Consider the following 57,050-nt stretch of genomic DNA (forward strand, 5'->3'; position numbering starts at 1 on the left):
AGTTTGTTCACATTGATATCGAACCAACTCAGATTGGCCGCGTGTTCTGCCCGGATCTGGGAATTGTTTCCGATGCCAAAGCTGCGTTAGAGCTGCTGGTGGACGTCGCCCGTGAATGGCGTGATGCCGGAAGACTGGCCGATCGCAGCCAGTGGGTCGGGGAGTGCCAGGCGCGTAAATCAACGATGTTGCGAAAAACCCACTTTGATGATGCGCCAATCAAACCGATGCGCGTGTATGAAGAGATGAACAAGGCGTTTGGCCGTGAGACCTGCTACGTCAGCACCATCGGTCTGTCGCAGATCGCGGCTGCCCAGTTCCTGCATGTTTATCAGCCGCGTCACTGGATCAACTGTGGCCAGGCGGGCCCGTTGGGCTGGACGACGCCGGCGGCACTGGGCGTCAAGGCGTCTGATCCGAGCCGCGACGTGGTGGCAATCTCCGGCGATTATGACTTCCAGTTCATGATCGAAGAGCTGGCGGTCGGGGCGCAGTTCAACCTGCCGTACATCCACGTGCTGGTGAACAACTCGTACCTGGGTCTGATCCGCCAGGCGCAGCGTCAGTTTGATATCGACTACTGTGTCCAGCTGGCCTTTGAAAACCAGAATGCACCAGAACTGAACGGCTACGGGGTCGACCATGTCACCGTGGTGGAAGGCTTGGGCTGTAAGGCGATTCGCGTCACCGATCCGGACCAGCTTCAGGCCGCATTTGCCGAAGCGCGCGAGTTGATGAGCCAGTACCGGGTGCCGGTGGTGGTGGAAGTGATTCTGGAGCGGGTCACCAACATCGCGATGGGCGTTGAAATCAATGCCATCAATGAGTTCGAGCCGCTAGCCGAGAGTATCGCCGATGCCCCGACTGCGCTGGCACATCTGGGAGAAGGGCAGTCTTAATTGCCGCATTGTCATCGAACATATCACCTGTGGCTTAGCCCCCTGAGCCACAGGCAATGGAGAACACTAATTAAGGACAGAACCATGCCAAAATTTGCTGCAAATCTATCCATGCTTTTTACCGAACACGACTTTCTGGATCGCTTTGAAGCGGCGGCGAAAGCCGGGTTTGACGGGGTGGAATACCTGTTTCCGTACGACTATCCGGCGGAGGAAATCAAATCCCGCCTGGCTGACAATCAACTTCAGCAAGTGTTGTTTAACCTGCCGGCCGGTGATTGGGCAGCCGGGGATCGCGGCATCGCTGTTGATCCGGCTCGGGTTGAAGCATTCCGTGACGGTGTGCCGAAAGCAATTGAATACGCCAAGGCGCTGGGCTGTACCCAGGTGAACTGTCTGGCCGGGATTGTGCCGGATGGCGTCTCTGAACAACAGGCTCATGCGACCCTGGTCGACAACCTGCGCTTTGCGGCTCAGGCCCTGGAAGCCGAAGGGATCCGTCTGGTGATTGAAGCCATCAATACCCGCGATATTCCGGGTTTCTTCCTCAACACCACGGCGCAGGGCAAGGCGATTATTGCGGAAGTCGGCAGTGCGAACCTGTCGCTGCAATACGACATCTACCACATGCAAATCATGGAGGGGGATCTGGCGGTCACCCTACAGGAGAATCTGGGCCAGATTGCCCACGTCCAGCTGGCCGACAATCCGGGTCGTCATGAGCCGGGCACCGGTGAAATCAATTATCCGTTTGTACTGAGCCATCTCGATTTGCTCGGATATACCGGTTGGGTCGGCTGCGAGTACAAACCGAAAACCACCACGCTGGAAGGGTTGAACTGGCTGAATCAGTACCGCTAAGCACTGTGCAATGTATCAAAAACAGATTTCAAATGAACGAGTTGAAATACAAGCAAGATCAAGGAGAGAAAGCATGAAAATCGCATTTATCGGCACCGGGATCATGGGCAAACCTATGGCGCAGAACCTGCAAAAGGCCGGGCATACCATTGTCCTGTCGGATCATTTCGTCAAGCCGCCGGAAGCGCTGGTGAGCGGTGGTGCTTTAGTGTGCCGCAACCCCAGTGAAGCAACCAAACTGGCGGATGTGGTGATCCTGATGGTACCGAACACACCTCAGGTACAGGAAGTGCTGTTCGGTGACAATGGCGTCGAGCACGGCATCCAGGCCAGCGGCAATGCGGCCAGCAAGCTGGTGATCGATATGAGTTCGATTGCGCCGATCCCGACCAAGGAATTTGCCGCACGGATCAAAGAAAGTGGTGCGCAGTACCTGGATGCGCCGGTCTCCGGCGGTGAAGTCGGAGCGATCAATGGCACCCTGAGTATCATGGTTGGCGGCGATCAGTCAGCGTTCGATCAAGCGTACCCGCTGTTTGAAATCCTGGGCCAGAATATCACCCTGGTGGGAGAAAACGGCGCCGGACAAACCTGTAAAGTGGCGAACCAGATCATCGTGGCGCTGAACATCGAAGCGGTGTCGGAAGCCCTGGTATTTGCTTCGAAAGCAGGTGCCGATCCGGCGCGGGTGCGCGAAGCACTGCTGGGTGGTTTTGCCAGCTCGAAAATCCTTGAAGTCCACGGTGAGCGTATGGTGAAAGGCACCTTTGATCCGGGCTTCAGAATTTCGCTGCACCAGAAAGATCTGGACTTGGCCCTGAACGGCGCTGAAGCGCTGGGCGTGTCGCTGCCAAACACGGAAACGGCGCAGGCATTGTTTGATGAGTGTGTCGCCCTCGGCGGCGAAAACTGGGACCACTCGGCCCTGGTGAAAGCCATTGAAAAACGGGCGGGTCACTCGATCCGGGACTGATCGACGATCGTTTCCCTGAAACTTTGAGACGGCAGCGGCTTGCTGCCGCTTTCTCGGTGATCACAGTATTCTTACTAAACCGCGCGCTTTTGTCTCCTTTGCCGCGCGTTCCCGCTGTCCGTGTCGGCAATGGGGCTGGCCGTCTCCGACCTGGCTCAGCGCCCGGCATGCAGGCCGCCGACCATGGCAGCGGGATCTTTTCTCTGAACTCTCAGTTTTTATCCGTCGACAAGGAGTTGAAGATGGACATCGATGCGAAACATGTTTTGCGAACTCTGTTCGACAGCGCGGTAAAACAAGCGCTGCCGCAAGGGCACATGGCTTCATTTCTGCCGGAGGATCTGTTTACCCAGGCGCGCCAAAAGGGCGGGCGAACTGTCATCATTGGTGCCGGGAAAGCTGCGGCGTCTATGGCGCAGGAGCTGGAGCGGATCTGGCAGTATGAAACCGCCAAGCAGGCCAGCATCCAGCCGGAGCTAACAGATTCGACGAAAATCCCTGAGCTGGAAGGGCTGGTGGTGACCCGCTACGGTCATACTGTGTCCTGCGAGATGATTGAAGTGATTGAAGCGTCGCATCCGGTGCCGGATGAAATGGGGATGGCTGTCGGCGAACGGGTGCTGGAACTGGCAGCCGGGCTGAGTGAAGCCGATACCCTGATTTGTCTGATTTCCGGTGGCGGCTCGGCCCTGCTGAGTCTACCGGCCCCGGGGATCTCCCTGGCCGAGAAACAGGCCCTCAATAAAGCACTGCTCCGCTCCGGTGCCGCCATTGATGAAATGAACTGCGTGCGCAAACACCTGTCAGCGCTGAAAGGGGGACGGCTGGCAAAACTGGCATATCCGGCCCAGGTGATCACGCTGGCCATTTCGGATGTGCCGGGAGACGATCTGAGCGTGATCGCTTCCGGCCCGACCGTGCCGGACAGCACCACCCGGTTTGATGCTCTGGCAGTTCTCGAACGCTATCAGATTGACGTGCCGCCTGCGGCGCACCAGTGGCTCAATCAGCCCGCATCGGAAACCGTGAAACCGGACGATCCGTGCTGGACGCGTTGCCAGAACCACTTAATCGCGACCCCGCAAATGGCGCTGGAAGCAGCGGCTGCCGAAGCGCAGGGCATGGGGATCCCGGCTTATATCCTCAGTGACTGTGTCGAAGGGGAAGCCCGGGACGTGGCCAAGGTTCATGCTGCGCTGGCGCGCCAGGTGGTGACGCATCAACAGCCGTTTCAGGCACCTTGTGTGCTGATTTCCGGCGGTGAAACCACCGTGACCGTGAAAGGGGAAGGGCGCGGTGGCCGCAATTGTGAATTCCTGCTGAGTCTGCTCAACGAACTGAAAGGGCAGCCGCGGGTGTTCGCCATTGCCGCAGATACCGACGGCATTGATGGGGTGGAAGATAACGCCGGGGCTTGGATTACCCCGGAAACCTGGGCGCAGGCTCAGTCGAAAGGCTTAAAAGCGCAGGATTACCTGGATAACAACAACAGCTACGCCTTTTTCGAGCAGACCGACAGCCTGGTCTTTACCGGGCCGACGCTGACTAATGTGAACGACTTCCGCGCCCTATTGATCCTGTAACGCATCGTTTGAATCCGGCTTCTAAATTGAAAGGCGCCGTCTGGTCGCACACTCTCCCTGTCTTCGTGTGCCGGGCGGTCGTCTTTCAACCGCAGCATGTATTGTTGAAGCGCACGGTTATTGGTACGAACTTGACCCAGACGCCATTTTTATTCCCCGCACATTGGTCTTTCCCTTTGATTTCTTTAGACTTGATAAACGATTGATCACCCGGAACCTGCAATGACTCGGATCAGGCAAAAAAATCAGGCGCATATTATTCAGGTTGCCAGCGAGCAGTTTGCAACCCACGGCTACTCCGCGACCAAAATTGTCGATATCGCCAAAGCGGCAGAGATCCCCAAGCCCAATGTCTTTTACTACTTCAGCTCGAAAGACAAGCTCTACTTTGCGGTGCTGGAAACCGTCACCAAGCCGTTGCTGGCGGCCTCGCGTCCGATTGAGGCGCTGGATGATCCAATCGAGGCATTAACCCGCTATATCCAGACCAAACTGATGATTTCCAGGGATCATCCCCACGCGTCACGGGTATTCGCGAGCGAAGTGATGTCGGGCGGTCAGTCGCTGCCGGAAGACATCCGTGCAGAGCTGTTTCAGCAGTCCCAGATGATCATGGACAAATTCGCCACCTGGAGCGAGCAGGGGCTGATGGACCCGGTGCCACCGCACCACCTGATGTTTATGATCTGGTCCGCCACCCAAACCTATGCCGATTTCAGCTGGCAGATCTGTAACGTGATGCAAAAAGAAGCCCTCAGCCACCAGGACTACGATGACGCCGCCCGGTTCCTGACCCAACTGGTGATCAAGGGATGTGGGGTGAAGAGTCATATTTAGGGGGGATTACCGATCTAGTTTGAGTCTGTTGAAGGCTGATTTGTCGGATTAGTGATTTAACGATCTGAAAGCGAATTCTGCGTGGATATGATTTGATGTGATAATTGTTTTGAACACTTTTAAACCGAGTTTCCTTCACCGATAATTTGACTGTTAGGAACAGAACAGCTACTTAACTGCCTTAACATTTACTCGCAAGATTCTAACGGTGGTGTCACTATAGCCTGTATTTCGTGCTCGGGAATGACGTAATAAACAGTTCTTATGCGGACTTTATACAGCACTCTTGGTTGGCTTCCTCCGAGGTATCGCTCTGCAACACTCGGAGAAACTCGAAATATAGTGCCAGTAAAGTACAGTTGAGAATTGCGTTTAATTGGCTCATAGCCGGCATATATGCTCAAATAGCCTTCAATTCGATTGTTTAGCAAAAAATTATTTTCTTTGTTTGATCCCCAGGCTGGGGTGAAACGGACGGTGCCGTCAGGAAAGACATCATTTACGTTGCTTTGTACTGGTGCAAAGCAGGAATGCTGTATTTTGATATCACCACAACCTGTAGCGATTAATGCGCATGTTAACGTTGTGGCTCTCAAGAACAAACGCATAGAAGCTTCCTTGTACATGATCTCAAAGACTGGCTGCTCAGTATGAGCAGCTAGTTTTGTCTTAAGGTTCTATTTTTTCATAAGAGAATTTATTTCTAATGACCTCATTGAAGTATGTACCATGACTTGTTGAATCGAAAAAATCTTCCCAAGTACCAACTGGCACGTCGAAGTACCGATAGCCGCCACCATACTTAAACTTAATATCGAGGATATTGCTGATTCTTGAATAGCCAATATATTTGATGGTTGCTTAACTTCTACTTTTAACTGCGGTTAAAAATGGGAGGATTGCCATGCCATTAACTAATATTCAGTATTTATTATTCCCACCGGTAACTCATAAAAAAGATATCGTCAACCAGTATGTTTGAACACACGAGTGCATCTCTTAAAGGTTGACTAATAGCAACCGGTCGTTGAAAGTCATCTAGTTCAACACCAATGGATTCAAAAGAGCAAAGATCATTCTTAGTTACCCCCCACTCAGTTTGTTGCTCTACACTAATGGGTTTTCCAACAAGTATCGCAATGGATTTATTGTTCAAACGGCGTATTTGAAGTGAGCCATCAGAATTGACAGCCCAAGAGCAAGGTGTCAACAATGTGGTTTCTTGTTGAGAGCCATTAACACTGAGTGTGCAATCTTTTATTTCTCCGGTAGGTGGGTGCTCGGCGTATACATTAGGAGAGGAGAATAGAGCTAATATTAAAAGAACCTTTATCATTGATTTACTTCCCAAAACCAAACTTCATCGCCGAAGTCCAGCCATTCAGCAGAACCGCCCTTCATTGTCTCGCCATTCCATACATCAATGTGATTTCTCTAAAGCAACTCCCATTCGTATAGCACATTGATTAGGGAAGTGCGCTTTATTACAAGGTTTTTTTGGATATGGATGATTCTTCCATAAATTAGCAAACTGTATGGCGGCCATCATGCGTTCCTTTGGTTCAATTTATGCAGAAGAGACTATTCATGGTGCTATGATTGTGCAACTTTACACGTATGTTGCTGTGACCAGTAATTCAATTTTATGAAATATGTAACACGCGGCATGCCCATCCCTTGAATAGGCTTCGACACACTCAGTGTGCCCCGCAACAGTGATATCATCATCAAGTGCCTATACGTTTCCTGAGACAATGTCATCGAGACCGTCATGCTCCGGCGTAAATGGAGCGTGGGAAGTTACTTTTTTAATATGGCCGATGACCATATTGTCTCTATTAAATATCAGTACACCTGACATCAAGCTTATTTCACGCTGAAATCTATCCATTCTGAGCGCTACTGATGATTTTATGACAACCCTCCGTTACACCTTGATTCAAAAGGATTAGCTTCGCTTTCCAGCCAAATTGACCTACGTTTTGTTGATTTTATAAAAAATCTCCAGGGAGGAGACAGATGAAAAACACAACAACGTTATTGGCTTTTCTCGTGTCAGCGGTTTGCACCCAAGCTTATGCGGAAGACAAAGTCTGGATTTCCATTGGGTCCGATGCCAGCGAGACCGTGAAATCCGTGATGCAATCCAACGCGCGCGCTATATTGCCGGAGTCTTTGGCCAGCAGTGGACCGGTGTGGGTTGGACAGGTGGATTCCAGCCAATTGGCTGAGTTATCGCATCACATGCATGAAGACCATCAGCGCTGCGGCGGTTATATGGTCCACTCATCCGCAGAAAGTGCCATTGCAGCCAGCAACATCCCGCAGTCACTTGCTGCTTTTCCGATCCCGGACATCAGCCAGCAAGACACAGTCAACGCTTGGTTACCTCAGGTCAGTTCACAAGCCATTACCGGGACAATCAGGTCACTGACCAGCTTCATGAACCGTTTTTATACCACCACTTCTGGCGCGCAAGCATCCGACTGGCTGGCCAATGAATGGCGTTCACTGAGCGCTTCTTTGCCCAATGCCAGCGTTCAACAAGTGTCGCACTTTGGGTACAACCAGAAATCCGTCGTCTTGACGATCACGGGTTCAGAAAAACCAGATGAGTGGATCGTCTTGGGGGGCCATCTGGATTCCACCATTGGCTCTCATACCAATGAGCAGAGTGTTGCGCCCGGCGCAGATGACGATGCCTCAGGGATTGCCAGCGTGACTGAAATTATTCGTGTGCTGGCGGAAAACAATTTCCAGCCGAAACGCAGTATTGCCTTTATGGCTTATGCCGCGGAAGAAGTGGGATTACGTGGCTCCCAGGATCTGGCCAACCAATACAAAGCCGAAGGTAAAAAAGTCATTTCAGCCTTACAGCTGGATATGACCAACTACAAAGGATCGGTGGAAGATATTGTCTTTATCACCGATTACACGGACAGCAATCTGACCACCTTCCTGAGTCAACTGGTGGATGAGTATTTGCCAAGCTTAACCTACGGATTTGATACCTGTGGTTATGCCTGCTCAGATCACGCCTCCTGGCATAAAGCGGGTTTCTCGGCAGCCATGCCATTTGAATCCAAATTCAATGACTATAACCCGATGATCCATACGATGAACGACACGCTGGAGAACTCGGATCCCACCGGTTCACATGCGCTGAAGTTCACCAAACTGGGTCTCGCCTACGCTATTGAAATGGCGAGTGCTGTCGGCGACACCCCACCACCAACAGGCAATGTGTTGACTGACGGTGTCCCGGTCAGCGGTTTGTCCGGGACAACGGGCAGCCAGGTTCGTTATAGTTTCGAACTGCCGGCGCAGAAAACACTGAAAATCAGCACCTCCGGCGGGTCGGGTGATGTTGATCTGTATGTCGCACAAGGCTCAGAGGTCAGCAAACAGAACTGGGATTGCCGCCCTTACCGAAATGGCAATAACGAAACCTGTACCTTTACCGGAGCCACACCGGGGACATACTCCATTTTGCTTGATGGCTATCGCCAATTCTCGGGCGTCACCCTTGAGGCGTCGACCCAATAGTTCAAGCTGAGCTTTTAGGTTGGAAGGATAAAATCCCTCAGCTTTAATCTGCATCATACATACCGGAAACCCTTGGTTTCCGGTACTTTTGATCTGAACTGCCTACCGGGGAGGGAAGGGGTTAAGTAGAGAGGGAGTTTGGGGCTTGAAGTTACATTTGGACGAAGCTTTGTTAGAGATCAGTCTTTAACCGAGCTTGGGGGCTCGTCCAGAGTGTCATCGCCTTTCTTTTCCTATCGTTTTCGATGATACTCTTGCACATTATTTTTAGTCGGAAAACTTCATGCCTCAAGCAAATTCCGTGGTCGTACTCGACTTTGAAACCACTGGTCTCTCTCCTAATCTGGGTGACCGCGCAATTGAAATCGGTGCGGTTAAATTAGTCAATGGTGAGGTTGTCGATACTTTTCAGCAACTCATGAATCCTGGCTTTAGAGTGAGCTCATTCATTGAAAGTTATACCGGCATCACCAATAACATGTTACGTACAGCACCAAGCTGCGATGAGGTGATGGCATCGTTTAGCGAGTTTATTGCGGGTGAGAACCTTATCGCGCACAACGCTTCGTTCGATAAACGATTTCTAGACGCAGAGCTTGAGAGAATCAACAGTGGTTATTCAGGAGAGTTCGCTTGCTCCTTACTGGTGGCAAGACGACTGATTCAAGGTGCACCATCACACAAACTTGGTGAGCTTGTTCGCTACAAAAACATCGACAACGACGGTGTTTTTCACCGAGCATTAGCCGATGCACAAATGACAGCCAAACTTTGGCTTCTAATGGTAGAGGACTTAGAGCGATCAGGTATCGTTAAGCCAAGTTTTCAGTTTATGCAAACCGTTAGTAAAACGGCAAAAGGAAAAGTCGGCCTGCTGCTCGCTAGAAGTCGTGCTTAACTCACTCATACTCAAACGCTTCTTCATCAAATATTTGATCTCAGGATCTTCAACGTTTAAGTGAAATTCAAAATATCAGCGACAAAGTTCGCCATCATCATGAATGTCGCTGTATTTCTTTATCACAGAAAAGATGAAATAATTCCAAATTATTATTGGACATAAATGAGTCAGTAACTTTGCTAAATTAGCAAATCATGGATAACTACAGGTATGTCGCTTAGTAGAGTGTCCAGCATCATACATCAAGTTTCCTACTCATCCTCTAAAGAAGGCACTGAAATAGTATTTAAGGATGAAATATGAAGAAACATGTTATTGCAATAGCGGTTAGTTTAAGTATCCCACTGGTAGCACATGCGATGGAGCCATGGAATAAAGATACTGTTTACAATTCGGGTGACCTAGTCACTCACCATGGAGAGTCATTTGTATCTTCTCATTGGACACAAGGAACTGAGCCAGTAGTAAATGATATCTCTTGGGATGGTTGGATTCACATCAATGCAGATACGATTGACAACTATGAGCATGAAACACCTTATGCAGGTGGTTCAGTCGTGAACTTTGAAGGAGATATTTACCTAGCTAAATGGTGGGTTCAAGGAGAATATCCTTCTAAGTCTGGCACTTGGCGTTTACTCGATGATTTAGAACCATCTCCAGACCCAGACCCAGACCCAGACCCAGATTTAGACCCTAAATCCCCTGAGGCAATTGTGGGAGTGGATAAAGATAACAATGGAGTTCGTGATAGTTATGAAGTGGCTGTAACAGAGGCGTATCAAAACCCCCAAATTGTTCAGCTGGCCATTAACCTAGGTCTTGAGTATACCGATATCAATGAAATTGCGCTTGATAAATCCATCCAGTTGTCAGTTGAGGATGCGACTAAAAAGTACAACGAAATTTTGGTTTTGGAAGAGTGTGCTGAGGAGTTGCTGAAAACAGGTGTTATTGAAATGACGCCACTAGAGCTGCATACCGATACCTTGTACAGAGCGTTAACCTACCGAAATGGTAAAGAGCGTATTTTCGAGCAGATGGAGCACGATCTTGATGCGATTTTGACGATTGAGCAACCGTGTGTAGGCAAAATGGCAGAGGAGGCGGTTAAATGAAAAAGCTCGCGACTATTTTTGGTTTGATGCGTATAAGGTTTAACGTAATGAATAGGTGCTAGCACAGAATGGGGCATAAATGAGTTAGAAAACATGCCAATCGCTAAAATGATCCCCAAACATCCTGCTCATCCCCCCAACAAAAACCGCCCTGCAGCAGCGCTGACAGGGCGGAAGCGGATAGGTTCTTTTTGTTAGGTTTTTATCAGCGAATGCTGTCCCTCGCTTTTTGTGCCAGGCGTTTTGCGGCGGCGCGGTGGCGGTGCAGGAGTTGCTCCATATCAACCCCTGAAACAGCCCCGTCGTAGACTCGCCATTTGCCGGCAACCATCACCCGGTCGGCTTGTTGTGCGCCGCAGAGGATCAACGCGGCCAGCGGATCGTGGCTGCCGGAGAACCGGATGTCATCTAAGGTAAACATCGCTAAATCAGCTTGCTTGCCGACGGCAAGGGTGCCGATGTCGGTGCGTCCCATCGCCCGGGCCGAGCCGGATGTTGCCCAGCGTAGGGCATCAAAATGAGTCACGCTGGCAGAGCCGTATTGCAGCCGTTGCAGGTACATGGCCATGCGGACTTCGGCGATCAGGTTGGAGCCGTCGTTGGAGGCGGAGCCATCGACGCCGAGACCGACTTTCACCCCGGCAGCTTCCAGGTCACGGTTTTTGCAGATCCCGGAAGCCAGCATCATGTTGGAGGTCGGACAGTGACAGATCCCGACGCCCGCTTTACCCAGACGTTGGATTTCCTGCTTGTTGAAGTGGATGCCGTGCGCCAGCCAGGTGCGATCGTTGAGCCAGCCGACTTCTTCCAGGTAGTCGACCGGGCGCATGCCGAATTGGTCGAGGCAGAAGTCTTCTTCATCCAGGGTTTCACATAAATGGGTGTGCAGCATTACCTGGTGCTGCTCGCCGAGGTAGGCGGTTTCTTTCATCAGATCCGTGGTGACGGAAAACGGCGAGCACGGCGCCAGCGCGATTTGGGTCATCGCACCGTCATGGGTCTGGTGATAGTCGCGGATCAGCCGGGTACTGTCATCCAGAATGGCCTGCTCGGTCTGAATGGTGTGCCGTGGCGGCAGGCCGCCGTCGTCTTCGCCCAGGCTCATCGAGCCGCGGGTGAAAATAGCACGGACGCCAAGCTTTTGCGCGGTTTCGACCTGCAAGTCAATGGCGTGTTCCAGGCCGTTGGGTAGCAGGTAGTGGTGATCGGATGCCGTGGTACAGCCCGACAGCATCAGCTCAACCAGCGCCAACTCGGTCGCGACCTGCATCATTTCGGCATCAAGATTGGCCCAGACCGGATACAGGCTTTTGAGCCAGTGAAACAGCTCCTTGTTGAGCGCATCCGGATATGCTCGGGTCAGGGTCTGATAGAAGTGGTGGTGGGCATTGACCAGTCCGGGGGTGACGACATGGCGCGAAGCGTCCACCGTATAGTCGACGGGCGTGGCCGGGGTCTGGTTCAGGGCAAGCAGTTCAATAATTTGATCGCCCCGGACCACGATGCCGCCTCGGGCATCATCAGCGGTGCCGGTGTAAACAGCGAGTGGATGTTTAATCCAGATGGTTTCCATTCATGTGATTCCTTAGCCATCTCTGCCTTTGCAGGGGAGAGGGTCTTTCATTGTGATTGACGGTAGTTGAAATCCCTGAACAGGGCCGAAATGGGCCCGAACAGGCGTGAAAAGACCGCCGTGTCTGTTGGCCGCTGGCAGCTTGTGACTGACAACGCGGATCAGCAGCCAAGCAGGCACGGCGGTCTGAGTTTAGTCTTGCTGCATGTTGAGCTGCTGACGTGTCGGTACCTGATCCTGTGCGGCGGTTTGCTTGGCTTCTGTTGTCGTCGCTATGTTCGGATGCTCGTTGTCGTGCTCGGCCAGTTCCAGCTCAACCTGGGCCTGGCTTTCAACCAGCGCTTCGCGCTCTTCCTTGCGGGTCGATTTCGGCAACAGCTGGTTGAGGATCACAGTGACGATGGTGCCTGTGGTGATCCCGGAGTGCAGGAAGTTAGACAGATCATGCGGCAGATGCTGGAGCAGGCGAGGCTCGAATGTCACCGCCAGACCCGATGCCAGACCTACACAAATCACCAGCGCATTGCGCTTGGTATCGGCGGCCTTGATCAGCATCCGGATCCCGGCATAGGCGATCATCCCGAACATCACGAAACCCACCCCGCCGAGAACCGGTTTCGGAATGGTGACGGCAATGGCTGCCAGCTTCGGAAACAGGCCGCCGAGGATCAGCAGGCCACCAGTGGCGGCAACCACGTAACGGCTGGCGACGCCGGTGATCCCGACAATGCCGACATTCTGGCTGAAAGATGCCAGCGGCATGGCCGTCAGCAAAGAAGCCAGGGTGCTGCCCAGTCCGTCGCCCAGCAGGCCGCGCTTGAGATCTTTACCGTCAATGCGGGTCTGGCAGTTATTGGCCAGGGCCATGAAATCCCCGGTCGCTTCGGCAATGACCACGATGTAGACCAGACTCATGCTGACAATTGCGCCGGCAGAGAAGGTGAGGCCGTATTTTAGCGGCTCAGGGCCACCGATCCACGGCGTCGCGGCGATTTGCTCTAAATCGACCATACCCAGCGACAGTGCAACCAGATAGCCGCCTGCCAGACCAATCACAATGGCAGAGGCAGCGACGGCGCCGCGGCAGTACACCGATACCATCACCACAATGCCCAGCGACACCGCAGCGAGGAAGAGTTTCGGCAGAGTCGCGAACTCCTGGCTCACCGCTGGTGCGTCACCGACCCAGTTCATCGCCACAGGCAGGATCGTCAGGCCTATTAAGGTGACGACCACGCCGCTGACCACGGTCGGGAACAGCTTGCGGACTTTGTCCATATAGAAGCTGGCGAGGATCACGAAGAAGGAGCCGACGAGGGCCGCACCCATGATGCTGCCGACGCCGCCGTCTTTACCGATGCTGATGGCAACGCCGAGAAAGCCGAAGCTCGAGCCCATCACCACCGGCAGCCGGATCCCGACCGGGCCGATACCGATACACTGGGCAATCGTCACCACGCCCGAAGCCAGCAGGGCAGCGTTGATCAGGGAGACGACTTCGCCACTGGGCAGGCCAATGGAAGAGCCGACAATTAAGGGGACTGCAACGATCCCACCAATGGAGGCCAGCATGTGTTGCAGTGCAAGGAGAAAGGTTAATCCATAAGGAGGTCGTTCGTTTAAGGTATACAGTAGTTTCATTGACTGTTCCTCTCAGCGCCATGTCCGTTCATGGCTGTTTCTGTTTTAGTTTCACGACCGCTACATCCGGGGCAGGGCCATCCTTGTCCCCCGCGCTGTAATACCAATCGTAGTCAATAATTGATCATCCTAGCTTGTTAAAACGCTCGATAACTGCGTTAGAATTTTTGATTGTAGAATAACTACTTATCGAAAAATTCCGCCTTGTTCTCAAGCATTTTTCCTGCGCTATTTCTGCTCACTTACTGACTGTGATTGGTATAGGATGCTGACCTGGGCAGCGCGGGCTGTTTATTTCCAGCTGAATCACAGGTACACGGATCCGACAGAGCTGACCGTCACGGTCCTCTGGATCAGGCGGGCACCTTTTACTATTTGTTGATTGCTTGTGTCGCGGATGCGGCGGCGGTTGTCCTGCCGCCGCATCAAATGCCTAGCCGATGTAGATCAGTTTGGCGATAAAGAGTGCCGTCAGGGCATACATCGAGATGGAGACATCCCGTTGATGGCCGGTGGTGACTTTGAGCACCGTGTAGGTGATGAAGCCCAGGGCGATCCCGTTGGCGATGGAAAACGTCAGTGGCATCATCAGCGCCGTGATGGCAGCTGGTGCCGAATCGGTGAAAGATTTCCAGTTCACATGCTGCATGCTGCTCATCATCACGAATGCGACGTAGATCAGCGCGCCCGAGGTGGCGTAAGCCGGGATCATCCCCGCCAGTGGCGAGAGGAAAATAGCCGCGACGAACAAGGCACCGACGACCAGCGCCGACAGACCCGTTCGGGCACCGGCAGAAACCCCGGCCGCACTTTCGACGTAACTGGTGACCGGCGGACAGCCGACACAGGCACCCGCGACACTGGCGACACTGTCGGCTTTGAGCGCTTTGCTCAGGCCTTCAATTTTGCCGGTGTCGTGGTTGATCAGGTGGGCCCGCTCGGCGACGCCCATCAGGGTACCTGCGGTGTCGAACATGTTGACGAACAGGAAAGCCAGGATCACGCTGACCATCGAGATCTGAAACGCGCCGCTGATGTCCATCGCCAGGAAGGTCGGGGCGAGGCTAGGCGGGGCAGAGAACACGCCGTTGTAGGTCACCAGCCCGAGCATCATGCCGATCAGGGTTACGCTCAGAATGCCGATGAGGACGGCACCAAATACCTTGCGTTCACTCAGGACGGCGATGATCAGAAAGCCGATCGCTGCCAGCAGGGCTTCGGGCTTGGTAAAGTCACCCAGCGAGACCAGGGTGGCCGGGTTATCGACGACAATACCGGCGGTTTTCAGGCCGATCAGCCCGAGGAACAAACCGACCCCGGCCGTCATCGCAAAGCGGAGACTGGGCGGAATACTGTCGATGATCCACTCCCGGACCTTGTAGAAACTCATCCCGACAAACAGCAGGCCGGAGAGAAACACCGCCCCCAGGGCGACTTCCCAGCTGTAGCCCATCTCACTGACGACGGTGAACGAGAAAAAGGCGTTCAGCCCCATCCCCGGTGCCAGACCGACCGGCCAGTTAGCAAACAGTCCCATCAGCAGGCAGCCGATTGCGGCACCGATACAGGTGGCGACAAAGACCGCGCCTTTATCCATCCCTGAAGCGGCCATAATATTTGGATTGACGAAAATGATGTAGGCCATGGTGGCAAAAGTGGTAATACCGCCAATCATTTCATTTTTCACACTGGAGCCGTGCGCCTTTAACTGGAAAAAGCGCTCCAGGATCCCCTCAGATCCTGAGTTATTGAGTACTTCCGTTTTGCTCTCACTCATGTTCAGCGAACCTTTTGTCTATTTATGTCAGCAAATTGAATACAGCCAAATTCCAATTCTCCATCTGCTGTTTGTTGTGTTGTGTTTGCATGTTGTTTGAAGGCCGTCTGCTGAAGTGGTCGTCGGTGCGTTTTCAGCAGGCGCTTCACTGTTTCGCTTCGCGTCTTCTCGGCGTTTTAGCTGCCGCGATAGGTCGAGAAACTGTAGGGGGAGACCAGCAGCGGTACGTGGTAGTGGGCTTGCTCGTCATTGAGGCCAAAGCGGATCACCACGTCATCAAGGAACGGGACTTCATCAAGGGTGACACCTTGCTGGCGGAAGTAATCCGCGACGTAAAACACCAGTTGGTATTTTCCGGCCTGGAACGCTGCGTCTTCCAGGATCGGCTGGTCGGTTCGGCCATCGCTGTTGGTGGTGACTGTTTGAATGTGTTCATAGTGCTCACCCTGCTGGCGGAACAGTTCCACTTTAATTTCCGCGCCGGGAAGGCCACTCATTGTATCCAATACATGTGTTGTTAATTTGCCCATAAGTTTTAAACGCAGTGCGTTCTCCTTGTGTAACTCTTGTCTTTTTGTATACAAGTGTCAGTGACTACGGCTTAGTTGAATCGGTCATCTGTACACAATGTACTGGTAAGTAAAGCACACTGTTACCATTATGTTAATAATAAATTCGTGGAATTTATCGGTGTGTGCGCGGGTTCAAACTCAGCTATTGTCCTGAAAAGCCTGTAACGTGCTGAATTCACGGTGTCTGTTGCTGAACTGTTTTGTTGAAACAAAATCTTTACAATGTTTAAGTTTGTTGTATACAATGTTTAATACAAAGTGATTGGTCATGTATACAAAAGCACATGGCCGAGCGTAAGGAGAACTTGGATGGATAAGGAATATTCAAGAGATCTGATTGGGTACGGGGCCAATCCGCCTGATCCGAAATGGCCGAATCGCGCCAGAGTCGCGGTGTCATTTGTCTTGAATTACGAAGAGGGCGGCGAGCGCTGTCTGCTTCATGGTGACGAGGAATCGGAAGCATTCCTGTCAGAAATCCCGGCCGCGCAACCGATAAAAGGTGAGCGACATATCAGTATGGAGTCCATTTATGAATATGGCAGTCGTGCTGGCGTGTGGCGGGTGTTACGATTGTTTGAGGAATATAACATTCCGTTAACAGTGTTCGCGGTGGCGATGGCGATAGAGCGTCATCCGGATGTCGCCCGGGCTATGGTCGAAGCCGGTCATGAAATCTGCAGTCACGGCTATCGCTGGATTGATTACCAGTATATGGATGAGACGCAAGAGCGGGATCATATGTTCAAGGCGATCGACATCATCCGCGATATCACCGGTGAGCGCCCGTATGGCTGGTACACCGGCCGGACGGGGCCGAATACCCGGCGCATCATCGCCGAAGAAGGCGGGTTCATGTATGACTCCGACGCCTATGATGATGATCTGCCGTACTGGCACACCGAAGCCGGCAAGCCGCAGCTGGTGATCCCGTACACCCTGGATGTCAATGACATGCGCTTTGCGACTGTGCAGGGATTCAACTCCGGTGAGCAGTTTTATCAGTATCTGAAAGATACCTTCGACACTTTGTATGCCGAAGGGGCGACCGCACCGAAAATGATGTCGGTCGGGCTGCACTGCCGTTTGATTGGCCGTCCGGGCCGGATCGCCTCGCTGCGCCGCTTCCTCGATTATGTGAAGCGTCATGATGATGTCTGGCTGTGTCGCCGCATTGATATTGCGCGCCACTGGCATGAACATCACCCCTACCGGGGCAAACCGAATCAAGGAACCGGTGCCTGACACCGGCTCACCCAAGGAAGGAGAACCACTTTATGACCGCATTCCGATTTTGTAAGCCTTCTGAAATGAGCCGGGCGAACTTTCTCGAGGCTTTCGGCGATATTTATGAGCACAGCCCATGGGTGGCCGAAACCGTCTTTGAGCAGGGCATTGGGCCGCAAGACGATCAGATTGAAAACCTGCATCAGAGAATGGCCGCTGCGCTTGAAGGGGCTGATTTTCAGGCCCAGCTCGATCTGATTAATGCGCACCCGGATTTAGCCGGACGCGCAGCGATTAACGGCGAGCTGACGGAGGCTTCGACCAAAGAGCAGTCGGGCGCGGGGATTGATCAGTGTACCCCGGAAGAGTTCGACAAATTCACCACCTACAACGATCGTTACAAAGCCAAGTTCAATTTCCCGTTCATCATGGCGGTGAAAGGCGCGAACCGGCATCAGATCCTCGCGGCGTTCGAAACGCGGCTCAATAACGACCGCGACACCGAATTTGAAACCGCGATCAACGAAATCAACAAAATCGCATTTTTACGTCTCTGGGATCTGTAAGTCTCTTGAATCTGTAAGCCTTGCCTTTGGGCAGAAGACGCAAGCTGACGACGATTCCGGAACCCTGACTGGCACTGTACGGGCCGAACGCCTGGTGGTTGCAGGGGAGCCAGACTTTCTCTGAGTTCTTTATTGATTAACTAATTAATTGGAAGGGATAACAAAACATGTCCTTAGATTTCTCGCAATACGTCAATCTGGCTGATGAAAAACTGGGCGCAGAAGCGCTGTATGCAACCGATGATTTCTTCGCGGATAAAAGCCGTCTGCTACGCCGCGAAGCGCCGGAGTGGAAAGAAGGCGTATTTGATGACAACGGCAAATGGATGGACGGCTGGGAAACCCGCCGCAAACGCAGCGAAGGCTATGATTACTGTGTGGTCAAGCTGGCGATGTCGGGCGTGATTGCCGGGGTAGATATTGATACCTCGTTCTTTACCGGCAACTTCCCGCCGTCGGCGTCGCTCGATGCCTGCTACAGCCCGGATGGCACGCCGGATGACAACACCGAGTGGGAAGAAATCCTGCCGTCACTGAGCCTGCAGGGTAACCAGCATCACCTGCAGGCGATCAGCAGTGAGAAAACCTACACCCACATTCGCCTGAACATTTATCCGGATGGTGGCGTAGCGCGTCTGCGTGTCTATGGTCAACCGGCGGTGGACTGGGATCGTATCGATTCGCAGCAACAAATTGATCTGGTAGCGGTTGAGAATGGCGGCCGTGCCGTGGCCTGTAGTGATGAGCACTACGGCAGTACCTCGAACATCTTGGGTCCGGGCCGTGGCGAAAACATGGGTGACGGCTGGGAAACCGCGCGTCGTCGTACCCCGGGCAATGACTGGGTGCTGGTGGCACTGGGCCATGCCGGCAAGATCGACCGCATTGTCGTCGATACCGCCCACTTTAAAGGCAACTACCCGGACAGCTGCTCGATTCAGGCGGCCTACGTCAAAGGCGGGACCGATGATCAGGTTGCGACCCAGAGCCTGTTCTGGAGAGAGCTGCTGCCTTCGCAAAAACTGAGCGCCCATGAAATTCATGAGTTCGCCAGCGAGATCAACGATCTGGGACCGGTGACGCACGTTCGTCTGAACATCTTCCCGGATGGCGGGATCAGCCGTTTACGCCTCTTTGGTACCAAAGAAAGCGGAACGAAAGCTGATTAAACCCAACCAGGAGAAATGAAGAATGAGTAATGGATTACGCCGGTTAACCATCACGCCACTGACCCAGGAAGCGTTTGCGCCTTTTGGTGATGTCATTGAAGTGGAAAACCGTGACTACTTCATGATTAACAACGGCTCAACCCGCCGTTATCACCAGCTGGCCGAAACCGATGTGGCGGAGCAGGGTGGTCGGGCAATCATCAGTATTTTTCAGGCCACACCGCTGGTGTATCCCCTGACAGTCTCGATGCTTGAACGCCATCCGCTGGGTTCGCAGGCGTTTGTGCCATTACTCGGGCAACCTTACTTAATTGTGGTTGCCCCCAAAGGGGACGACCCGCAGCTTTCTCAATGTCGCGCGTTTTACAGCAATGGGCGCCAGGGGGTGAACTACCACAAAGGTGTGTGGCATCACCCGGTCCTGGCGCTGACCGACCAGGACCAGTTCCTGATTGTTGATCGCGCTGGCGAAGGGAATAACTGCGACGAAGTCTATTTTAATCAAGAGCTGGTATCACTGCATTTAGAGGACATACCGCATTGCGACATCACCATTAAACAGCATCAAGCAAACACGGCTCAGTTGCTGTCAAGGAGTTAAAAATGGATCCACATATCACGGAATGGTTGAATTTGGCAGTACGCTGGATTCATATGATTGTTGGGATTGCCTGGATTGGCGCATCCTTCTACTTCGTATGGCTGGAAAATAACCTCAACCGGGTGAATCCGAAAACCGGCCTTTCCGGAGACTTATGGGCTATCCATGGTGGCGGGATCTACCACCTGGAAAAATATAAACTGGCGCCGCCGAAGATGCCGGAAAACCTCCACTGGTTTAAGTGGGAAGCGTACTTCACCTGGATTTCAGGGATCTGCCTGCTGTTCATCGTCTACTACCTGAACGCCAAGATTTACCTGATTGCGCCGGGTGCGGATATGGAGCCATCAACAGCCATTGCCATCGGTATTGGTGCCTTGGTTGCGGGCTGGCTGATTTACGACTTTTTGTGTGATTCCTCGCTGGGTAAACAGCCAGCACTGCTCGGACTAGTCTTATTTCTTGGCTTAGTGGGTGCTGCCTACGGCTTGTCGCAGGTGTTCAGTGGCCGGGGTGCGTATATCCATGTCGGGGCGATTATCGGCACCATCATGGTGGGGAACGTGTTCCGCGTCATTATGCCGGCACAGCGCGGGCTGGTGAAAGCGATTGAAGAGAACCGCGAACCGGATCCGGAGCTGCCGGCCAAAGGGCTGCTGCGCTCACGCCATAATAACTACCTGACGCTGCCGGTGCTGTTTATCATGATCAGCAACCACTTCCCGAGCACTTATGGTTCGGAATACAACTGGCTGATCCTCGCGGGCCTGGCGGTATTCAGTGTCCTGGTCCGCCATTACTTCAACACCCGTCATGACGGCCAGAAGTATGCCTGGACGGTGCCGGTCGCTGCTCTGGGGATGATTGCTCTGGCCTTTGTGACCTCACCTTATGCAAACCAGCCGAGTACGCCGGTGACCGCGACTGCACCTGCAAGCCAGGCACCTGCCAGCCATGCGGCAGAAAGTACGGCGCCAGCGGGTGAGCACGGCTCAGCGACACAGCCCGCGGCGGCTGGGATCAGCTTTGCCAAGGTGCACGAAGTGATTCAAAACCGCTGTACCGAATGTCACTCGGCCACGCCGACCAATGCGGCATTTCGTACAGCACCTGCCGGGGTGATCCTGGATACGCCGGAGGAGATCCAAACCAACGCGCCGCGCATTGTTGCGCAGGCTGTGCAAACCAAGGTGATGCCTTTAGGGAACCTGACTCAGATGACGGACGAAGAGCGTGCACTCGTCGGCAAATGGGTCCAGCAAGGCGCGTTATTGCAATAGTTCCCGCCTAGTGTCCACTTAGATTGTCATCGCAATCTTCTTAACCGCCTGTTGTGGTGTTGCCCCGGTCTGAGTCCGGGGCTTTTTTGTTTTGGTGTAGTGAATGCGCTAGTTCGGTTTAGGGGGAATACAGTTTTTAAACTAACCAGCGCGCGGTGATTTTTTTGGTTATCGAATATTCCTTGGAGGAGGATTATGCTTTATTTAAACAAACCAAAGGAACTGAAAAGTTTCTGCTTTTTTCTGCTATGGATGAAATTGATACTTGTTTTGTGCTGTTATTTACATGGTAAGGGATTTTTTGTTCGCTTAAGAAAATGCTTAGGATAGAGGCTTTGATTGACTCTTGGTTCGTTCTCGATACAAGTCCAATAACATCACCACTTTCAGAAATAACAGGTCCACCAACATTCCCTCTGTTAATCTCGTTGGTAATATACATAAATCTGACATCATTAAAGCGGCCGGATGCCCGACTAATGATACCATCTGTGATTTTACCTTGATAAGAAGGGATGTTGGAGTTGACCATATCTGACAGGTCGTACCCGTAAGTATAAGTTCGCTCACCTTGAAGAGTTCTCATCTTGGAACTAAGTGTTGCATACGAATCATTTTTAATCGATGACTTAATAATAGAGATATTATTCATCTTATCTGCTCGAATGACGGTTGTCTCATGAATCTTCCCATCTCGTTCAAAGCTGATTTTAGTGCAATTTTCAACCACGTCGCTGGTTGTAATTAAATGCCGATTATTAACAAAGAATGCAGTCGCACTAAAATCTAAGTCGGGTATGTACGTAACCCCGTTTGAAACAATGTTATAATTGTTCACAGTACTGTAGTTCTTGACTTGTGGTTCGTTTTTGATAAATGAAAGGCCATTTACTTCCGTCACATTACAATTTTTCCCACCAGTTTTTTTACATGTATCCAAGGCTAAAGTCATTGCTTCTTCTTTGGTTGATGCCCCCCAAGAAGAACCTGCAACTCCATTCGTACCGATCGCATACGCTTTATTGTCTGGTTTGTTTTTGTATTGATTATATAAATCATTTGCTGTTACTGCTGCTTGGGCAAAGCCAGAAAAGCATATTGTGGTAATGAGTGCTGCTTTAAGATAGTTATTTGACATTCGTACTTCCACCGCTAAAAGAATCACTTCGTACATTGAAAAAATGATGTTAAACGACTGGCTTGACTTCCTGAACTTCAGTTGTTGCCAGTTCATATACGTGAACTGATTATTGCACACAAAAGCCGATAGATCTGTGCAGTAGTGCATTGAAAAGTAGCTACAATGCCTTGGTGTTGGGGGAAAGTTGCTACGGAGTGGCAATCGGGTGGCGCTTCGCTGCGAAGGAGACGTCAACACAGACGAAGCGCCGAGGGAAAATCAGGATGGGTTAGCTGGCGATTTTTCGGGATTGATCCGCGTTGGCAGAATAGGCCAGATCGCCGTAGATATAGGTTTGGTGGACGGCCTGGTCGCTGCCGAGGCTCATCAGCACGAACAGTTTCTCTTCCAGCGTGCGCGCCTGCTGCATTCTGAATCTCATCAGTTGCGTGGCATGAAGATCCAGCACCACGAAGTCGGCTTCTTTGCCCACTTCCAGGTTGCCGATTTTATCGTCCAGGTGCAGGGCATGGGCGCCGCCGAGGGTCGCCAGGTAGAGCGATTTGAACGGATGCAGTTTCTTCTGCTGTAGTTGCATGATTTTGTAAGCTTCACTCATGGTCTGCAGCAGCGAGAAGCTGGTGCCGGCGCCGACATCGGTGCCCATGCCGACTTTGATCTTAAACGCTTCCATCTTCGGCAGGTTAAACAAGCCGGAGCCGAGGAAGAGGTTTGAAGTCGGGCAGAAGGCGATGGCCGAGTCGGTTTCCGCCAGGCGCTGACATTCACAGTCGGATAAGTGGATCCCGTGGGCAAACACGGCGCGTTCATGCAGCAGGCCATAGTGGTCGTACACATCCAGATAACTTTCCCGCTCCGGGAACAGCTCCAGTACCCATTCGATCTCTTTCTTGTTCTCGGACAGATGGGTGTGCAGGTACACATCCGGGTATTCTTTCAGCAGCTTGCCGACCATGGCCAACTGCTCATCAGTGCTGGTGGGCGCAAAGCGTGGCGTCACCGCATAGAGCAAGCGGCTGCGTTTGTGCCATTTGTCGATTAGCGCTTTCGAGTCGGCATAGCCGGACTCCGGCGTGTCGGTCAGATAATCCGGCGCGTTGCGATCCATCAGTACCTTGCCGGCGATCATGCGTAGGTTGCGTTTTTCCGCTTCCTCAAAAAAGACATCGACTGAGGATTTATGGACCGTACCGAACACCAGCGCTGTGGTGGTGCCGTTGCGTGCCAGCTCATCGAAAAACAGACGGGCGACTTTCAGCGCGTACATCGGATTCTTAAAGCGCTCTTCTTCCGGAAAGGTATAGTTTTCCAGCCAGTCGAGCAGCTGCTCGCCGTAGGAGGCAATCATCCCGGTTTGCGGGTAGTGAATGTGGGTGTCGATAAACCCGGCCGTGATCAGCTTGTCCTGAAATGCCGTGATCTCCAGGTTGTCTTTCTGGCGGGCCAGCACCGCTTCGGCTTCCCCGATATCGACGATGTGGCCGTTCTCGACCACCAGGATGCCGTCTTCAAAATACTGGTAGGAGTCTTCCTGACCCACAACGGCGGGATCGGCGAGACTGTGTAAAATACTGGCCCGGTAGGCCTGACGCTGGGTACTCATATTACTTCTTCCTTGCAATTGCTGGCCTTGAGCGGTTGAACGTACTGACGTTTAGGCGATTTTTGCTTCCTGCGGGTGGCCGGTCTCTGGCCCCGTTTCATTGTCCGATTGCGGGCGCTTTTCTTCAAGCGGTTGTCCCTGATAGTGGGCGATCAGTTCCCCGGCGACGGAGACCGCAATCTCTGCCGGGTGTTTGCCGTTCACCATGCTGATCCCAATCGGGCAGATCATGGAATGAATTTGTGACTCACTGTAGCCCCGCTGGGCTAATCGCATATCGAACTTTTTCCGTTTGGTCAGCGAGCCAATCAGCCCGAAATAGCGGCTGTCGGCACGATCAATAATTGCTCTGGCTAAATCAAAGTCTAGTTGGTGATTGTGCGTCATCACCAGGTAGTAACTGTTGGGCGGCTGTTGCGACACGTCACCGACGGGATCGTCCGAAACTACTTTTCTCACGCCTTGCGGCAGGGTGTCCGGAAACTCTTCGGCACGGGAATCAATCCAGGTGATGCGAAATGGCAGGCTCGCCAGGATCGGCACTAGGGCTTTGGCCACGTGTCCGGCCCCGAACAGCACCAGGCGTTTTTCCTGAGTGCCGATGGGTTCAAAGCTGAGCGTCGCCATGCCGCCGCAGCACTGTCCGAGCCGCGCCCCGAGATTGAAGCGCTCAATCTTCAGCGAGGCGGCATCAGCCAGCAGCATTTCACGGGCCTGCTGGGTGGCGACATGCTCTAAGTGGCCGCCACCGATGGTGGCGATGATCCGATCGCGCGTCACCAGCATTTTGGTCCCGGCATCGCGGGGCACGGAGCCCCGATCTTCCAGTACCGTGACGATGACGCAGGGCTCACAGTTCGCCTCACACTTTGCCAGTTCGTGAATCCAGTTATCCTTAAACATGGTGATCCCCTTTTTGTTCTATCGGCTGCGGTGGTTGGCCGCAGCCTTAGTGTTACGTTCGCATTCCGCTCAGTCGTTCTGGTATGAGCCGGATTGCCCCGCTATGGTTTCATGCCGCCACGGTTTCATCCTGGTTGGCGTCGCTCGGTTGGGGGACGCCGTTGCTGACAGCCTGAATCGCCATCAGCACCCGCTCCGGTGTGGCCGGGGTGTCGAGTTTCGGAATTGCACCCTCGACGGCCACTGAGGCAATCGCGTCTTTGAGCGCACTCCAGACCGACATCCCCAGCATGAACGGCGGCTCACCGACCGCTTTGGAATGGAACACGGTGTCTTCCGGATTGCTGCGGTTTTCCAGCAGGTGAGTGCGAAAATCAATCGGCATATCGGCAATCGCCGGGATCTTGTAGCTGGCCGGGCCGTTGGTCATCAGGCGACCGTCGGTATTCCACACCAGCTCTTCGGTGGTCAGCCATCCCGCACCCTGCACAAAACCGCCTTCAATTTGGCCGATATCAATCGCCGGGTTCAGTGACGCGCCGACATCATGGAGGATATCCACCCGCAGGATCTTGTATTCCCCGGTCAGGGTATCGACCAGCACCTCAGAGCAGGACGCGCCGTAGGCGTAGTAGTAGAACGGGCGGCCGCGGGCTTTTTCATGGTCATAGTGGATCTTCGGTGTGCGATAGAAGCCGGTACTCGACAGCGACACCTGATTGAAGTAAGCCAGCTGGACAAAATCTTCGAAGGTCATGATGTCTTCGCGGATCAGGACCATACCGTTTTTGAAGATCACCTCTTCCGGGGTTACTTTGAAGTGACCGGCAGCAAAGTCGACCAGCCGTTGCTTGATGGTCTGGGCCGCATTCTGCGCCGCCTTGCCGTTCAGATCTGCACCGGAGGACGCGGCAGTGGGCGAGGTGTTCGGTACCTTGTCGGTATTGGTGGCGGTGATCTGGATCCGGTCAACATCGACCTGGAACTCCTGAGCGACGATCTGGGCGACCTTGATGTTCAGCCCTTGACCCATTTCCGTACCGCCGTGGTTTAGATGAATACTGCCATCGGTGTAGATATGGATCAGCGCCCCGGCTTGGTTCAGGAAGGTCGCGGTAAATGAGATCCCGAACTTGACCGGGGTGATCGCCAGGCCTTTTTTCAGGATCGGGCTGGTGCGGTTAAACTCGGCGATGTCCCAGCGGCGCTGATGATAGTCGCTGTTCTGCTCAAGTTGCTCGGTGATCTCCGGCAGGAAGTTGTCTTCCACGGTTTGATAATAGTGGGTGATGTTACGCCCTTCGCCGCCGTAATAGTTGGCTTTGCGTACGTCCAGCGGATCTTTGTGCAGGTAGCGGGCAATCTCATCCATGATGTGCTCAATGGTCATCATCCCCTGCGGCCCGCCGAAACCGCGGTAGGCGGTGTTGGAGGCGAGATTGGTTTTGCAGCGATGGCCGGTGACCGTGGCATTGCCGAGGTAGTAGGCGTTATCGGAGTGGAACATGGCCCGATCGACAATCGAGTTAGACAGATCGGGCGAGTAACCGCAGTTCCCGGCCACCGTGATTTCGGCGCCTTGGATCACACCCTGATCATCAAAGCCGATCCGGTACTGATTGTAAAACGGGTGGCGCTTGCCGGTCATGGTCATGTCTTCATTGCGCGGCAGGCGCATTTTGGTTGGGCGCCCGGTCAAACGGGCAATCACCGCAGCCATACAGGCCGGTGCTGCTGCCTGCGTTTCTTTGCCGCCAAAACCACCGCCCATCCGGCGCATGTCGATGATCACTTTGTGCATCGGTACGCCCAGCACTTCGGCGACCAGTTTTTGCACTTCGGTCGGGTTCTGGGTCGAGGTGTAGACGATCATGCCGCCATCTTCGGTCGGCATCACGCTGCTGACCTGGGTTTCCAGGTAGAAGTGCTCCTGACCGCCGATGTCGAGATCGCCTTCAATCACGTGCTTGGCAGCGGCTATGGCCGCGGCTGCGTCCCCGCGTTTTTGCTGGTGGCTACCGGAGACGAAGTGCTCTTTTGCCAGTGCTTCTTTGACATCCAGGATCGCAGGCAGCGGCTCATATTCCACAATTGCTGCCATGGCCGCTTTGCGGGCGGTTTCCAGATCGCCAGCGGCAACCGCCAGCACCGGCTGGCCGTAGTATTCGACGATGCCGTCGGCCAATAGCGGATCGCCGGGCAGCACAGCGCCGATATCCAGCTGGCCGGGAACATCCTGGCTGGTGATCGCAATCGCGACGCCTTCAAACTCATAACAGGGCGAGACGTCCAGCTTGGTGATTTTGGCATGAGCCTGCGTACTCAGCCGCGCATAGACATGGAGCTGGTTGGGAAACTCCAGCCGATCATCAATATAAATAGCTTCGCCGGTGACCTGTTTCGGGGCACTGTCGTGTTTGACGCTTTTCCCGACACCGGTTTTCAAATCCTGCTTGGCGATAGCCACCATGTCTTCGTGGCTCAATGTGTTGTGATTGGCGTTAGACATATGACGTGACCCTCGTTTCGATATGGTTATCCTGATTCTGCTGCTCGATATAGAAACGGCGAAGCATGTTGGCCGCAGTCAGGGTGCGGTACTCCTGGCTGGCCCGGAAATCAGACAGCGGCTGGAAGTCCTGCGACAGCGCCTGCATGGCCTTGCGAATGGTATCGTTTTGCCACGGCTGACCGATCAGGCTGGCTTCACAGTGACTGGCACGCTTGGGAATTGCTGCCATACCGCCGAACGCGATGCGGGCATCTTGAACCACGCCGTCGCGAAGGGTGATGTTGAAGCCGCCGCAAACGGCCGAGATGTCATCGTCCAGACGCTTCGAGAGTTTGTAGGCCCGGAACTTGGCTGCTTCCTCAGGTTTGGGAATGATGATCTGCTCGATGAACTCACCCGGTTGTTGCGCGGTGACTTTATAGCTGATGAAAAATTCTTCCAGCGGCAGGATCCGGCTGGTGTCGCCGCAGCGAAGTTTGATTTTGGCATCCAGCGCCAGCAGCAGCGGCGGGGTATCACCGATGGGAGATGCGTTGGCAATATTCCCGCCCAGTGTGCCCTGATTGCGCACTTGTAGGGAGGCAAAGCGATGCAGCAGTTCACCGAAATCCGGGAAGTGGGCATGGAGCAACGGATAGGCATCGCTGATCGGTACGTTGGCGCCGATCAGCAGGGCATCGTCGGTTTCGGTGCAGACTTTCATGTCCTCGACCTGATTGACGCTGATCAGGGTTTCAATTTCCCGATGGAACTGGGTGACTTCCAGCGCCAGATCGGTGCCGCCGGCAACCAGTTTCGCGTTCGGGTACTCCTGAAACAGCAGCGCCAGCTCGTCGGTTGAGCGGGGGGAGAAAGACTGCAAGCGGCCATCGGTGAGGGTCGCTGATGTCGTCTGAATCGTTTCCAGCTTGGCAATGGTGTCGCGTTCCAGTGCGGCAAACTGATCCCGCATGGGTTCGTTGCCGGACAGCGACAGCGCAGCCTCGACAATCGGGCGATAACCGGTACAGCGGCACAGGTTACCGGCCAGTGATTCCATCACATCGGCTTTATCAGCAGCCGGTTTGTTCTTGCTTAGCGCGAACATCGACATGATAAAACCGGGGGTACAGTAGCCGCACTGCGAGCCATGAAACTCAACCATGGCCTGTTGCACCGGATGTAGGGATTTGTCTTTATTTTGTAGATCTTCAACGGTGATCAGCTGCTTCCCATGCAGCGCAGAGATAAACGTCAAGCAGGAGTTGACGGAGCGGTATTCCAACCGGCCATCGACTAACTCCCCCAGAACCACGGTACAGGCGCCACAGTCACCCGAGCCGCAACCTTCCTTGGTCCCCGTTTTCTTCTGGACGGTGCGCAGATAGTTCAGCACTGTCATGTTGGGAGACAAGTTTTCTTCTTGCTGGATTTCTTGATTGAGCAAAAAAGTAATCAAGAGACCTCCTTGTACATTGACTCACGAGATAGATGTATTTTTTCTGACCTTTGGGTCAATAATTGGCCAATCTGACTCGGGGGTCAACTTTAAATTTTACAATCTGATAACATGTTGATGGGGGGATTCACTGTAAAGTAAGACAGATATAGAAGGTTGTTGTGTTAACGATGGTATAAGTTGGGATCATTTGCTGGTTGAGGCAAAAAATGGCGGCTTTAAAAACTGTACACAATTTTGTTTTAACTTTGTGTGCAATGCCAAGTCATCAACAGATCTGTTGTCTGAAAATACTCAGAATTGGCTGCACGCTGAGGTTGCGGGAAAGGGGAAACGGTTACAACAAAACAAGCCACTTGCAGTGGCTTGTTGATATGGGGTCTTATTGGTACTGAGATGCGCGAGGATTCACACCAACGCGGCGATGATCACCGATTTTTCAGCACGTTTGAGAACACCACGTGCAGATCGCTGGAGGCGGTCCGGCCATCCAGGTTCAGTTTCGAGCGGATATGATCCAGGTGCTCCTGCATCAGTGCGAGTGCATTGGCGGTATCGCCTGCCTCGATGGCATCGAGCAAATGACTGTGCTCGTCCTGAGAGCAGTTCGAGTGACTTCCGGTTTCATACTGGGCGATCAGCAGGGAAGTCTGCGACACCAGGCTGCGCTGGAAGGCCAGCAATGGGGCATTTTCTGCCATTTCGGCCAGTTTGATATGGAACTCACCCGACAGGCGCAGGCCGCTGCCGTAGTCACCTTGTTCAAAGGCTTTGTTCTCTTTCTCGACCAGCTTGCGGCATTCATCAATCTGAGCTTTGGTGGCATGCTCAACTGCCAGCTCAATAATCGCCAGCTCCATCACTTCACGGGCCTTGATGATCTGCTTGGCTTCATCAACCGACGGTGAAGCCACCATGGCGCCGCGGTTCGGGCGGATGTCGACGACCTGCTCCAGTGATAAACGCAGAAGGGCACGGCGGATAATGGTCCGGCTGACACCGAAAATCTCAGCCAGGGCTTCTTCGCTGAGCTTGGTTGCAGGCGGCAGGCGCTGCTCCAGAATGGCATCAAAAATGTGGCAATAGACGACATCATCCTGAGACTGACCGGCACTTTTGGTTTTGGTGGCTGGTTTCATCGAACTTTTAAGGCTTCCCATCGGAGCAATAACCCTCAACCTTTTCATTTTCCTAAGCTTGCCATCATACTGAACTTTGTTGCAGCCGATAGCATCAGGTATTCATAAGTGTGAGCTATTTTACAGCTTGCGAGGAAAAATCACCAATATTGTGCACAATTACAGCGGAAGTTTTTGTATACAGGTGTGGTTGAAAAGGACATTGTGTTGGGGGCGGCTTTTGACTTCTGAAATATTACAGCTCGCAAGCGGAAAGTTGCGGCGTGTTGTGAGATGAAATGATAGATTTAACAAGTCGCTGATTTAACAAATAGCTATAGTTGATCGTGTGAGCCATCAAGGAGGATGCATGATCATTCGGAAAGTTCGGGATACGGATATGGATGCCCTTGTTCGTATTTATAACCACTATATTGAATCAACCACCATCACCTTCGAAGAAGATCTGATATCAAGCGAGATCATGCTTGAACGTGTGCACAATATTCAGCAATCGGGCTTCCCGTGGCTGGTTGTCGAAATGGATGGCCAGGTTCAGGGCTATGCTTATGCTGGTTCGTGGAAACCCCGCAGCGCCTACCGATACACCGTCGAGCCCTCTATATATCTCGCGCCGGATATTGTGGCGAAAGGTGCAGGTAAAGCGCTTTATTGTAAGCTGCTCGACACCTTAAAAACGCAGGGGATTAAAAATGTACTCGGGGTGATTGCACTGCCCAATCAAGCCAGCGTCGCCTTGCATGAATCACTGGGGTTCAAAAAAGTCGGGGAGTTTGCGCGGGTGGGGTATAAGTTTGAACGCTGGGTTTCGGTTGGGTACTGGCAGCTTGAGTGGTGAGCTCGAGATGACAAGCTCGGCGGAGAAGCGGAGATACGATAAGCTCAGCAGGTGATTGAGTTTCAGGGATGGACGATCGCAAGGCAAGTTGAACGGCTGAGTAACTTCTCAACACAAATCACGCATCAGGAGCGTGAGCTTTTGGATGCGTTTTTCCGGCGAGAACATACGAGCGGTGCTTTGCGAACATGTTGCCCATCCTGGTAAGAGTCACGGAATATTAAGATCTGGTTCCCCTTGCGAACTTCAGAGGCGATCAGCGTCGGGGCTTCGTCAAAGGTGATTCGGGACCTTTTAATGCTCACCTTGTCCCCGGGCATGAATTTCACATCTTGATTCTCAAGGTACCACGCCGGTCCCAAGTGAACGGAGACGGTATCCTCGTCGGTCTTTACGGTCAGGTGAACACCTTGGTGCATCTGATGCATCATGTTGATCTTGTCCACCGAGACGACTTCACCGCTGATTTCCGCCATGGTCTGGTTGTCATACATCATTTCGTAAGGGGGAGTGATGCCCCCAACCACCGCTCCCATGCCAAGCGCTGAATCGTTATTGGATTGGTTTAAATCCTTACAAGGTTAACTGCTCGTCAGGCTCGTATGTGACTCAAGTGTGGTGGAACGTCCGATAACGTCGGCACTGCAGTTAAGTCGCCGCAGGCAATCATGTTTGTTTCTGGTTCATCGAATGTAAAACACGCTCTGCCAGTATGGTTAATGTGAATATTTATTCTAAATTATGAATCGTAAGGTTTTAGTAAATATAAACGCTGTTTTAAGTCTACGTTAATACATTATATTAACCAATTGATTTTAAATAATTATACTGTAGTTTTCTTATGTGGTGACATTTTGGCTATAGTCAAAGTAAAAAAAGCGGGAATTTGTACACGCTATTAATTGCATTTTCAAGCATTTTAAAAACTCTTCATCAAGGTTCAGCCAGCGATCACATATACTTCATCAGCATATGCCTTTTTATCCAGACACGTGGTACTTGTTAATAATACGTTTCATGGTGTTTCCTATGTTAACCATTAGGAAACACGTTGAAACAATTAAAAAAACAAGCGATCCCATTAACAGGATGTTCGTGAACAAGGAGAAAAGTCGGCATGTGGAATGTTTTTAAAATCGCCAGCGCATTTATCGGCATTATTGTCGGGGCAGGGTTTGCTTCCGGCCAGGAAGTCCTGCAGTACTTCACCAGTTTTGGTCACTGGGGGACGGCAGCTGCGATCATCGCGACGGCCCTGTTTGCCTATCTCGGGATGATGCTGACCATGCTGGGGTCTCGAACGCAAACCATGTCTCATAAAAAAGTGATTTACCAAATCAGTGGTCGGGTGGTTGGCATTATCGTGGATTATGTGATCATCTTTACCCTGTTTGGTGTCGGTGTGGTGATGATCGCAGGTGCCGGCTCCCTGATGCAGCAGCAATTTGCTTTACCGCCATTTGTTGGCAGCGTTGTCCTGACCTTGCTGGTTGCGGTGACAGCTATGATGAATGTGAGCCGTGTCATTGCTGTGATTGGCAGTATCACACCCTTTTTGATCCTGGTGCTTATCTCTATCTGTGCTTACAGCGTGATCACGATGGACAATTCGTTCGATGAACTGGCACCTGTTGCTGAAAGTGTGCCATCAACGTTGCCTCACTGGTTCGTTTCAGCTGTGAACTACGTTTCTTTTAATCTTGCGGTTGGAGCTGCCATGGCGCTGGTCATGGGCGGTGCCGAGAAGAACGAGAAAGTCGCAAAATTAGGTGGCCTTTTAGGCGGGGCCGGCGTTGGGGTGTTAATCGTACTGAGTCACCTGGCGTTGTTCTCTCAAATTGATGTTGTCGCCAGCTACCCAATGCCGTTGCTGAAAATCATCGATATGATTTCACCGGCGCTCTCTAACGTGATGACCTTCATTCTGTTCGGGATGATTTTTAATACGGCGGTCAGCATGTTCTACGCGTTTGCTGCACGCTTCGTCACGATGAAGACGCCTAAAGCCAACACTTTCATTTTCGTCACCCTTAGCGTCGGCTTTGTCGCCAGCTTCGCCGGGTTCACTCAGCTTGTTGCTGTTTTCTATCCGCTGATTGGCTACCTGGGTCTATTCCTGGTTGGCGCGCTTGTCTATGCACCGTTTAAGCTGAAGAAAGCACTAGCAACATCACAAGAGCCGATTCTGCTCACGGAATAAGCGATCAGGTGACCAGTTCATCGGACATTTGACTGGATCGAAGGTTGGTTAAGCTGCAAAGACTCACCCCAGTCCGGCTGCTGGGGTGAATCGTCAGCGAAATAGCAATACGAACTTTCCGGAGAAGTTCCCGGATTCCGTAGACCTTTCAATCAGTCAGCCATATCTTGAGCCTCCCATTGGCGAGATCTAGCGGTGATACGGCTTTGAGTGTCTCTTTTCTTACCGAGTGACATTGTCACAAAGTGTGGGTTGTTAATCATATAATCAAAGGTGCATAAATGTGATCAGTTGCGTATCTTTTGTGGCACGTCACAGGTGGGTTTTCAGGAGGTGTTGAATCGGACGGGTTTAACATCATTGGGTGTTTAGTGTACTAATTATAAAGAGTCTTGATATGAGTGTTCAAAAACCGGTTATTTTTGTTAGTCACGCAGCAGTTGATTCTGAAATTGCAGGTGTTTTTAAAAGCGATGTAGAACGAAACTTCCTAGGTTTATGTAGTTTATTTGTTTCTTCTGACCTTGATAGTTTGCAGGGGGGCCATGAATGGATTCAGACCATTAAATAAAACCTTAGTAACGCAGCGATATCTATCGGCTTATATTCACCAGCAGCGCTAACACGACCTTGGATCTATACTGAGTTTGGTGCTGGTTGGATAAGGGAGATTCCTACTATTTCCCTTTGTCACTCAGGGTTAACTAAAAATTAGCTTCCTGTTCCATTATCTCATTTTCAAGCGCTTGATTTAATCGATGAACTACATTTGAAGCATCTTTATGAACAAATTAGCAAAGCTATTAATTGCCAACTTCCGCAGATAAATTATGCTGATGAGGTGGAGAAGTATCGAATGATAACTGAAGACTATCGAATTAAGCGGGTACTGGAAGGATGGATCAATCAAATTAAGATTTGGAATCCTGAATTTGAAGGGATTTTTCATGGCCAAGAAGATATTGAGGTGTTAATTCCAGCACAAGCCGATGCGGAATTTTTAAATTTCTAAGCTGAAATTGACAGTTACAAGTTCTTGAAACTTAAACAGGCAGGAATGGCTATGGGAACTCGGGTTGGCGCACAAGCTTCTATTTGGCAAGCGTCACCAGGTGAAAACTTAGAGAAATTGAAGCAGATCTTGATTAAATAATTACCCCGTCTAGTAGCACGGGGTGAATCCTCACCCCGCTTCCATCCTCTTCGCTAATATCCCGCATAAAGGGATAAGTCCGATTATCTGCGTTGCTCACGTTTGATGCATGTAGTGAACTCAACATCAGCGACTTTTGCGCCTGGCATCTAGGATCTTGTTTGTTGCTGGCGATCTTTGTTCTGAATAAGTATTTTCCAGGCGTTTTAGTCCGATACGCCTGTCTGCGCAGCGCAGGATGTCGGCCAGCCCCCACCTGTCTTCAAATAGCTTTGTCATCAACTCAGATTGCGGGGTATCGATATAGTCACGGATCAGGTTCGAGATATCTGATGCATCATTTGTATACGGATATTTGCCGCTGTACTCGGGTTGTGCCTCTGCAGGAAAATCTTTCGGGTAATCCCAGATGATCGTTTTGCCTTGGGCAATCCAGTACCTGGGGCAATCTGTTCCTCCGTGGGCGCTGCCCATGCGGTAAACACTGCAATGAATCCGCAGCCCGGCAGTCGGCTCCCACAGTGCTTCGATTGATTTCTTAAGCTTACTCCATGGCTTACTCATATGGTTCCTTGAAATCAGTGGTTAAAAGTTGCCATTCGCATCTTCCAGCTCGCCTGCGATGATGGCAGGGCAATTTTCAGCTTTGGTGCGCTCAATACTCTGGGCTTGCCAGTCGCGCCGGGTGATGTCGTCTTTGCGGGCCAGTGTACGAAAGCTGTTCAGAGTAGGAAAATATATAACAAAGGCCGCTGAGCAGCGGCCTTCGAACTGGGTCTTACGAGAAAAACCGAACTTACTCTTTCCCGTAAACGTTGTTTTCTTGCTCGCGAACGCGGATGAAGGTGGTGCGCTTGGTCAGCTCTTTGAGCTTCGCCGCACCAACGTAGGTGCAGGTTGAGCGGACGCCGCCCATGATGTCCTGGATGGTATTTTCCACCGGGCCACGGTAGGGCAACAGGACGGTTTTTCCTTCAGCAGCACGGTACTTGGCCACACCACCGGAGTGTTTGTCCATCGCGCTCTGGGATGACATGCCGTAGAATTTCATGAACATCTCGCCGTTTTGCTCGACGATGTCGCCGTTACTTTCTTCGTGACCGGCCAGCATGCCGCCCAGCATCACGAAATCGGCACCGCCACCAAAGGCTTTGGATACGTCGCCGGCACAGGTGCAGCCGCCGTCACCGATGATCTGGCCGCCCAGGCCGTGCGCGGCATCGCCGCACTCGATAATTGCTGACAGTTGCGGGTAACCGACACCGGTCTTCACGCGGGTGGTGCAGACCGAGCCCGGACCAATCCCCACTTTGACGATATCGGCACCGGCCAGGATCAGCTCTTCACACATATCGCCGGTGACCACGTTGCCGGCACTGATCACTTTGTCCGGGAAGGCAGCACGGACTTTTTCAACGTACTCGACCAGATGCTCGGAGTAGCCGTTGGCAATATCGATGCAGATGAAGATGAGCTCATCGCTCAGGGCCATGATGTCTTTGGTTTTCTGGAAGTCGGCTTCAGACGTACCGGTGGAGACCATGACGTTGCTCAGCACGCTGGCGTCATTGTCCTGAACAAAGCCGGCCCAGTCTTCTACGGTGTAGTGTTTGTGGACCGCAGTGATGACTTTGTGTTGCGCCAGGGCTTTCGCCATGTCGAAGCTACCCACGGAATCCATATTGGCGGCAATAATTGGCACACCAGACCATTGACGGCCGCTATGCTTGAATGTAAAATCGCGGGTTAATTCAACTTGAGAGCGGCTTTTGAGGGTTGAACGTTTTGGACGAAACAGAACATCTTTAAAACCCAATTTCAAGTCTTGTTCGATACGCATTAGTCTTTCCTTAATCTATCGAATTTTTGCTTCCTGGTTTGGTGGCTATTGGCAGATAGCATTCCCTTCACCGGAAAGCAGGCACAAAAAAACCGGAGCGTTGGCAGACGCTCCGGTTTTCAGCATTATAGGCAAAGAAACTTTTGAAACAAGCCTGATAATGTAATTTTTTTATGATATCTTTACAAAGATATTACTTCTCGAACCACCTGTTTTGTCAAAATTTTCTGAATTCTTTCCATTCCTCTTCCATTCTGACGTAATCCTTGCATAATCCCCCTGACTGTCAGGCGATGTGGATAGGTTTACTTTGCTAAGCAAAAGAAAAATAAAAGATACTTTTCCGCTCGACTTCTACGGTGAGGACGGAAGTTGGCGATTTATTATTCGGGCGGAGCATCCCGGCGAAGTCCTGGATGCGATGTACTGGCGTGCATTTATTTCATGCCATCGGAAGGAGTTTGATTTACTGCATATTGCTACCGGTAAATTCAACTATAAGTACAATTACTCTTCGGCGGAAACCTCTGAGCTGCACTTCAGTACCGGCGGATCGCCGATGCGAATCAACATGATGGGGCCGATCGTACCGATTTCAGCCATTCTGAAGAAAGTCGCCGAGAACAGCGGTCCGCCTGCGAAGGCGAACAAGGCAGGCTAGCCCGCTGATACGGGGGCAAAATTGACTGGAAATTGAGAAAGGAGCTGATTTCGGCTCCTTTTTTGTTGCAGCTTGCGGCAGTGTTAATTTATTGTTGTCCAAGTGCTTATGTTTTAAGGAGAGGGCGATGAGCCGTTGGATGTACCGATTTGCGATCCTGACCGGCGTGCTTGTTTCGGGAAGTGCGGTGGCTTCGCCTTTGCCTGCCATTGCAGGAAAGTGGCAATGTACCCCGCAGCAGGAACGCGCGGAAGAGCAAAGCTGGGTGATTTATGACTTCAAATCCGATGGTACGGTGAAGTCACAGGAATGGGCACGTTACGAGAAATCTCAGCTTGAGTACGAACTGTTCGTCGACTATCGCTATGTAGCGAAAGATGCAGATTACATGCTGACACCGGTCAAGCTGAGCCGCAAGATTATCACCGATCCCCACAATGCCGATCCCTTCGACTACGCGGCGCGCCGCGATCTCACCGGATACCGGATTTTCTTTAAACCGACCCTGAATAAGGATCAGGCGGTATTTGATATGTGGTACCACATCACGCCTGAGAAGCATTTCTACATGCAGTGCCAGCGCCAAAGTGTTGCTTAAGGCAGTTTGCCGGGTGATGACTTACATGTTCCGAATCTTTTCCCGATTCCGCACGTCGGCGCTGCTGCTGTTACTCATATTTCCGGTCAGCGCCTTGGCCTACCAGTCACCCTTGTGGGAACAGTTCCCGCTGGGGCTTAAGGCGGAAGCTGTCCGAGCTTTGCCGGATGCCTATGATTGCACTGTGCTCTATTCCGAACAGACTGTGATTTGTGTAGATCAACGGCAGGATTTTCAGATTGAAGACGGAATACTGGCAGTATTTCTGAAAGAGCGCAAAGTGCACAGCCTTGAGCTGACCGCACCGCTCACCCAGGCCAATTACACCAAGCTGTTAGCCAATCTGCGCCGTCAGGGCCTGGTCTTTGCGCATCTGAATGTGGCGGGGGAAACACTGGACGTGCTGGCCGGGATGCAGAGCTTGGATCGGCAAACCCTTGATGATCAAATGTTTGTATTGGCCAATCGCAGCAGTTATCTCACGCCGAGAGAGTATCTGTTGGTGGACAACCGGGATCTGGCAGAAGCACTTCACCATGGTTATCGAAATGTTCAGCACTGGCTGCAGGCCGACAGCACATCTGATTCGGCGCTGGAGCGGGTTCACCTGGTTACGCTCAAAGTGGTGCCGCAGCAGATTGTTACGCGGATCACGTACCCCTTCGCTGGGTAGTTGTCGTAACTGAGCCGTCCCGCGCCGGTTTGTTTCAGTCCTGCCTGAGGTGGTTGTCGATTGAAATTGGGGTCGGGTAGCGTTTGACTACCCAGTAAGTGGAGATCACGAAGGTGGTGATGGTCGCCGTCTGAATAAATAGGGTCGCTGTCGGAGATAACATCGCGTTATTAGTCGCGGTATAGGCGACCAGAAAAGAGAATTCACTGGCCTGGCTGAGCCGGGCACCTAGCTCGCGGTTCATCCTCGGGTTTTCTCTGGCCAGAAATAGGGCTTTGTTGAATCCCCAGGCTTTGATCATCACCAGCGCAATGCCGAAACCGACCCCGAGTAAAGTATGGAGATCGCCCGCGGACAGATCCATCCGGGCGCCAATGGCTGAAAAGAACAGGATCAGGAAAAACTCCCGTAAGGGTTTCAGGTGAATCGATATGACCTGCGACACCCGGCTGACAGCAATCGACACCCCCGCGACAAATGCCCCGCTTTCATACGATAACCCGGCCTGGTGCCCCAGCTCGGCGAGAAAGAAACACCAGGCCAGCGTCATTACAAAGCTGTATTCCTGGATCACATCAAACCGGCTGAACAGCGGCAGAATAATATAGCGAACCCCGATATAAGCCAGCAGGCAAAGACCGGCAAACTTCAGCAGCATCATCCCGAAGGCAATGAGCATCGTGTTGCCATCCCCGATATTGAGAAAGATCAGCACGCTGATGGCCAGCAGATCCTGGATCAGCAAAATGCTGGTCATCACTTCCCCCATGCGCTTGTGGTGCAGGGTGGTGGTGGGGATCAGCTTCAGGCCGATCACGGTACTGGAAAACATCATCGCGGCGGCGATGATCAGGGATTCGCCCAACGGAAACAGGCAGATCAGGGCGACGATTAGCGTGACCAGAAAGAAAAAACCGCAGGTAGCTAAGGTGACCAGAGAGCTTTCCTTGAATAGTTGCGGCAGCTTTTTCGGCTGGAGGTTTAGACCGATTAAGAACAGCAGCAGGATCACGCCGAGATTGCCGATTTGGGTGATATTACCGGTATTGTGGAGCAGGTTCAGCCCCTGAGGACCAATGAGCACCCCGGCAGCGATGTAGGCCAGGATAATGGGCTGACGAGCATAGAGAAACAGCGTGCCAAGAATGGCCGCGCTGATGATGATGGTACACAACTCGAAGATCAGGGGAGCCAGATCGGTCTGCATACGCCCTCACCCGGGAAATCTGTGACACCGCCTGCGCGGGCAGACGGCGTCGTGGGTTGTGGCAACAGCTTTAAGAATAATACATCTCGATTAACCTCTCTGAGCAACCGGTTGAAGTACGCCAGAGTGGTTATGTGCCTGGATTAGTTCTGAGTCTGGCCTCGTCTCCGTTTAGAGTTGAATCGATGCCCGGCATCATTTGTTTCATCAGCTCAGCCAGGTGGGTAATTTTGATGTTCGAGAGCTGGCGATAATCGAAATAGGGGCAGATGATCACCCGGTGCTCGGCATTGATTGCAAACTCATGGTCCAGCCAGTGCATTTCTGCGGTGAGCTTGCCCTCGGTGATCAGCCGTTTGGCATACGTGCGGCCCATGATGAGCCGGATGAGCGGGGTGGTACTGCTGTCAACCGGCGTGGACAGCTGCGGTGGGCTGAACAGCAGGGCGGTGTGGCTGCCTTGCTGGAGCAGAAACTGATCGCGGTAGGCCTGCCAGCTCGGTGCTGTAAGGGCATACGGGAACAGGGTGGTATCCAGCGCATACAACAGCTTGGCATAGACGTTAAACACTTTACGCCAGCCATTACCGCATGCCTGGCTAATGGCTTGGATTTCGCCATCAACCAGCGGAATCTGTTCGGTAAGTGCCGGATAATTCAACATGTTCGGACGATTTTCGATATAGGCTGCAATCGTAAACTGCGGGCAGCCGAGGCCAATGGGGTGTGACATGAGTTTCATTTCTGGTTGTTTGGTGTGAGTAGAACGGTCAATTGCTGAGTGCCGTTTGATGCATATTGTGTATGTAAGATTGACACAGGGCTTACGTCGAGCTGACATACCGGGGCATCTTATCGTTATGCTGACGGCAAAGAAATACAGTCAGAAGATAACATGATGAAAACATTCATATCTTGTTTTTTCGCCTGTACCCTCGTGGTATTGCCGGCAACGGTTCAGGCGAAGTGGCATCATCATGGCGATCATTACCATAAGCATCGCCATCATAAACATAAGCATCATAAGCATAAGCACCATAAGCATCGCCATTATCACCGACATGAGCACCACTATCATCGTGATGTCGTGGTAGTGAAAGAAAAGCATTATCATCAATCCCGCCTGCCGGAGATCGCGACGTTTGCGGTGATCGCCGGGGTCACCTATGCGATCGTCAACAACACGTTTTACAAGAAAAGCGGCAATGAATATCGTGCCGTCGAGCGTCCGGCCTACCACTAATCCCTTGATGACAAAAACAGCAGAGTCTGCTGTTTTTGTCATGGTTATTTACTCCGGTTTGATTTGATTTATCGAATCACAAAGTTGCGATTTTCATCACAAACAGGATTTAATTCTGCCAGGTTGACCTCGGAAAAACGCTGGAAATGACCTGATTATTTCTTTTAAATCAAAGCATTAAGTTTGATGTCAGAATACATCACTGGATATTGAGACTGTGTATTTCAATTGCTGGTGTTTATTGCTGGTTTTGTGTTTTCTTGTGGTTTATCTATCTTTATTTTTCTTGTTTTGTGAAATTTTAATTGTTGGCTCTTGGCTTCGAACCCGATTTGTTTAATCCTGATTGTAGCTTAATTGTTAAATCAGTTGGCGTGTTATGTAACCGTCCCACTGATGACATGGACTTAGTGTGTTTTACACAAGGAACTGGATTATGCATTCTTCTTTCGAACGTACACTTCAACTAACTCAGCTGAGTGGTAAGGCCGTCAGCGATCTGTCAGCCTCTTTCAATTTTCTGCCAAAAACCGGTCACGCTGATGGCGAGTACCGTTTGCGTCGCTACTCAATTGTGAAGCTGAAGCAGGGGGAAGTGGAACATTTGCCACCGCGTGCGTTTGTCCAGTCGGACGATATCAATACGTTTCAGGGTAATGTCAGCCGCAGCTTCGAGCCGCTGGAAGACGCAATTGTCAGCAGCGACGGGATGCGCGAAATGTGCGAGATCTTTAAAGCAGCCAACGCACTGGATGACGAGCAGGAAATCGAGATCCACCAGATCCGTATTTCAGCGACTGATGAAGAAACTCAGGTGGCGCCGGAAGGGGTTCACCAGGACGGATTCGATCACCTGGCCGTGATCGGCATAGGTCGTCACAACATCGAGGGTGGCGAGTTTCTCGTCTACAAAGACAAGACTGAGCTGCCGTTTTTGAGCATGGCCCTGGCGGAAGGGGAAGTGGCACTGCTTGATGATAGTCAGCTGTGGCACAACGCTCGCCCGATTAAAGCGGTGAAGCAAGATGAACAGGGATACCTGGATCTGTTTGTACTGACTGCCAAGGAGCTTAAACATGCCGTTCACGCCTGAAGCTGTTCGTGACGCATTCCCGGCATTGAACCAGAAGGTCAACGATCAGCCGGTCTATTTTTTCGATGGTCCGGGAGGATCGCAGGTACCGACGCCGGTGCTGGATGCGATGACTGACTATCTGGGTCACTATAATTCAAATCTGGGTGGTGCTTTCTTCTCCAGTGAAAAGACGGTAGATGTCGTGGCTCAGGCACGTAGTGCCGCCCAGGCACTGCTGGGCGCACCATCAGCCGAGAATATTGTCTTCGGGGCCAACATGACCTCGCTGACGTTCCAGCTCAGCCGGGCGATTAGTCGCGATTGGCAAGCGGGCGATGAAATTATCGTCACCGCACTGGAGCATTACTCCAACGTCTCGAGCTGGCAACAGGCGGCAGAAGACAGAGGTGCCGTGGTGCATCAGGTGCGGGTTAACGAAGTCGACTGTACTTTGGATTACGATCACCTGATCTCGTTGCTGAGCCCTAAAACGCGACTGGTTGCGGTGACGCATGCCTCGAACACCACCGGCTCACTGGTGGATGTACAGCGGGTGATTGAGGCCGCACATCAGGTTGGGGCGCAGGTATATATTGATGCTGTGCATTACGTGCCGCACGCGCTGGTTGATGTTCAAGCGCTGGACTGTGATTTTCTGGCCTGCTCAGCCTACAAGTTTTTCGGTCCGCATGTCGGGATCGCCTATATTGCGCCGCAGTGGCTTCATACCCTGCGCCCTTATAAAGTCGAGCCGGCCACCAACCAGGGACCGGGTCGTTTTGAGACCGGGACACAAAGCTTTGAAGCGCTGGCCGGCTTTACGGCGGCGGTTGAGTATCTTGCCCAGTGGGGGGAGGCGGGGACCGGTTTGCGTCAGCGCCTGCAACAGAGCTACGCGCAATATCAGCAGCACGAAGCCGAGCTGAGCCGTCACTTCCTGGCCTGCGTCGCACAGTACCAAAACATTCGCCTGTACGGGATCACTGAGACGGAGCGCCTGCATGAGCGGACGCCGACGTTTGCCATCCGTATTGACGGGGTGACGCCGGGTGATGTGGCGGTGCATCTCGGCAAACAGAATATGTGCGTCTGGAATGGTCATTTCTATGCACAAGGGCTGTGTGAGCAGCTGGGTGTGATGGACGATGGCGGCGTGATCCGAATTGGCCTGATGCACTACAACACCACTGCAGAAATCGACCAGTTGTTTGCCGCGATGGCACCGTTTTTACAACGCTAGATTTTACAACGTTGGACACATTGGACTGAGTACGGTTGCCCACCCTGTCACAGGCTTGAATCCGTGTCAGTTTGATGAGATTGGTTAGGTCCCTGTCGGGCACTTTGCCTGAAGTATCGATAACAAAAGTGTCAGAGCACTCAAAATGATAAACCCAGAGCCCGGAAGCTTGCTTCCGGGCTTTTTCTTGTACGGCAGGCTGCCGGTTCTGGAATGCGCTTTATCGTGCTGATGACGCTGGCACGATAAAATCGTGATGAATGTTCGGGTTTGGTTGAATTGTAGAGTAATTGCTCTAGAATTGACGGCCAGATAAATACCTTTTCGGCCTGTTGGAAATAAGAATGAAAAGAAATCCGATTGTGGTGCTCGGTTGTTATGCGGTGTTGCTGACACTGCCGACGTTGAGTACAGCGGCACCAGCCCCATCATTCGTGCCAGCCGGCGCGTCAGTCATGACTTCTACGTCTGTGGCCCCGGAACCACCAGTGACAGCACCTGTTGCACAACACCCGATCAGTTTCAGCGATGCCTGGCAAGCGGTCGTGAGCCAGAATGATGCCCTGGCCGCTGAACGAGCCAATGTTGATCGTGCCCGTTATCTGCAGGAAGCAGCCCGGGATATGTACCTGCCGCAAGTGACGGCGAGTGCTAATTATACCCGGCTGGATAAGGCGATAGAAATCAAGCCTTCGGATATTACCGAAAGCATGCCGGCTGGTGATGCGATTGCTGGGCTGGCGCAGTTGGCCGGGATCAATCCGGCACAGATCGATCAGCTATTCACTTCACGCCTAACGGACCGCGATGTGTTCACCAGCTCCTTGCGGGCCATTTGGCCGATTTTTACCGGCGGACGTATCAGTGCGGCGCAGGATATCGCCAAAGGGCAGCGCGACGAAGCCGGTTATCTGCTGGCGATGAAGCAGCAGGGCAAGTTTGAAGATCTGGCTAAGCTCTATTTCGGCGTGGCGATGACCCAGCATGTGCTGCAAACCCGGATTGATGTGGAGCAGGGGCTACAAAAGCATTTTGAGCATGCCAAGAAGCTGGAGCAGCAAGGGCAGATTGCCAAGGTTGAGCGTCTGCAGGCCGAAGCGTCGTATGACAAGGCCAAAGTCGAGCGACAGAAAGCAGCGCGGGATATGGAAATTGCCCAGGTTGCGCTGACCAAAATGCTCAAATCTACTGAGTCGGTGCTGCCTGCCACGCGACTGTTTACCAATGAATCGCTGCCGCCGATGACTGCTTTTATCGAGAAAACGCTGGCGGATTATCCGGGCTTGAAAATCCTGGATGCCAAAAGCCGTCAGGCCAAAGGGCTGATCGATGTCGAGAAAGGCAAGTACTACCCGGAAGTGTATCTCTACGGGAATTACAGTCTGCATGAAGATGACTCTTTGGCTGCCAAAACCGCACCGGACTGGGCGGTGGGTGTCGGGGTGAATATTCCGTTGCTGGATCGCTCCGGTCGTTCTGACAAGGTCAAAGCTGCCCACAGTGCGGTGACGCAAATTAATTATCTCAGAGCCCAGGCCGAGCAGGATCTGTCGGTGCTGGTGGAAAAAACTTATCGCGAAGCGATGCAGGCGCTGGAAGAATACCAGGGCCTGGCTTCAAGCCTGTCTCTGGCGAGTGAAAATCTGCGGATGCGGGAGAAAGCGTTCAGCCAGGGACTGTCGACGTCGCTTGATGTAGTCGATGCCGAACTGTACCTGGCCAGTGTCCGGACCCAGCGCTCGGCGGCGGCGTATCAGTATGTAATTTCCCTGTCACGGCTGCTGGCCGTTAGTGGCGAAATCAACCGCTTCAATCAATATCAACAATTTCAGGGTGTCGAGGTTCAATCATGAGTAAATCGAAGGCATTTGCCGTCATTATCCCGGCTGCGGCGTTGGTGGGCTGGCTCGGCTATACCTTCTGGCAGGCTTATCAACCCCAGCCGGAGCGGATGCAGGGACAGATTGAAGCCCAGCAATACAATATCTCTTCGAAAGTGGCTGGCCGGATCGAGGAAGTCATGGTGCGCAAAGGCGATCAGATCCAGCGTGGCGATCTGATTTTCACCCTGCTGAGCCCGGAGCTGGATGCCAAGCTGGAGCAGGCCAAAGCCGGTCAGCAAGCCGCCGGTGCGATGGCGGAACAGGCCGAGAAAGGGGCCCGGAGCCAGGAAATTGAAGCGGCGAAAGATACCTGGCGCAAGGCCAAAGCCGCCGCTGAGCTGCGGGGGAAAACCTACCAGCGGGTCGATAACCTCTATCAAGAAGGGGTGGTGGCCGAGCAAAAACGCGATGAAGCGTACGCCCAGTGGCAGGCGGCCCGCTATACCGAGCGTGCAGCCTATCAAATGTATGAAATGGCCAGAGAAGGGGCCCGGGTGGAAACCAAGCGGGCCGCGGCTGAGAAAGCCCGGATGGCAGCCGGTGCGGTTGCCGAGGTCGAAGCCTATGCGGCCGATACCCAGATTGAAAGCTGGCACAACGGCGAGGTGGCGGAGATTCTGCTGCATGCCGGCGAGCTGGCACCGCAGGGGTTCCCGGTGGTGAGTGTGGTGGACATGAACGATGCCTGGGCGGTGTTCCATGTTCGTGAAGACAAGCTGAAAGATTATCGCACCGGCGCGCAGTTTGAGGCCCGGATCCCGGCCCTGGGCGATCAGAAATATGCCTTTGCCGTCAGCCATGTCGCTGTGATGGGCGATTTTGCAACTTGGCGCACCACGGATCCGGCGCAGGGCTTTGATATGCGCACCTTTGAAGTTGAAGCGCGCCCGGTGAAACCGATCGATGGATTGCGAGTCGGCATGAGCGTGCTCGTTGAGTAATGATGATGCACTTATCTCAAAGCTTACGTCGTGAATGGCAGGTGCTGGCCGCCGACGGTTGGCTCAAAGCGCTGCTGAGCTGGGTGCCGCCGCTGCTGTTTCTGTCGGTCTGGGCGGTCTTTTCCGCCGGGATCGCCCGGGATTTGCCAATCGGGGTGGTTGACTTGGATCAGAGCCGGCTGTCACGCCAGGCCGTGCGCTACTACGATGCCAGCCCGGCACTGGCGGTGGCCCGCGCTTTTCCATCGGTTGAGCAGGGCAGTGCAGCTTTGCGCAGCGGTGACATTTATGCACTGGTGGTGTTGGCGCCGCAGTTGGAAAAGCAGGCTTTGCTGGGACATACGCCGGAGATCACTACGTTTTATAACAGCCAGTTCATTCTGATCGCCAAGCTGGTGAAGTCTGCCATGATGCAGGCACAAGGCACATTAAACGCCCAGCTCGATACACTGATGAATCTGGCGGAAGGGAATGCGGTGTTGAGCCAGGCACTCGGGAAAGCGGTGCCGATCCGCACCCAGATCACGCCGCTTTATAACAGCAACAATCACTATGGCCAATTTCTGGTCGCGGGGGCTGTACCGGCGATGTGGCAGATCCTGATGGTGATCACCACGATCATGGTGCTGGCCGCGCATGATCGTCAGCAATCGTTGCAAACCTGGTTAAAACCAGCACCGTGCAGGCGCTTACTCGGAAAACTGCTGCCTTACACCATGATCCTGTGGATGCACGGCTTGCTGTTTTTGGTTGCGCTGTACGGTGTACTGGGCTGGCCGATGCACGGGAGCTGGCTGGTACTGGGGGGAGCGCAGCTGCTGACGGTGCTGGCCTGTCAGGGTGTTGGTGCCTTGCTGTATCTGGCGACCCTGGATACGACCCGGGCCATGAGCCTGGCGGCGGGATTTACTGCGCCGGCCTTTGCGTTTGTCGGGGTGACGTTTCCGGCCACCGATATGCCGCTGCTGGCGCAGGTTTGGCGCTCGGCGTTGCCGGTGACCCACTACCTGGATGTGCAGTTGCATCAGGTGAACCACGGTCAGCACTTGAGTGAAGCGACACCACAGTTGCTGGCGTTGGCTGCCTTCCTGCTGCTGCTTGGTCTGGCCGTGTTGAAGGCCAGGAAGCTGGCCGCAGGTTCAAATCGGCAGGAGGGGGTAGCATGAGCTGGCGGGAATTGATTCAACAGGAGCTGAAAGCGATCTTCACCAACCCGTCGATCTTGTTTACGGTGTTTGGCGGGGTGCTGATTTACTCGTTTCTTTATCCCTTGCCTTATACCAATCAGCTGCCGCGGGAGCAGCAGGTGGCGGTGGTGAATCTGGATCAGAGCCAGCTCAGCCGCGAGCTGGAGCGAATGGTGGATGCGACGCCCCAGGTGGCGTTGACGCACCGTGCCGCCGGGATGGCCGAAGCTAAAGCCATGATGAATCGCGGACAGGTCCAGGGGTTATTGGTGATCCCCGAATCCTTTGCCCGGGATTTGCTGCTGGGCAAATCACCGACTTTGGCTTTTGCTGGTGATGCAGCATACTTTCTGGTTTATGGCACTGTGGTGGAAGGGTTGGCGCAAGCTGCCGACACACTCGGGGCACAGGCGAAAGTGGTGCGGATGGTGATGTCTGGTGAGAATATCGCGCTGGCAGCGCAGCAGCACACGCCGATCCACCTGAATCTACAACCGGTGTTTAATCCCGCAATGGGGTACATCGACTACATTGTCCCGGCAGTTTTTGTCCTGGTCCTGCACCAGACGTTGTTGATCGCGGTATCGCTGCTAGGCTGTGGCCAGCGGACGCTAGCGCCGGCGGCGGGTCAGCGAAACTACTGGCAACTGGCGCCGGCCTGGCAATTAGTACTGGTACGCGCTCTGATCTTCGTGGTGATCTATTTGCCGTTGGTGATGTATTACTTTGGCTTTAGTTTTACCTATTACCACATCAGCCGTCTGGCGACGGTCTCTGATCTGCTGGCGATGACGCTGCCGTTTTTGTTGGCGGTGATAGGCTTCGGGATGATCCTCGGTCATCTCTTACCTCGCCGTGAGCTGGCGATCGTTGTCGTGCTCTTGAGCTCGATCCCACTGATTTTTTCGCTTGGCTTTATCTGGCCGTCGTCGATGATTCCGGTGCCGATCCAGAGCCTGGTTCAGCTGATCCCGGCCACGCCGGCGGTGAATGCGTTTTTGCGCTTAAACCAGATGGGGGCCGAGTTCCATCAGGTTTTGCATCTGTGGTTACAGTTGTGGGGGCAAGCGATAGTCTATGGCGGTATCGCCTGGTTGCTGCAGCGCCGTAGCAGGCAACGGGGTATGCCGCCGCAGGTTCCAGCCGGATCGAGTTAAGCTAACCAAGAAGCGCCTGATTTCAGGCGCTTCTTGGTATCGGTTAGCCAGTGGCTGGCTTGTATTACTGCTCGGCTTGTTCTTTGGCAGTTAGCGCCGTCCAGGCTTCAGAGCCATACAGCGGGACTGTTGAGAGCGAGTGTTTGTAGCTGCCCTGGGTTTCCTTGGTGGAGTAGGAGAGGTACATCAGGGTTTTGCTCTTTTCATCGTAGATACGGCGAATTTTCAGGGTCTTGAAGAGGAAACTTTTCGAAGCTCTGAAAATAACTTCACCGTTGATGGAGCGGTCAACATTGTCCATCATCGGCATGGTGATCGGGCCGGTCTGGCGGCATGAAATTCCCATGTCGGACGGATCGGCAAAATCGAGGTCGGCCTTCACATGGCTGATATGGCAGGTGACGCCGTCAACTTCCGGATCGTTGAAGGTCTGGATTTTGATATCTTTGGTGGTAAACAGACCGAGGCTGACATCGCCCACTTCATCGTCAGAGCAACCGGAAAGCAGCGCGGCCGCCAGTAAGCCAGTGATCAGTGGCAGTTTTTTCATTGTAATTCTCCCTATCGGGCTTGGGCCGGATGAAGGGTCCATAATACCAAGCTGATTGATTTAACCAATGAATATTCGATGATTTTTTCGGATAAATACCGATGGCGTCAGTGTTTGTGACTTTCCGACTGAAGCTCCTGCCCGAGCTGCCAGAGTTTTTCTGCTTTTGTTCCAAGTAGCCAAAAACTGAGGGCAAGAATGGCGAAGAAAATGGTTTTATGCATCGACTCCCAAAAGTATTCGAAGAAACGGGTATAGAGATTGATGAGCAGGAAGGTGATGCCAAAGCTCCGGCATAGGGGGCTGTCAAACCGAATGCCGATGTAGAGCACGCCTAAGCAGATCAGCCCGGCGAGGATGGACCAGGGTAGCAGGGTGACTTGCGGGATATCCGCCCATACGGTGGCATCAGCGTAATTACCGAAGATCGACAGCAGCCATAGGGCGCTCAGCAGGTAGAGCAGGCCGACAAACAGGGTGGGCTCGCTCAGGTACTGATAACGAGCCTGTCGCTTGGCAAATTGGCTCACGATAAGCACAGCGATCCCGACGAAAATAAACCGCAGCGCCTGATTCATGCCGAGGAAATACCCCTCAGGGCTCGCCAGATCGTGGGTTTGAACTACTTCCCAGGCCCCGAAGCTGATCAGGGCGAACAGCCAGATCAGAATGGAGCTCAGGCGAATCCCGAGGATACCGTAGACCAGGGTGAGCAGCAATAAGAGCTGGGCATCATACCGATAGCCAATCCAGCTGGTTTCTCTCAGGAAGGCAGCGGTTACCGCGGTCATGAACACCCCGAAGAAGAAGGTCGCCTCATTGCTGATATTCTTTTCGGGGTATTGCGCCCGTCGCCGCGTGCCGAGAATATAGCAAGTCGCTGCGATGATTGCGCTGAGCAGTGCCAGGACACTGGCTGGGGTATCGATGATTTGTGCGAGCAGGGCAAGCAGGTAGTCATCAGCGAGCAGCACACCGACGGCAATGATCAGGCTGGAAATCGCAATCCAGAAGGAGTAAACGGCCAACAGGCGCCAGTCAAAGCCCACGATCTGGTAGCTTTGGCGCAGCTGCTGGGCCTGCTCGGGGGTGATCTGGGCGCTTTTTTCCCAGGCATCAATGGCAGAATGGAGAACCCTGGCTTTGCGTTTACTCAGTTTCATGCCGTGCCCCCGGAGGTTACTGTGGCGTATCGGGTACGGAGAGCTCACCCGGGGTAAAAGTCAGGATATGCTGCTCGGATGTCAGCGTCAGGATGTTATTTTCCAGCGCAATACTGTTCCACTTTTGCAGCGATTTGGTCATGGTCGATTCGATCGTCGCCAGTTCGTTCTGGATACAGGCCATTTTGGTGGTGCCCATTGCGGTGATCCGGAATTTACTTTTCTCGGTGAGCTCGACCTGGCCGAAGAAGCGATTACAGCCGCTGAAACCGGCTACTTTGAGGTTGGTATCGATTTGCATGCCCGGCGGGTTTCGAGGCTCGGTGATCGCGATGTCTTTGCCGTCAATTTTGCTCAGCACCCAGCTGTCTTGCAGATCACTGACGGTAAAGCCGGCCGTGACCTCTTCTTCGCACCCGAACAAAGCCGCTGTACAGATGAGCCCTGTCCACAGCCAAGGTTTGATAGGCATTGGTTCTTCTCCCCGATACAGCCTTATCTGCTAATCATAGCTTATCTGATTGACCGCCAGGTTGCGCTGATAAGACAGCGAGCAGCTTAAATATTGCCACGTCCGAAGTAGTTCACCTCTCCCGGGCGCTGGTGGAAGCTGTCGTCTTTATCTGCACTGGATTCATACGCCTGGAGTGCTTGCTGGGCCTGGCAGTAACTTTCGTTTTCCGCAAATGCTTCCCTAGTTGTGTCAATGGCCCGTTCGGCTAAACGGCGCATATTGGGATCGGCCTGATGGTTGCTGAAGATAGCTTGCTGGCGCGCCAGAAGCCGGCTGACCGTTTCCATACACAGCTTTTCATTGTCCGGCAATACGTTTACCGGCACGGCTGATGCCAGCGGCGTCAGCAGGAGGATAATTGGAGCCAGACGAGAAAGTTTATGCATTTGGTTCAGTATGTGATGGGAGACCAGTCGATTATAGGGTTTGAAAAGAGAAACTCAAGCCAGACATAGAAATGCTGATACGACATCCTATGCGACTGATATTCCGATTGATTAAGTTGAGCCGGTAATGAGTTCAGCCGGGCTGCGTTCAGCTGAGCTGGATTCAGCCGGGCTGTGCTTTAATGGTCGCGCAGGGGAAGTTGCGACAGGCAGGCTCGGCACAGGCAAGTGGTGCTTTTGGTGTCGAGACCGGAGGTATCCCTGCGGCTGATCTCAAAGCACCAGCAGCTGGACTTGCCCGCACTGATATCACAAAAGGCCGGTTTACCGCATTGAGTGCAGGTGTGGGTTGACTGTGTGCCGCGGATCTCGTCAATGGTTTGGGCTTGCTTGTCGTTATCCATATGGCGCCACTCAGTGATTTCGACCATGGTACGAAAACAGCCGCTGCAGATGCCTTCGTTGTTTTTACATTTTGCGACACAAGGTGTTTTCACGAAATGATGCTCTGTACTGCCGTTGGGGGCAGTACAGTAGCATTATGTGACAGCATAGCCAAGATTAGCGTTTGCGCCAGATCGTCATCTCAGACAGGCTGTGCTGGAACTTGCGCTTGGTTTCGCGGATCACAAATGGGATCTCTTTGACTGCAACCAGTTCAAAGTGTGGGATCAGGGTTTCTGTCAGGCCGTCCAGCGTAGTGAAGTTTTCACCATTGACCTTGATTCCGCCGAGCCATTTGGCTTTATCTGTATATTCTTCTAGCCAGGTATAAGGCGAAGCCACAACCAAATAGCCGCCGTGGTTGATCCGCTGGTGGATCGAGGCGAGGAATTGTTTCGGATCGTTGAGGCGATCAATCAGGTTTGAGGCATAGACTAAATCATACCCGCTGAACTGCGGTTTGAGATTACAGGCGTCGCCCTGCACGAAATTGATTCGGTTGGCGATACCAGCATAGCCAAGTGCATCCAGAGTAATACTTTTGAACTCAACCAAATCCCCTTCAGTACGAATGGTGTAGCGTTTTTCGCCTTGCTCCGTCAGGCTGTAGGCCTGCTGAATAAAGCGCGCTGAGAAATCAATTGCATCCACGTGTTCAAAGTGTCTGGCAAGCTCAAAGGAAGCACGACCGACCGAGCAGCCGATATCCAGTGCTTTGGCCTGATGGGTGAGCTGAATTTCCTGCAGGCACTGCTTTACGCCATTGAGGCAGAAGTTGGGGACTGAGAAATACTCGTCTCCGTAATGAAATTCGAGATACTGAGAAATTAGCTCGTCGGTTTCATAGATATTGAGCGTCGTCATAGTTTCCGGGTTCTGACTGGATTCAACATAACGGAAGCCAGCGTGCTGATAGAAGTGACGACGAAATGCATAGCGGGACGATTTGAGCGACTCGTTGCCGGTGGAGATCCAGGAGCCGCCTTTGATCAGGTTGTGCTTGCCATCAAAGGTTGGGGTTGAGAAGTCATCATAGAGCGGGTGCACCGCAAAGCCCTGAAAGCCGTCGATACAAGTTTCAGTCCATTGCCAGACATTGCCGACAATATCGTAAAACCCGCCATGCTCAAAGCGATCAACCGGGCAGGAGGAAGCGTGCCAGGCCAGTTCGATATTTCCAGGGGGCTCCTGCCAGGCCGGGGAATCCTCTTCGATACATTGGCGCAGTACATACCATTCTGCTTCGGTCAGTAAGCGGATACTGGATTGCTTTTGTTCAGCTTTCCAGTTGCAAAAAGCTTTCGCTTCGAGCTGATTGACTTCCACCGGCCAGTTCAGCGGCAGGGGCACTTCCTCTGTTAAGTTACGCTGTAACCATTGCCCGTTCCGACAGCGCCAAAAACGCGGCATGGTCGCCTGGGTATAGGCCAGCCAGGCTTTGCCTTCGTCATTCCAGTAACGGGGCTGACGGTAGCCGTCATCTTTGACAAATACCATAAACTCATGATTGGACACCAAATATTTTGATGCTTTGAAATCGTCGACCTGAAAGCGCTGCTCGCCATATTCATTGTCCCAGCCGTAAGTCGGGGCGGATTCTGGTTTACCCAGGGTAATGGTGTCGCCACCGACAGACAGCAGTTGGTTTTCAGCGGGGATCCCGTAGTCCTGACAGGGTTGCCAGTCCGGATGGGGGCTCACATCACTGAGAGGAAGCTGACGAATGATGACCGATGAAGTCTCGAGATGAATTCGCTCATGTTCAATCCCCATGAGGATCACCCAGGCCGGATCGTCTGCGGTAATGGGCAGCTTGAGCGTCATGGTGTCGATAAAGCGGTTTACCAGCGACGCGACTTGTTTGCGGTAGGCTTTGACGTCAGCAACCGCCGGCCAGTCATAATGCCTGCTATCAAGATCGTCCCAGGACATTTCGTCCACGCCGATGGCAAACATGGACTCGAAATGTTCATGAATCCGTTGATCGATGTATTTACCAAGTTTTAACTTGTTGATATAGAAGACGGCTGTGTGACCGTAATAAAAAATAAGCGGATGGCGTAGAGGTTCAGGTTTACTGTAGTAAGCCGCTTCATTGTTGATTACTTCAAAAAGGGATTCGTACAGACGCCAGGTGTAGTTAAAGGCATCTTTTAGCTCCTGACGTTTGAGATCCGCTCTGTCTCCGGTCAACCACAGCGTACGTGTTGCTTTGATGAGTTGGTTATCCATTGCACACTTTCCTCCTGAAACAGACCATTTAAACGTAGCCATAAAGGAAATAGTTCACCAAAAAAATATGTTGCTTTGTTGATAGTTAGGTAAAAACAGACAGAGAGATCGATCTACAACCGGCGAGAGTGGGGGGAGAAACCGACGATTCCAACGGGATTGACCATACTATGAATTCAAATCGACAGCCCTGAAGAGGAGTTTGAGATGCGAAGGTGGCGTGTGCCGGTGTGGATCTTTGTTGCGACCGGGTTGGTGCTGAACATTATCTCGGCATTGTTGACCAACTTTTCTATCGATAATATAAATCGAGAGGCTAATGCAATTCTTCAGCAGCAGGAGAGTCACGAGAAGTTAATTGAACTGACATGGCAGCAGGTCGAGACGATTGAAAGAAAACGTGAGTTGATCTTGTTATTGGTGTCGTTATCAGAAGGGAATGAACAACCGCTTCCTCAAACAGTGAAAGAGCAAGTTGTTACAGAGGTACATGACTGGCTAAATATCAACATATCAAATTTGTCGACGGTTGACGTTCCGGCAATCATGCAGGGGATGAATGACAACCAGCGTGAATACCGAAATAAAATCAACCAGCTCTATATTCAGAATTTAGCATTGACCCAGTCTCATGAAAACAAGATGAATTCAATTTCAAGATTGAGAAATTTGGCGCTGTTTTTACAGATTCTTGGTCTGGCTTTCTTGTTGGTTCGGGATCTTAACAGGAGCTCTTAGTTGAATCGCTCTCGACAAGAAAAAGCCCTGCAGAGCAGGGCTTGAAAGAGAGTTAACGGTTAGTAGAGTGGAAAGCGAAACGGCTTGACTCACGACCGCTTTCTGTTTTGGCTTTATATTTAACAGAGCGAGATTGCTCAATAGTCAATGGGATAAAGACCCGACCGTTTTCATCGGTTTGATAGGTTTTTTTCTGTTGTGGAACGTTGGCAACAGAAACAGATGCATTCGCTGCGGGCTGGCCGTTTTCAGTCACAGTGACCCATGCCCCGTTATGCGTATCTGCAACCCGGATATCCGCCAGGGCTGAAGTTGACATAAGAATGGCAGCAGTAGCAGTAAGTACTTTTAAGCTAGACATATTCTTCACCTCGTGAGTCTGCGGCTATAGCCTTGTTGTTATATGTGCATTGATGTACCCATTCGCCATATAAGACCAGCCGTCAGTATAAATATTACAAACTAAATAGTGATTTTTTTATTTTTATTTTCTATCAGTACGTTATGGCCAGAATAAATATAGAGAGCTCAAACGGAGGATATTCGGTCAGCTTACTTTGGTAAAAACGACTTTCCATCCTTGCTCACTAATTTCAGTATAGCGTCAACCAAAAAAAGTATGTGTAATTTTGATTAATTTGTCAGATAACACTTTGTTTCATGTTGTGTTATCTTGTTCACATTCTGTTCATATAAATAATGCGGGTGAGAATATTTGATAATAAATAGACAAAAGTGATTACTAAACTGTATAGAAGGGTTATCGCCAATAATCATCTTCATCTTATTTTTTCAATGAAATTGCACTCAGATACGATATTATTATGTATGATTTATGAATGCGAAAAATGATTACACAGCAGAGTCGGACGCGTCACAGATACTGTTCTCATAACCAACTAATATTTTAATCGGTAGTGTATTACAAATGAGAATAAAAGCACCATGATACCTGAGCATTGACTGATCGGTGCTTGCCAAAAGGGAATGTTCAGGCTTCTACATGAGCTTTGAGTTCATAATATTCGAGATCTTCGGTCATCATATGGGCTCGAGTCGCATCGGGTTTGGTCTTGATATGATCCATGCCGATCTTTTTCAGGATCCTTCCGGGAGCTGGGTCGCGACGAAAGTGTTGGCCGTAGATCACATCCAGCTCCAAGCGCTTAAATCCGAACACTGCTATGCGCTTGGCTGCTTCGGTGCAATACCCTTGCCCCCAAAACGGCACACCCAGCCAGTAACCGAGTTGCGCGCGCCGTTCACAGATATTGTGTAAGCCAACACAGCCAATTAACTGGTAGTCCATTTTAAGGGTGATGGCATAAATCGCGGATTGCCCACTCTGCCAACCGGCCAGGTGTTTGCCAATCCACTGTCCGGCCATGCCGTCTGTGTATGGGTGAGGAATGTTAATGGTGCCGTTTGCAACCTGCTCATGGCCGGCGAGCCGCTGGACTTTCGGTGCATCTGAGAGCTGGAAGGGCCTTAGGATGAGTCGTTCAGTGGTCAGCAGTGGTTGGTGTCTCATGGATGATCCTCGTTTGATAGCTTACATCGAGCCGATGTAAATCGCTTTTATTAAATCTTTTTCATATCGGAGATGCAATCGGTAAGATTAAAGTTATGCTCAATCGCAGCGATGCTGTATATGTGCGGCCAATCATAGGTGGGGGAATTGACAATATCATGTCACCGAAGAAAGCAACGGTGAGTCAAAGGCGCGTCTTCAGGTGATGGTGTTTTTCCAGGGGATTCGGAACTGGCCAATATCTGACCCTCGGACGGCTAAGGGCTCCTTTGCTGCCAAGTGGATTCGCCATACACGGCAACATTCGACAGGGCTTTCCTGATGTTGTTTTCCAACAGAAGTTTGATTAACCACCCGGTGCCGCGAACGCTCGGGGAGAATTTGATGCGATAGTGAACCAAGCTTTTATTGGCGCTCAGGCTTTCAAAGCGGACCCATCCGCCGTGCTCATTGACCGGCGCACCTTGGATAATTTTATAGTGTAGGTGCTCATTTTCTTTGTAATCAATGATTTGCTCTTGAAAACGGAAAGGGCCGGTGCTGACTTCTCTCACGGCACCAATGCCGTTGATTTCGGGCTTCCCCTGTTTGATGAGTGAATAGTCGGCACTGAAGAACCGTCCGAGATTGTCGTGATCGGAGAGCAATTGAAACAGGAATGTTTTTGGGACATCAACTGCTTGTTCTAACGCTATGCTATGAATAGACATTCGGTCAGCCTCACGTTGAGTTGTAAAAAATATGTTAACAGTGTGAGTGGGTGAGTCAATCACAATTTGGTCTCTATTTTGCGACATCCATGCCGATAAAGTCAGTGGTTTTCCCAATGTTCTGCTGCTCTCAATGCTGTCCCTATACCCTGGGGTTGGATGCGACAACTCTTTTGTGATGGACTTTTTATGCAGGAAAAACAGATTGTTACTGTTGTGGAGCATTGGCGTAGCAGAGAGCGGGTTATCATGCTGGAAAACTGCTTCTGGAAGTGGAAAAACATGATCTGGGTCAAAAAAATAATTTAAAATAATGGTTGCAAAATGCATCTGAGGCTCTTATATTGATTTTGGTTGATGTGAATAAGATGGTGATAAGTCATTAGAAAAGTGGATTGCCTTAGTCCGTTAAATAAGGTGCAGTACGATTCCCATCTTAAGCGATCTCCAGCCCTTAATCCCTGAGCTTTCCATTGAGTTTTTTCACTCCGGTGAGTGCTCTGTTGAAAAGTCTATTTCCAGGGTATGTGACACTGAACTGTTATTTAACTGTCATAAGGATGTCATCTCCAGTTAGGTATAGTTCAGTTGATTGAAGAGTAAGACGGTATTAAAAATCGAAATATCAACCTTACTCGTTTTGGAAAAATGAGAGGTAAATATGACTAATAACAGAAACCGCAGACAATGGTTTTACCACCAATCGCAAACAACAAATGCGAAAGGTAAGTCGAAGTAGTCACTTCAGAGAAAACATTAAGCTAATGATTTTAAAGTAAATATTTAGTAACAGATTTGCCAGAAGCACATCAGTTGTGTCTCCGTGTTTCTGGCTCAAATATCTTCTTTGAATCCAATCCAGAATATTCAGTTTTTCAGATTTCATTATTTATAAAATAATTGGCAAACGTTTGCTTTTATTTCTGAATGGTTCGATAGAGCGATCCCGTGATCAATTATTACTGATAAATTTTGCCACCGACTGATATCTCTTTCGGAAATTGGGTGACAGGCGCCCCCCCTAAA

At 51.9% G+C, this 57,050-nt stretch carries 56 protein-coding genes (2 of these 56 cut by a window edge); 28 read left to right on the forward strand and 28 right to left on the reverse strand.

Annotated features, from left to right (window positions below; translation table 11 throughout):
- The 5 genes from gcl to NNL38_RS22005 form a co-directional block, all read left to right on the forward strand.
- Positions 1–899, forward strand: the 3' portion of a protein-coding gene (gene gcl / locus NNL38_RS21985) for a glyoxylate carboligase (protein ID WP_255390995.1). Its footprint begins 889 nt before the window's first position; the window shows 899 of its 1,788 coding nt (coding positions 890–1,788); the start codon falls outside the window, past its left edge; it ends in the stop codon at positions 897–899.
- An 84-nt stretch (positions 900–983) separates the two neighbouring features.
- Positions 984–1,760 (forward strand): hydroxypyruvate isomerase, encoded by a 777-nt coding sequence (gene hyi, locus NNL38_RS21990; RefSeq protein ID WP_255390996.1) that lies wholly within the window; start codon positions 984–986, stop codon positions 1,758–1,760.
- 10 nt (positions 1,761–1,770) lie between these two features.
- Positions 1,771–2,733, forward strand: a complete 963-nt coding sequence (locus tag NNL38_RS21995) for a 2-hydroxy-3-oxopropionate reductase (RefSeq protein ID WP_255390997.1) — start codon at positions 1,771–1,773, stop codon at positions 2,731–2,733.
- 242 nt (positions 2,734–2,975) lie between these two features.
- Positions 2,976–4,316, forward strand: coding sequence for a glycerate kinase type-2 family protein (locus tag NNL38_RS22000; RefSeq protein WP_255390998.1), 1,341 nt, complete (start codon positions 2,976–2,978; stop codon positions 4,314–4,316).
- Positions 4,317–4,538: 222 nt separating this feature from the next.
- On the forward strand, positions 4,539–5,153 hold the full coding sequence (locus NNL38_RS22005; RefSeq protein ID WP_255390999.1) for a TetR/AcrR family transcriptional regulator: 615 nt from the start codon (positions 4,539–4,541) through the stop codon (positions 5,151–5,153).
- A gap of 188 nt (positions 5,154–5,341) precedes the next feature.
- Here the strand turns inward: NNL38_RS22005 and NNL38_RS22010 are convergent, their stop codons facing one another.
- From NNL38_RS22010 to NNL38_RS22015, 3 genes are all read right to left on the reverse strand, one after another.
- The gene (locus NNL38_RS22010) at positions 5,342–5,761 is read right to left on the reverse strand and encodes a hypothetical protein (protein WP_255391000.1); all 420 of its coding nucleotides are present in this window, start codon (positions 5,759–5,761) and stop codon (positions 5,342–5,344) included.
- Positions 5,762–5,822: 61 nt separating this feature from the next.
- Positions 5,823–6,008 carry a KTSC domain-containing protein gene (locus NNL38_RS24810; protein WP_369414644.1) on the reverse strand — a complete coding sequence of 62 codons (186 nt, stop codon included), beginning with the start codon at positions 6,006–6,008 and terminating at the stop codon, positions 5,823–5,825.
- 76 nt (positions 6,009–6,084) lie between these two features.
- The gene (locus tag NNL38_RS22015) at positions 6,085–6,489 is read right to left on the reverse strand and encodes a hypothetical protein (protein WP_255391001.1); all 405 of its coding nucleotides are present in this window, start codon (positions 6,487–6,489) and stop codon (positions 6,085–6,087) included.
- A 683-nt stretch (positions 6,490–7,172) separates the two neighbouring features.
- Here NNL38_RS22015 and NNL38_RS22020 point away from each other — a divergent pair.
- The 3 genes from NNL38_RS22020 (at position 7,173) to NNL38_RS22030 (ending at position 10,718) form a co-directional block, all read left to right on the forward strand.
- A complete protein-coding gene (locus NNL38_RS22020) occupies positions 7,173–8,699 on the forward strand; it encodes a M28 family metallopeptidase (protein ID WP_255391002.1) in 1,527 nt (508 codons plus the stop codon).
- Between the two features lie 283 nt (positions 8,700–8,982).
- Positions 8,983–9,597: a 3'-5' exonuclease gene (locus NNL38_RS22025; RefSeq protein WP_255391003.1), complete on the forward strand. Its 615-nt coding sequence runs from the start codon at positions 8,983–8,985 to the stop codon at positions 9,595–9,597.
- 302 nt (positions 9,598–9,899) lie between these two features.
- Entirely contained in the window at positions 9,900–10,718 is an 819-nt protein-coding gene (locus NNL38_RS22030; protein WP_255391004.1) for a carbohydrate-binding protein, read from the forward strand.
- A 205-nt stretch (positions 10,719–10,923) separates the two neighbouring features.
- On the opposite strand, the gene NNL38_RS22035 is transcribed toward NNL38_RS22030, so the two are convergent.
- The 4 genes from NNL38_RS22035 to uraH form a co-directional block, all read right to left on the reverse strand.
- Positions 10,924–12,291: an 8-oxoguanine deaminase gene (locus NNL38_RS22035; RefSeq protein ID WP_255391005.1), complete on the reverse strand. Its 1,368-nt coding sequence runs from the start codon at positions 12,289–12,291 to the stop codon at positions 10,924–10,926.
- 192 nt (positions 12,292–12,483) lie between these two features.
- Positions 12,484–13,932, reverse strand: coding sequence for a nucleobase:cation symporter-2 family protein (locus NNL38_RS22040; RefSeq protein WP_255391006.1), 1,449 nt, complete (start codon positions 13,930–13,932; stop codon positions 12,484–12,486).
- 433 nt (positions 13,933–14,365) lie between these two features.
- Positions 14,366–15,709, reverse strand: coding sequence for an NCS2 family permease (locus NNL38_RS22045; protein ID WP_255391007.1), 1,344 nt, complete (start codon positions 15,707–15,709; stop codon positions 14,366–14,368).
- A 176-nt stretch (positions 15,710–15,885) separates the two neighbouring features.
- A complete protein-coding gene (gene uraH, locus NNL38_RS22050) occupies positions 15,886–16,239 on the reverse strand; it encodes a hydroxyisourate hydrolase (protein WP_255391008.1) in 354 nt (117 codons plus the stop codon).
- A gap of 351 nt (positions 16,240–16,590) precedes the next feature.
- On the opposite strand from uraH, the gene puuE reads away from it, so the two are divergent.
- The 5 genes from puuE to NNL38_RS22075 all read left to right on the forward strand — a co-directional run bounded on the left by puuE (position 16,591) and on the right by NNL38_RS22075 (position 21,124).
- Entirely contained in the window at positions 16,591–17,526 is a 936-nt protein-coding gene (gene puuE, locus NNL38_RS22055) for an allantoinase PuuE (protein ID WP_255391009.1), read from the forward strand.
- A 32-nt stretch (positions 17,527–17,558) separates the two neighbouring features.
- Positions 17,559–18,074: a 2-oxo-4-hydroxy-4-carboxy-5-ureidoimidazoline decarboxylase gene (gene uraD, locus NNL38_RS22060; RefSeq protein WP_255391010.1), complete on the forward strand. Its 516-nt coding sequence runs from the start codon at positions 17,559–17,561 to the stop codon at positions 18,072–18,074.
- A gap of 167 nt (positions 18,075–18,241) precedes the next feature.
- Complete coding sequence (gene alc / locus NNL38_RS22065) at positions 18,242–19,243, forward strand: allantoicase (protein WP_255391011.1); 1,002 nt, start codon at positions 18,242–18,244, stop codon at positions 19,241–19,243.
- A 22-nt stretch (positions 19,244–19,265) separates the two neighbouring features.
- Positions 19,266–19,844, forward strand: coding sequence for an ureidoglycolate lyase (locus tag NNL38_RS22070; RefSeq protein WP_255391012.1), 579 nt, complete (start codon positions 19,266–19,268; stop codon positions 19,842–19,844).
- Between the two features lie 2 nt (positions 19,845–19,846).
- Positions 19,847–21,124, forward strand: a complete 1,278-nt coding sequence (locus NNL38_RS22075) for a urate hydroxylase PuuD (RefSeq protein WP_255391013.1) — start codon at positions 19,847–19,849, stop codon at positions 21,122–21,124.
- Between the two features lie 193 nt (positions 21,125–21,317).
- On the opposite strand, the gene NNL38_RS22080 is transcribed toward NNL38_RS22075, so the two are convergent.
- The 6 genes from NNL38_RS22080 to NNL38_RS22105 form a co-directional block, all read right to left on the reverse strand.
- Positions 21,318–22,262, reverse strand: coding sequence for a trypsin-like peptidase domain-containing protein (locus tag NNL38_RS22080; protein ID WP_255391014.1), 945 nt, complete (start codon positions 22,260–22,262; stop codon positions 21,318–21,320).
- A 271-nt stretch (positions 22,263–22,533) separates the two neighbouring features.
- Positions 22,534–23,868: a guanine deaminase gene (gene guaD, locus NNL38_RS22085; RefSeq protein ID WP_255391015.1), complete on the reverse strand. Its 1,335-nt coding sequence runs from the start codon at positions 23,866–23,868 to the stop codon at positions 22,534–22,536.
- A 51-nt stretch (positions 23,869–23,919) separates the two neighbouring features.
- Positions 23,920–24,771, reverse strand: a complete 852-nt coding sequence (xdhC, locus tag NNL38_RS22090; RefSeq protein WP_255391016.1) for a xanthine dehydrogenase accessory protein XdhC — start codon at positions 24,769–24,771, stop codon at positions 23,920–23,922.
- Between the two features lie 109 nt (positions 24,772–24,880).
- Complete coding sequence (gene xdhB, locus NNL38_RS22095) at positions 24,881–27,280, reverse strand: xanthine dehydrogenase molybdopterin binding subunit (protein WP_255391017.1); 2,400 nt, start codon at positions 27,278–27,280, stop codon at positions 24,881–24,883.
- On the reverse strand, positions 27,273–28,721 hold the full coding sequence (gene xdhA / locus NNL38_RS22100) for a xanthine dehydrogenase small subunit (protein WP_255391018.1): 1,449 nt from the start codon (positions 28,719–28,721) through the stop codon (positions 27,273–27,275). Before xdhA ends, xdhB begins: the two co-directional genes overlap by 8 nt.
- A 428-nt stretch (positions 28,722–29,149) precedes the next feature.
- Entirely contained in the window at positions 29,150–29,881 is a 732-nt protein-coding gene (locus NNL38_RS22105) for a GntR family transcriptional regulator (RefSeq protein ID WP_255391019.1), read from the reverse strand.
- Positions 29,882–30,209: 328 nt separating this feature from the next.
- Here NNL38_RS22105 and NNL38_RS22110 point away from each other — a divergent pair, with 328 nt between their 5' ends.
- Positions 30,210–30,698: a GNAT family N-acetyltransferase gene (locus NNL38_RS22110; protein WP_255391020.1), complete on the forward strand. Its 489-nt coding sequence runs from the start codon at positions 30,210–30,212 to the stop codon at positions 30,696–30,698.
- A gap of 125 nt (positions 30,699–30,823) precedes the next feature.
- Here the strand turns inward: NNL38_RS22110 and NNL38_RS22115 are convergent, their stop codons facing one another.
- Positions 30,824–31,234 (reverse strand): MamS/MamX family magnetosome protein, encoded by a 411-nt coding sequence (locus tag NNL38_RS22115; RefSeq protein WP_255391021.1) that lies wholly within the window; start codon positions 31,232–31,234, stop codon positions 30,824–30,826.
- Positions 31,235–31,815: 581 nt separating this feature from the next.
- Between NNL38_RS22115 and NNL38_RS22120 the strand changes: the two genes are divergently transcribed.
- From NNL38_RS22120 to NNL38_RS22130, 3 genes are all read left to right on the forward strand, one after another.
- Positions 31,816–32,898, forward strand: a complete 1,083-nt coding sequence (locus tag NNL38_RS22120) for a YkvI family membrane protein (protein ID WP_255391022.1) — start codon at positions 31,816–31,818, stop codon at positions 32,896–32,898.
- 397 nt (positions 32,899–33,295) lie between these two features.
- Positions 33,296–33,469 carry a hypothetical protein gene (locus tag NNL38_RS22125; RefSeq protein WP_255391023.1) on the forward strand — a complete coding sequence of 58 codons (174 nt, stop codon included), beginning with the start codon at positions 33,296–33,298 and terminating at the stop codon, positions 33,467–33,469.
- A 198-nt stretch (positions 33,470–33,667) separates the two neighbouring features.
- Positions 33,668–33,910 (forward strand): hypothetical protein, encoded by a 243-nt coding sequence (locus tag NNL38_RS22130; RefSeq protein WP_255391024.1) that lies wholly within the window; start codon positions 33,668–33,670, stop codon positions 33,908–33,910.
- A gap of 267 nt (positions 33,911–34,177) precedes the next feature.
- Here the strand turns inward: NNL38_RS22130 and NNL38_RS22135 are convergent, their stop codons facing one another.
- Together NNL38_RS22135 and NNL38_RS22140 are read right to left on the reverse strand one after the other, a co-directional pair.
- Positions 34,178–34,615, reverse strand: a complete 438-nt coding sequence (locus tag NNL38_RS22135) for an SF0329 family protein (protein ID WP_255391025.1) — start codon at positions 34,613–34,615, stop codon at positions 34,178–34,180.
- A 232-nt stretch (positions 34,616–34,847) separates the two neighbouring features.
- Positions 34,848–35,891: a GMP reductase gene (locus NNL38_RS22140; protein WP_255391026.1), complete on the reverse strand. Its 1,044-nt coding sequence runs from the start codon at positions 35,889–35,891 to the stop codon at positions 34,848–34,850.
- 310 nt (positions 35,892–36,201) lie between these two features.
- Between NNL38_RS22140 and NNL38_RS22145 the strand changes: the two genes are divergently transcribed.
- From NNL38_RS22145 to NNL38_RS22155, 3 genes are all read left to right on the forward strand, one after another.
- Complete coding sequence (locus tag NNL38_RS22145; RefSeq protein ID WP_255391027.1) at positions 36,202–36,552, forward strand: hypothetical protein; 351 nt, start codon at positions 36,202–36,204, stop codon at positions 36,550–36,552.
- 127 nt (positions 36,553–36,679) lie between these two features.
- The gene (locus tag NNL38_RS22150) at positions 36,680–37,150 is read left to right on the forward strand and encodes a hypothetical protein (RefSeq protein WP_255391028.1); all 471 of its coding nucleotides are present in this window, start codon (positions 36,680–36,682) and stop codon (positions 37,148–37,150) included.
- 25 nt (positions 37,151–37,175) lie between these two features.
- Positions 37,176–37,823, forward strand: a complete 648-nt coding sequence (locus tag NNL38_RS22155) for a hypothetical protein (RefSeq protein ID WP_255391029.1) — start codon at positions 37,176–37,178, stop codon at positions 37,821–37,823.
- Positions 37,824–37,857: 34 nt separating this feature from the next.
- On the opposite strand, the gene NNL38_RS22160 is transcribed toward NNL38_RS22155, so the two are convergent.
- Positions 37,858–39,030, reverse strand: a complete 1,173-nt coding sequence (locus tag NNL38_RS22160) for a cation:proton antiporter domain-containing protein (protein ID WP_255391030.1) — start codon at positions 39,028–39,030, stop codon at positions 37,858–37,860.
- Between the two features lie 130 nt (positions 39,031–39,160).
- The gene (locus tag NNL38_RS22165) at positions 39,161–39,763 is read right to left on the reverse strand and encodes a DUF6942 family protein (protein ID WP_255391031.1); all 603 of its coding nucleotides are present in this window, start codon (positions 39,761–39,763) and stop codon (positions 39,161–39,163) included.
- Between the two features lie 162 nt (positions 39,764–39,925).
- On the opposite strand from NNL38_RS22165, the gene NNL38_RS22170 reads away from it, so the two are divergent.
- The 7 genes from NNL38_RS22170 (at position 39,926) to NNL38_RS22200 (ending at position 47,756) form a co-directional block, all read left to right on the forward strand.
- A complete protein-coding gene (locus NNL38_RS22170) occupies positions 39,926–40,273 on the forward strand; it encodes a hypothetical protein (protein ID WP_255391032.1) in 348 nt (115 codons plus the stop codon).
- 436 nt (positions 40,274–40,709) lie between these two features.
- Positions 40,710–41,366, forward strand: coding sequence for a 2OG-Fe dioxygenase family protein (locus tag NNL38_RS22175; RefSeq protein ID WP_255391033.1), 657 nt, complete (start codon positions 40,710–40,712; stop codon positions 41,364–41,366).
- Positions 41,350–42,588 (forward strand): cysteine desulfurase-like protein, encoded by a 1,239-nt coding sequence (locus NNL38_RS22180; RefSeq protein WP_255391034.1) that lies wholly within the window; start codon positions 41,350–41,352, stop codon positions 42,586–42,588. Before NNL38_RS22175 ends, NNL38_RS22180 begins: the two co-directional genes overlap by 17 nt.
- A gap of 455 nt (positions 42,589–43,043) precedes the next feature.
- Positions 43,044–44,441 carry a TolC family protein gene (locus tag NNL38_RS22185; protein WP_255392310.1) on the forward strand — a complete coding sequence of 466 codons (1,398 nt, stop codon included), beginning with the start codon at positions 43,044–43,046 and terminating at the stop codon, positions 44,439–44,441.
- Positions 44,438–45,412, forward strand: coding sequence for an HlyD family secretion protein (locus NNL38_RS22190; protein ID WP_255391035.1), 975 nt, complete (start codon positions 44,438–44,440; stop codon positions 45,410–45,412). The genes NNL38_RS22185 and NNL38_RS22190 overlap by 4 nt, the downstream gene beginning before the upstream one ends.
- A 2-nt stretch (positions 45,413–45,414) precedes the next feature.
- Positions 45,415–46,578: an ABC transporter permease gene (locus tag NNL38_RS22195; RefSeq protein ID WP_255391036.1), complete on the forward strand. Its 1,164-nt coding sequence runs from the start codon at positions 45,415–45,417 to the stop codon at positions 46,576–46,578.
- The gene (locus tag NNL38_RS22200; RefSeq protein ID WP_255391037.1) at positions 46,575–47,756 is read left to right on the forward strand and encodes an ABC transporter permease; all 1,182 of its coding nucleotides are present in this window, start codon (positions 46,575–46,577) and stop codon (positions 47,754–47,756) included. Before NNL38_RS22195 ends, NNL38_RS22200 begins: the two co-directional genes overlap by 4 nt.
- A gap of 64 nt (positions 47,757–47,820) precedes the next feature.
- Here the strand turns inward: NNL38_RS22200 and NNL38_RS22205 are convergent, their stop codons facing one another.
- The 6 genes from NNL38_RS22205 to ovoA all read right to left on the reverse strand — a co-directional run bounded on the left by NNL38_RS22205 (position 47,821) and on the right by ovoA (position 53,045).
- Positions 47,821–48,306 (reverse strand): CreA family protein, encoded by a 486-nt coding sequence (locus NNL38_RS22205; protein ID WP_255391038.1) that lies wholly within the window; start codon positions 48,304–48,306, stop codon positions 47,821–47,823.
- Between the two features lie 107 nt (positions 48,307–48,413).
- Positions 48,414–49,469, reverse strand: a complete 1,056-nt coding sequence (locus tag NNL38_RS22210) for a hypothetical protein (protein WP_255391039.1) — start codon at positions 49,467–49,469, stop codon at positions 48,414–48,416.
- 16 nt (positions 49,470–49,485) lie between these two features.
- Positions 49,486–49,941 carry an META domain-containing protein gene (locus NNL38_RS22215; protein ID WP_255391040.1) on the reverse strand — a complete coding sequence of 152 codons (456 nt, stop codon included), beginning with the start codon at positions 49,939–49,941 and terminating at the stop codon, positions 49,486–49,488.
- An 86-nt stretch (positions 49,942–50,027) separates the two neighbouring features.
- On the reverse strand, positions 50,028–50,369 hold the full coding sequence (locus tag NNL38_RS22220; RefSeq protein WP_255391041.1) for a hypothetical protein: 342 nt from the start codon (positions 50,367–50,369) through the stop codon (positions 50,028–50,030).
- Positions 50,370–50,548: 179 nt separating this feature from the next.
- The gene (locus tag NNL38_RS22225; RefSeq protein WP_255391042.1) at positions 50,549–50,866 is read right to left on the reverse strand and encodes a DUF1289 domain-containing protein; all 318 of its coding nucleotides are present in this window, start codon (positions 50,864–50,866) and stop codon (positions 50,549–50,551) included.
- A 64-nt stretch (positions 50,867–50,930) separates the two neighbouring features.
- Positions 50,931–53,045 (reverse strand): 5-histidylcysteine sulfoxide synthase, encoded by a 2,115-nt coding sequence (gene ovoA / locus NNL38_RS22230; protein WP_255391043.1) that lies wholly within the window; start codon positions 53,043–53,045, stop codon positions 50,931–50,933.
- Positions 53,046–53,252: 207 nt separating this feature from the next.
- On the opposite strand from ovoA, the gene NNL38_RS22235 reads away from it, so the two are divergent.
- Positions 53,253–53,783, forward strand: coding sequence for a hypothetical protein (locus NNL38_RS22235; protein ID WP_255391044.1), 531 nt, complete (start codon positions 53,253–53,255; stop codon positions 53,781–53,783).
- Between the two features lie 52 nt (positions 53,784–53,835).
- On the opposite strand, the gene NNL38_RS22240 is transcribed toward NNL38_RS22235, so the two are convergent.
- The 4 genes from NNL38_RS22240 to NNL38_RS22255 form a co-directional block, all read right to left on the reverse strand.
- A complete protein-coding gene (locus tag NNL38_RS22240; protein ID WP_255391045.1) occupies positions 53,836–54,144 on the reverse strand; it encodes a DUF4198 domain-containing protein in 309 nt (102 codons plus the stop codon).
- Positions 54,145–54,774: 630 nt separating this feature from the next.
- On the reverse strand, positions 54,775–55,314 hold the full coding sequence (locus NNL38_RS22245; protein WP_255391046.1) for a GNAT family N-acetyltransferase: 540 nt from the start codon (positions 55,312–55,314) through the stop codon (positions 54,775–54,777).
- A 257-nt stretch (positions 55,315–55,571) separates the two neighbouring features.
- The gene (locus tag NNL38_RS22250; RefSeq protein ID WP_255391047.1) at positions 55,572–56,354 is read right to left on the reverse strand and encodes an SRPBCC family protein; all 783 of its coding nucleotides are present in this window, start codon (positions 56,352–56,354) and stop codon (positions 55,572–55,574) included.
- A 629-nt stretch (positions 56,355–56,983) separates the two neighbouring features.
- Positions 56,984–57,050, reverse strand: the end of a protein-coding gene (locus tag NNL38_RS22255) for a hypothetical protein (protein WP_255391048.1). It continues 542 nt past the right edge of the window; the window shows 67 of its 609 coding nt (coding positions 543–609); its start codon lies beyond the right edge, outside the window — the gene reads right to left on this strand; its stop codon occupies positions 56,984–56,986.

The sequence above is a fragment of the Photobacterium atrarenae genome (genome assembly GCF_024380015.1).
Taxonomy (GTDB): Bacteria; Pseudomonadota; Gammaproteobacteria; order Enterobacterales; family Vibrionaceae; genus Photobacterium; species Photobacterium atrarenae.

Bases quoted from the DNA above. Each gene is read 5' to 3' on its own strand.
- NNL38_RS22135 (WP_255391025.1), bottom strand. From the start codon at position 34,615: ATGAGTAAGCCATGGAGTAAGCTTAAGAAATCAATCGAAGCACTGTGG.
- xdhB (WP_255391017.1), bottom strand. From the start codon at position 27,280: ATGTCTAACGCCAATCACAACACATTGAGCCACGAAGACATGGTGGCT.
- NNL38_RS22205 (WP_255391038.1), bottom strand. From the start codon at position 48,306: ATGAAAAAACTGCCACTGATCACTGGCTTACTGGCGGCCGCGCTGCTT.
- NNL38_RS22150 (WP_255391028.1), top strand. From the start codon at position 36,680: ATGAGCCGTTGGATGTACCGATTTGCGATCCTGACCGGCGTGCTTGTT.
- NNL38_RS22005 (WP_255390999.1), top strand. From the start codon at position 4,539: ATGACTCGGATCAGGCAAAAAAATCAGGCGCATATTATTCAGGTTGCC.
- NNL38_RS22200 (WP_255391037.1), top strand. From the start codon at position 46,575: ATGAGCTGGCGGGAATTGATTCAACAGGAGCTGAAAGCGATCTTCACC.
- ovoA (WP_255391043.1), bottom strand. From the start codon at position 53,045: ATGGATAACCAACTCATCAAAGCAACACGTACGCTGTGGTTGACCGGA.
- NNL38_RS22015 (WP_255391001.1), bottom strand. From the start codon at position 6,489: ATGATAAAGGTTCTTTTAATATTAGCTCTATTCTCCTCTCCTAATGTA.
- NNL38_RS22080 (WP_255391014.1), bottom strand. From the start codon at position 22,262: ATGTCAAATAACTATCTTAAAGCAGCACTCATTACCACAATATGCTTT.
- NNL38_RS22070 (WP_255391012.1), top strand. From the start codon at position 19,266: ATGAGTAATGGATTACGCCGGTTAACCATCACGCCACTGACCCAGGAA.
- alc (WP_255391011.1), top strand. From the start codon at position 18,242: ATGTCCTTAGATTTCTCGCAATACGTCAATCTGGCTGATGAAAAACTG.
- NNL38_RS22195 (WP_255391036.1), top strand. From the start codon at position 45,415: ATGATGCACTTATCTCAAAGCTTACGTCGTGAATGGCAGGTGCTGGCC.
- NNL38_RS22010 (WP_255391000.1), bottom strand. From the start codon at position 5,761: ATGCGTTTGTTCTTGAGAGCCACAACGTTAACATGCGCATTAATCGCT.
- uraH (WP_255391008.1), bottom strand. From the start codon at position 16,239: ATGGGCAAATTAACAACACATGTATTGGATACAATGAGTGGCCTTCCC.
- NNL38_RS22210 (WP_255391039.1), bottom strand. From the start codon at position 49,469: ATGAAACTGAGTAAACGCAAAGCCAGGGTTCTCCATTCTGCCATTGAT.
- NNL38_RS22000 (WP_255390998.1), top strand. From the start codon at position 2,976: ATGGACATCGATGCGAAACATGTTTTGCGAACTCTGTTCGACAGCGCG.
- hyi (WP_255390996.1), top strand. From the start codon at position 984: ATGCCAAAATTTGCTGCAAATCTATCCATGCTTTTTACCGAACACGAC.
- NNL38_RS22125 (WP_255391023.1), top strand. From the start codon at position 33,296: ATGAGTGTTCAAAAACCGGTTATTTTTGTTAGTCACGCAGCAGTTGAT.
- NNL38_RS22045 (WP_255391007.1), bottom strand. From the start codon at position 15,709: ATGAGTGAGAGCAAAACGGAAGTACTCAATAACTCAGGATCTGAGGGG.
- NNL38_RS22245 (WP_255391046.1), bottom strand. From the start codon at position 55,314: ATGAGACACCAACCACTGCTGACCACTGAACGACTCATCCTAAGGCCC.
- NNL38_RS22185 (WP_255392310.1), top strand. From the start codon at position 43,044: ATGACTTCTACGTCTGTGGCCCCGGAACCACCAGTGACAGCACCTGTT.
- NNL38_RS22220 (WP_255391041.1), bottom strand. From the start codon at position 50,369: ATGCATAAACTTTCTCGTCTGGCTCCAATTATCCTCCTGCTGACGCCG.
- NNL38_RS22215 (WP_255391040.1), bottom strand. From the start codon at position 49,941: ATGCCTATCAAACCTTGGCTGTGGACAGGGCTCATCTGTACAGCGGCT.
- NNL38_RS22250 (WP_255391047.1), bottom strand. From the start codon at position 56,354: ATGCATTTTGCAACCATTATTTTAAATTATTTTTTTGACCCAGATCAT.
- NNL38_RS22140 (WP_255391026.1), bottom strand. From the start codon at position 35,891: ATGCGTATCGAACAAGACTTGAAATTGGGTTTTAAAGATGTTCTGTTT.
- NNL38_RS22235 (WP_255391044.1), top strand. From the start codon at position 53,253: ATGCGAAGGTGGCGTGTGCCGGTGTGGATCTTTGTTGCGACCGGGTTG.
- NNL38_RS22170 (WP_255391032.1), top strand. From the start codon at position 39,926: ATGATGAAAACATTCATATCTTGTTTTTTCGCCTGTACCCTCGTGGTA.
- NNL38_RS21995 (WP_255390997.1), top strand. From the start codon at position 1,771: ATGTATCAAAAACAGATTTCAAATGAACGAGTTGAAATACAAGCAAGA.
- NNL38_RS22020 (WP_255391002.1), top strand. From the start codon at position 7,173: ATGAAAAACACAACAACGTTATTGGCTTTTCTCGTGTCAGCGGTTTGC.
- NNL38_RS22105 (WP_255391019.1), bottom strand. From the start codon at position 29,881: ATGGGAAGCCTTAAAAGTTCGATGAAACCAGCCACCAAAACCAAAAGT.
- NNL38_RS22075 (WP_255391013.1), top strand. From the start codon at position 19,847: ATGGATCCACATATCACGGAATGGTTGAATTTGGCAGTACGCTGGATT.
- NNL38_RS22115 (WP_255391021.1), bottom strand. From the start codon at position 31,234: ATGGGAGCGGTGGTTGGGGGCATCACTCCCCCTTACGAAATGATGTAT.
- xdhC (WP_255391016.1), bottom strand. From the start codon at position 24,771: ATGTTTAAGGATAACTGGATTCACGAACTGGCAAAGTGTGAGGCGAAC.
- NNL38_RS22110 (WP_255391020.1), top strand. From the start codon at position 30,210: ATGATCATTCGGAAAGTTCGGGATACGGATATGGATGCCCTTGTTCGT.
- NNL38_RS22240 (WP_255391045.1), bottom strand. From the start codon at position 54,144: ATGTCTAGCTTAAAAGTACTTACTGCTACTGCTGCCATTCTTATGTCA.
- NNL38_RS22160 (WP_255391030.1), bottom strand. From the start codon at position 39,030: ATGCAGACCGATCTGGCTCCCCTGATCTTCGAGTTGTGTACCATCATC.
- NNL38_RS22190 (WP_255391035.1), top strand. From the start codon at position 44,438: ATGAGTAAATCGAAGGCATTTGCCGTCATTATCCCGGCTGCGGCGTTG.
- guaD (WP_255391015.1), bottom strand. From the start codon at position 23,868: ATGAGTACCCAGCGTCAGGCCTACCGGGCCAGTATTTTACACAGTCTC.
- NNL38_RS22180 (WP_255391034.1), top strand. From the start codon at position 41,350: ATGCCGTTCACGCCTGAAGCTGTTCGTGACGCATTCCCGGCATTGAAC.
- NNL38_RS22035 (WP_255391005.1), bottom strand. From the start codon at position 12,291: ATGGAAACCATCTGGATTAAACATCCACTCGCTGTTTACACCGGCACC.
- NNL38_RS22030 (WP_255391004.1), top strand. From the start codon at position 9,900: ATGAAGAAACATGTTATTGCAATAGCGGTTAGTTTAAGTATCCCACTG.
- NNL38_RS22165 (WP_255391031.1), bottom strand. From the start codon at position 39,763: ATGTCACACCCCATTGGCCTCGGCTGCCCGCAGTTTACGATTGCAGCC.
- NNL38_RS22175 (WP_255391033.1), top strand. From the start codon at position 40,710: ATGCATTCTTCTTTCGAACGTACACTTCAACTAACTCAGCTGAGTGGT.
- NNL38_RS22155 (WP_255391029.1), top strand. From the start codon at position 37,176: ATGTTCCGAATCTTTTCCCGATTCCGCACGTCGGCGCTGCTGCTGTTA.
- NNL38_RS22040 (WP_255391006.1), bottom strand. From the start codon at position 13,932: ATGAAACTACTGTATACCTTAAACGAACGACCTCCTTATGGATTAACC.
- puuE (WP_255391009.1), top strand. From the start codon at position 16,591: ATGGATAAGGAATATTCAAGAGATCTGATTGGGTACGGGGCCAATCCG.
- NNL38_RS22025 (WP_255391003.1), top strand. From the start codon at position 8,983: ATGCCTCAAGCAAATTCCGTGGTCGTACTCGACTTTGAAACCACTGGT.
- uraD (WP_255391010.1), top strand. From the start codon at position 17,559: ATGACCGCATTCCGATTTTGTAAGCCTTCTGAAATGAGCCGGGCGAAC.
- NNL38_RS22120 (WP_255391022.1), top strand. From the start codon at position 31,816: ATGTGGAATGTTTTTAAAATCGCCAGCGCATTTATCGGCATTATTGTC.